This is a genomic window from Pseudoalteromonas sp. NZS100, from assembly GCF_015864815.1.
Lineage (GTDB): Bacteria > Pseudomonadota > Gammaproteobacteria > Enterobacterales > Alteromonadaceae > Pseudoalteromonas > Pseudoalteromonas distincta.
Genome location: NZ_JADYWM010000007.1, coordinates 173,015 through 230,685, shown reverse-complemented (window position 1 = coordinate 230,685; position 57,671 = coordinate 173,015). Strand labels below are relative to the sequence as shown.

At 37.9% G+C, this 57,671-nt stretch carries 52 protein-coding genes (2 of these 52 running past the window's edge); 39 read left to right on the top strand and 13 right to left on the bottom strand.

All coding sequences use genetic code 11. From position 1 onward, the window contains the following. On the top strand, positions 1 to 686 hold the 3' portion of the coding sequence (gene rnd, locus I6E69_RS09885) for a ribonuclease D (RefSeq protein WP_197121168.1). The gene continues 445 nt to the left of window position 1, outside the view; only the last 686 of its 1,131 coding nucleotides appear in the window; its start codon lies off the left edge, out of view; its stop codon occupies positions 684 to 686. Between the two features lie 323 nt (positions 687 to 1,009). Here the strand turns inward: rnd and minE are convergent, their stop codons facing one another. The 3 genes from minE to minC are packed head-to-tail and all read right to left on the bottom strand — an operon-like array spanning position 1,010 to position 2,794. Then, positions 1,010 to 1,273, bottom strand: coding sequence for a cell division topological specificity factor MinE (gene minE, locus I6E69_RS09880; protein WP_004334706.1), 264 nt, complete (start codon positions 1,271 to 1,273; stop codon positions 1,010 to 1,012). 1 nt (position 1,274) lies between these two features. Then, on the bottom strand, positions 1,275 to 2,084 hold the full coding sequence (gene minD / locus I6E69_RS09875) for a septum site-determining protein MinD (protein WP_004334708.1): 810 nt from the start codon (positions 2,082 to 2,084) through the stop codon (positions 1,275 to 1,277). 5 nt (positions 2,085 to 2,089) lie between these two features. Next, the gene (minC, locus tag I6E69_RS09870) at positions 2,090 to 2,794 is read right to left on the bottom strand and encodes a septum site-determining protein MinC (RefSeq protein WP_024596847.1); all 705 of its coding nucleotides are present in this window, start codon (positions 2,792 to 2,794) and stop codon (positions 2,090 to 2,092) included. A gap of 155 nt (positions 2,795 to 2,949) precedes the next feature. Here minC and I6E69_RS09865 point away from each other — a divergent pair, with 155 nt between their 5' ends. Both I6E69_RS09865 and I6E69_RS09860 read left to right on the top strand, forming a co-directional pair. Beyond that, entirely contained in the window at positions 2,950 to 3,237 is a 288-nt protein-coding gene (locus I6E69_RS09865; RefSeq protein WP_008134235.1) for a YcgL domain-containing protein, read from the top strand. Then, entirely contained in the window at positions 3,230 to 4,246 is a 1,017-nt protein-coding gene (locus tag I6E69_RS09860; RefSeq protein WP_138490079.1) for a lytic transglycosylase domain-containing protein, read from the top strand. The genes I6E69_RS09865 and I6E69_RS09860 overlap by 8 nt, the downstream gene beginning before the upstream one ends. A gap of 40 nt (positions 4,247 to 4,286) precedes the next feature. Here I6E69_RS09860 and I6E69_RS09855 read toward each other — a convergent pair whose 3' ends face one another. Beyond that, on the bottom strand, positions 4,287 to 4,832 hold the full coding sequence (locus I6E69_RS09855; protein WP_024596846.1) for a GbsR/MarR family transcriptional regulator: 546 nt from the start codon (positions 4,830 to 4,832) through the stop codon (positions 4,287 to 4,289). Positions 4,833 to 5,038: 206 nt separating this feature from the next. Here I6E69_RS09855 and adhP point away from each other — a divergent pair, with 206 nt between their 5' ends. Further along, complete coding sequence (gene adhP / locus I6E69_RS09850) at positions 5,039 to 6,049, top strand: alcohol dehydrogenase AdhP (protein ID WP_170071470.1); 1,011 nt, start codon at positions 5,039 to 5,041, stop codon at positions 6,047 to 6,049. A gap of 127 nt (positions 6,050 to 6,176) precedes the next feature. Here adhP and I6E69_RS09845 read toward each other — a convergent pair whose 3' ends face one another. Continuing rightward, the gene (locus tag I6E69_RS09845; RefSeq protein WP_138490081.1) at positions 6,177 to 8,597 is read right to left on the bottom strand and encodes a TonB-dependent siderophore receptor; all 2,421 of its coding nucleotides are present in this window, start codon (positions 8,595 to 8,597) and stop codon (positions 6,177 to 6,179) included. Between the two features lie 219 nt (positions 8,598 to 8,816). Further along, positions 8,817 to 10,094 carry an amidohydrolase family protein gene (locus tag I6E69_RS09840; protein ID WP_004334724.1) on the bottom strand — a complete coding sequence of 426 codons (1,278 nt, stop codon included), beginning with the start codon at positions 10,092 to 10,094 and terminating at the stop codon, positions 8,817 to 8,819. A 154-nt stretch (positions 10,095 to 10,248) separates the two neighbouring features. Between I6E69_RS09840 and I6E69_RS09835 the strand changes: the two genes are divergently transcribed. The 19 genes from I6E69_RS09835 to I6E69_RS09745 all read left to right on the top strand — a co-directional run bounded on the left by I6E69_RS09835 (position 10,249) and on the right by I6E69_RS09745 (position 36,853). Continuing rightward, positions 10,249 to 12,090, top strand: coding sequence for a DUF885 family protein (locus I6E69_RS09835; RefSeq protein ID WP_197121167.1), 1,842 nt, complete (start codon positions 10,249 to 10,251; stop codon positions 12,088 to 12,090). Positions 12,091 to 12,187: 97 nt separating this feature from the next. Beyond that, positions 12,188 to 12,700, top strand: coding sequence for a YcgN family cysteine cluster protein (locus tag I6E69_RS09830; protein WP_004334734.1), 513 nt, complete (start codon positions 12,188 to 12,190; stop codon positions 12,698 to 12,700). After that, on the top strand, positions 12,700 to 13,212 hold the full coding sequence (locus I6E69_RS09825; RefSeq protein WP_024595017.1) for an RNA methyltransferase: 513 nt from the start codon (positions 12,700 to 12,702) through the stop codon (positions 13,210 to 13,212). Before I6E69_RS09830 ends, I6E69_RS09825 begins: the two co-directional genes overlap by 1 nt. A 78-nt stretch (positions 13,213 to 13,290) precedes the next feature. Next, the gene (locus tag I6E69_RS09820) at positions 13,291 to 14,181 is read left to right on the top strand and encodes an ABC transporter substrate-binding protein (protein ID WP_197121166.1); all 891 of its coding nucleotides are present in this window, start codon (positions 13,291 to 13,293) and stop codon (positions 14,179 to 14,181) included. An 88-nt stretch (positions 14,182 to 14,269) separates the two neighbouring features. Beyond that, positions 14,270 to 15,526: a sugar MFS transporter gene (locus I6E69_RS09815; protein WP_197121165.1), complete on the top strand. Its 1,257-nt coding sequence runs from the start codon at positions 14,270 to 14,272 to the stop codon at positions 15,524 to 15,526. Between the two features lie 256 nt (positions 15,527 to 15,782). Then, positions 15,783 to 17,672: a methyl-accepting chemotaxis protein gene (locus tag I6E69_RS09810; protein WP_197121164.1), complete on the top strand. Its 1,890-nt coding sequence runs from the start codon at positions 15,783 to 15,785 to the stop codon at positions 17,670 to 17,672. A 5-nt stretch (positions 17,673 to 17,677) separates the two neighbouring features. Then, positions 17,678 to 18,760 carry a GGDEF domain-containing protein gene (locus tag I6E69_RS09805; RefSeq protein WP_197121163.1) on the top strand — a complete coding sequence of 361 codons (1,083 nt, stop codon included), beginning with the start codon at positions 17,678 to 17,680 and terminating at the stop codon, positions 18,758 to 18,760. Between the two features lie 13 nt (positions 18,761 to 18,773). Further along, positions 18,774 to 19,388: a DsbA family protein gene (locus I6E69_RS09800; RefSeq protein WP_197121162.1), complete on the top strand. Its 615-nt coding sequence runs from the start codon at positions 18,774 to 18,776 to the stop codon at positions 19,386 to 19,388. 250 nt (positions 19,389 to 19,638) lie between these two features. Further along, complete coding sequence (locus I6E69_RS09795) at positions 19,639 to 20,391, top strand: DUF3450 domain-containing protein (RefSeq protein WP_004334751.1); 753 nt, start codon at positions 19,639 to 19,641, stop codon at positions 20,389 to 20,391. A gap of 10 nt (positions 20,392 to 20,401) precedes the next feature. Next, complete coding sequence (locus I6E69_RS09790) at positions 20,402 to 21,769, top strand: MotA/TolQ/ExbB proton channel family protein (protein WP_197121161.1); 1,368 nt, start codon at positions 20,402 to 20,404, stop codon at positions 21,767 to 21,769. 3 nt (positions 21,770 to 21,772) lie between these two features. Continuing rightward, positions 21,773 to 22,300, top strand: coding sequence for a MotA/TolQ/ExbB proton channel family protein (locus I6E69_RS09785; RefSeq protein WP_010552929.1), 528 nt, complete (start codon positions 21,773 to 21,775; stop codon positions 22,298 to 22,300). A gap of 53 nt (positions 22,301 to 22,353) precedes the next feature. Continuing rightward, positions 22,354 to 22,767, top strand: a complete 414-nt coding sequence (locus I6E69_RS09780) for a biopolymer transporter ExbD (protein WP_004334764.1) — start codon at positions 22,354 to 22,356, stop codon at positions 22,765 to 22,767. 12 nt (positions 22,768 to 22,779) lie between these two features. Further along, positions 22,780 to 23,385: an energy transducer TonB gene (locus I6E69_RS09775; protein ID WP_024597386.1), complete on the top strand. Its 606-nt coding sequence runs from the start codon at positions 22,780 to 22,782 to the stop codon at positions 23,383 to 23,385. A 44-nt stretch (positions 23,386 to 23,429) separates the two neighbouring features. After that, positions 23,430 to 24,758 carry a lipopolysaccharide assembly protein LapB gene (locus I6E69_RS09770; protein ID WP_197121160.1) on the top strand — a complete coding sequence of 443 codons (1,329 nt, stop codon included), beginning with the start codon at positions 23,430 to 23,432 and terminating at the stop codon, positions 24,756 to 24,758. 296 nt (positions 24,759 to 25,054) lie between these two features. Then, positions 25,055 to 29,143, top strand: a complete 4,089-nt coding sequence (locus tag I6E69_RS09765; RefSeq protein WP_197121159.1) for a hypothetical protein — start codon at positions 25,055 to 25,057, stop codon at positions 29,141 to 29,143. Positions 29,144 to 29,207: 64 nt separating this feature from the next. Next, complete coding sequence (locus tag I6E69_RS09760) at positions 29,208 to 31,904, top strand: TonB-dependent receptor (protein WP_138490090.1); 2,697 nt, start codon at positions 29,208 to 29,210, stop codon at positions 31,902 to 31,904. A 203-nt stretch (positions 31,905 to 32,107) separates the two neighbouring features. Next, positions 32,108 to 33,247, top strand: a complete 1,140-nt coding sequence (gene asd / locus I6E69_RS09755; protein ID WP_004334779.1) for an aspartate-semialdehyde dehydrogenase — start codon at positions 32,108 to 32,110, stop codon at positions 33,245 to 33,247. 338 nt (positions 33,248 to 33,585) lie between these two features. After that, positions 33,586 to 35,475, top strand: coding sequence for a bifunctional diguanylate cyclase/phosphodiesterase (locus tag I6E69_RS09750; RefSeq protein ID WP_231619742.1), 1,890 nt, complete (start codon positions 33,586 to 33,588; stop codon positions 35,473 to 35,475). 229 nt (positions 35,476 to 35,704) lie between these two features. Beyond that, positions 35,705 to 36,853 (top strand): DUF748 domain-containing protein, encoded by a 1,149-nt coding sequence (locus tag I6E69_RS09745; protein WP_197121157.1) that lies wholly within the window; start codon positions 35,705 to 35,707, stop codon positions 36,851 to 36,853. A gap of 83 nt (positions 36,854 to 36,936) precedes the next feature. On the opposite strand, the gene I6E69_RS09740 is transcribed toward I6E69_RS09745, so the two are convergent. Continuing rightward, positions 36,937 to 37,743, bottom strand: a complete 807-nt coding sequence (locus tag I6E69_RS09740; RefSeq protein WP_004334787.1) for an ion transporter — start codon at positions 37,741 to 37,743, stop codon at positions 36,937 to 36,939. A 100-nt stretch (positions 37,744 to 37,843) separates the two neighbouring features. Here I6E69_RS09740 and I6E69_RS09735 point away from each other — a divergent pair, with 100 nt between their 5' ends. From I6E69_RS09735 to I6E69_RS09715, 5 genes are all read left to right on the top strand, one after another. Continuing rightward, positions 37,844 to 38,056: a hypothetical protein gene (locus I6E69_RS09735; RefSeq protein WP_004334789.1), complete on the top strand. Its 213-nt coding sequence runs from the start codon at positions 37,844 to 37,846 to the stop codon at positions 38,054 to 38,056. A 15-nt stretch (positions 38,057 to 38,071) separates the two neighbouring features. Beyond that, complete coding sequence (locus I6E69_RS09730) at positions 38,072 to 38,353, top strand: hypothetical protein (protein WP_004334792.1); 282 nt, start codon at positions 38,072 to 38,074, stop codon at positions 38,351 to 38,353. Positions 38,354 to 38,421: 68 nt separating this feature from the next. Further along, a complete protein-coding gene (locus I6E69_RS09725) occupies positions 38,422 to 38,613 on the top strand; it encodes a YwbE family protein (RefSeq protein ID WP_004334795.1) in 192 nt (63 codons plus the stop codon). Then, positions 38,613 to 39,131, top strand: coding sequence for a DUF4240 domain-containing protein (locus tag I6E69_RS09720; protein ID WP_197121156.1), 519 nt, complete (start codon positions 38,613 to 38,615; stop codon positions 39,129 to 39,131). Before I6E69_RS09725 ends, I6E69_RS09720 begins: the two co-directional genes overlap by 1 nt. A gap of 439 nt (positions 39,132 to 39,570) precedes the next feature. Further along, positions 39,571 to 40,032, top strand: a complete 462-nt coding sequence (locus I6E69_RS09715) for a hypothetical protein (protein WP_004334802.1) — start codon at positions 39,571 to 39,573, stop codon at positions 40,030 to 40,032. Between the two features lie 20 nt (positions 40,033 to 40,052). On the opposite strand, the gene I6E69_RS09710 is transcribed toward I6E69_RS09715, so the two are convergent. The 3 genes from I6E69_RS09710 to I6E69_RS09700 all read right to left on the bottom strand — a co-directional run bounded on the left by I6E69_RS09710 (position 40,053) and on the right by I6E69_RS09700 (position 42,214). Next, a complete protein-coding gene (locus tag I6E69_RS09710) occupies positions 40,053 to 41,312 on the bottom strand; it encodes a Y-family DNA polymerase (RefSeq protein WP_197121155.1) in 1,260 nt (419 codons plus the stop codon). Then, positions 41,300 to 41,713 (bottom strand): S24 family peptidase, encoded by a 414-nt coding sequence (locus I6E69_RS09705; protein WP_004334808.1) that lies wholly within the window; start codon positions 41,711 to 41,713, stop codon positions 41,300 to 41,302. The genes I6E69_RS09710 and I6E69_RS09705 overlap by 13 nt, the downstream gene beginning before the upstream one ends. A gap of 81 nt (positions 41,714 to 41,794) precedes the next feature. Continuing rightward, complete coding sequence (locus tag I6E69_RS09700; protein WP_024605139.1) at positions 41,795 to 42,214, bottom strand: MarR family winged helix-turn-helix transcriptional regulator; 420 nt, start codon at positions 42,212 to 42,214, stop codon at positions 41,795 to 41,797. A gap of 295 nt (positions 42,215 to 42,509) precedes the next feature. Between I6E69_RS09700 and I6E69_RS09695 the strand changes: the two genes are divergently transcribed. The 4 genes from I6E69_RS09695 (at position 42,510) to I6E69_RS09680 (ending at position 46,852) form a co-directional block, all read left to right on the top strand. Next, a complete protein-coding gene (locus tag I6E69_RS09695) occupies positions 42,510 to 43,253 on the top strand; it encodes a siderophore-interacting protein (RefSeq protein WP_197121154.1) in 744 nt (247 codons plus the stop codon). 141 nt (positions 43,254 to 43,394) lie between these two features. Continuing rightward, complete coding sequence (locus I6E69_RS09690; protein WP_197121153.1) at positions 43,395 to 44,384, top strand: LLM class flavin-dependent oxidoreductase; 990 nt, start codon at positions 43,395 to 43,397, stop codon at positions 44,382 to 44,384. A gap of 283 nt (positions 44,385 to 44,667) precedes the next feature. Continuing rightward, a complete protein-coding gene (locus I6E69_RS09685; RefSeq protein WP_024609084.1) occupies positions 44,668 to 45,681 on the top strand; it encodes a patatin family protein in 1,014 nt (337 codons plus the stop codon). A gap of 196 nt (positions 45,682 to 45,877) precedes the next feature. Continuing rightward, positions 45,878 to 46,852 carry a transposase gene (locus tag I6E69_RS09680; RefSeq protein WP_197121181.1) on the top strand — a complete coding sequence of 325 codons (975 nt, stop codon included), beginning with the start codon at positions 45,878 to 45,880 and terminating at the stop codon, positions 46,850 to 46,852. A gap of 343 nt (positions 46,853 to 47,195) precedes the next feature. Here I6E69_RS09680 and I6E69_RS09675 read toward each other — a convergent pair whose 3' ends face one another. Then, positions 47,196 to 47,627, bottom strand: coding sequence for an Lrp/AsnC family transcriptional regulator (locus I6E69_RS09675; protein WP_033030858.1), 432 nt, complete (start codon positions 47,625 to 47,627; stop codon positions 47,196 to 47,198). Between the two features lie 171 nt (positions 47,628 to 47,798). Here I6E69_RS09675 and I6E69_RS09670 point away from each other — a divergent pair, with 171 nt between their 5' ends. From I6E69_RS09670 to I6E69_RS09650, 5 genes are all read left to right on the top strand, one after another. Further along, a complete protein-coding gene (locus I6E69_RS09670; protein WP_197121152.1) occupies positions 47,799 to 48,869 on the top strand; it encodes an ornithine cyclodeaminase in 1,071 nt (356 codons plus the stop codon). Further along, complete coding sequence (gene ctlX, locus I6E69_RS09665) at positions 48,866 to 49,777, top strand: citrulline utilization hydrolase CtlX (protein WP_197121151.1); 912 nt, start codon at positions 48,866 to 48,868, stop codon at positions 49,775 to 49,777. The genes I6E69_RS09670 and ctlX overlap by 4 nt, the downstream gene beginning before the upstream one ends. Before the next feature lie 121 nt (positions 49,778 to 49,898). After that, complete coding sequence (locus I6E69_RS09660) at positions 49,899 to 51,305, top strand: sodium:alanine symporter family protein (protein ID WP_024609079.1); 1,407 nt, start codon at positions 49,899 to 49,901, stop codon at positions 51,303 to 51,305. A 138-nt stretch (positions 51,306 to 51,443) separates the two neighbouring features. Continuing rightward, positions 51,444 to 52,493, top strand: a complete 1,050-nt coding sequence (locus I6E69_RS09655; RefSeq protein ID WP_197121150.1) for a patatin-like phospholipase family protein — start codon at positions 51,444 to 51,446, stop codon at positions 52,491 to 52,493. Positions 52,494 to 52,544: 51 nt separating this feature from the next. Continuing rightward, positions 52,545 to 53,480 (top strand): DUF2971 domain-containing protein, encoded by a 936-nt coding sequence (locus tag I6E69_RS09650; RefSeq protein ID WP_182768672.1) that lies wholly within the window; start codon positions 52,545 to 52,547, stop codon positions 53,478 to 53,480. A gap of 122 nt (positions 53,481 to 53,602) precedes the next feature. Here the strand turns inward: I6E69_RS09650 and I6E69_RS09645 are convergent, their stop codons facing one another. Further along, entirely contained in the window at positions 53,603 to 54,166 is a 564-nt protein-coding gene (locus tag I6E69_RS09645; protein WP_197121149.1) for a YSC84-related protein, read from the bottom strand. Positions 54,167 to 54,315: 149 nt separating this feature from the next. Between I6E69_RS09645 and I6E69_RS09640 the strand changes: the two genes are divergently transcribed. Beyond that, positions 54,316 to 55,527: a tyrosine-type recombinase/integrase gene (locus I6E69_RS09640; protein WP_197121148.1), complete on the top strand. Its 1,212-nt coding sequence runs from the start codon at positions 54,316 to 54,318 to the stop codon at positions 55,525 to 55,527. Next, positions 55,527 to 56,720, top strand: coding sequence for a sodium:proton antiporter (locus tag I6E69_RS09635; RefSeq protein ID WP_197121147.1), 1,194 nt, complete (start codon positions 55,527 to 55,529; stop codon positions 56,718 to 56,720). Before I6E69_RS09640 ends, I6E69_RS09635 begins: the two co-directional genes overlap by 1 nt. Positions 56,721 to 56,905: 185 nt before the next feature. Here I6E69_RS09635 and I6E69_RS09630 read toward each other — a convergent pair whose 3' ends face one another. Beyond that, a protein-coding gene (locus tag I6E69_RS09630) for an FAD-binding and (Fe-S)-binding domain-containing protein (RefSeq protein ID WP_197121146.1) crosses the window boundary here: on the bottom strand, positions 56,906 to 57,671 show its 3' end. The gene runs 2,282 nt beyond the window's last position; only the last 766 of its 3,048 coding nucleotides appear in the window; the start codon falls outside the window, past its right edge; the stop codon is at positions 56,906 to 56,908.

Genomic DNA, 57,671 nt, shown 5'->3' with positions numbered 1-57,671 from the left:
TAGATTATGCTGCTGCAGATACTTTTTACTTATTGCCTTGTTTCGAGCTGATTATAGAGCGTATTAATGCCGCTGGGTTCTTTGACATTGTAATAAACGAGAGTGAGCTGATAGCTAAAAAACGTGCATTTCAAACACCAGACGAGCTTTTATATAAAGATATTAAGAATGCATGGCAACTCAAACCGCACGAACTCGCGGTTTTAAAAGAACTTGCTGTATGGCGCAGAAACAAAGCCATTAAGAAAAATTTAGCGCTAAATTTTGTGTTAAAAGAACATAACATGACTGAAATTGCCAAACGTGGTCCTTCAAGTTTAAATGCTCTACGTCAAATTCCAGGAGTTGAAGCTATTGAAGTTAATCGCTCTGGTGTAGATATAATCAAGTGTATTGAAGTTGCCAAAGCAGTACCAGATGCTGAGCATCCTGATGTACTTAAGCGCTTAATTGATTTTCCTACCTATAAAAAAGTAGCCAAAGATATTAAACAAAAGGTCACTAAAGTCGCTAAAGAGCACAATATACCAGAAGACGTTATGGCCTCTAAAAAGCAAATTAATCAATTGATTAGTTGGAATTGGAAGTTAACTAATGAGCAAAAACAAAGTCATATAAAACCTGATTTATTAAGCTCTTGGCGTTATACCTACGTTAAAGACGCTTTAAAAGAGTGGGATACTTAAGACTAGATATTTTTTTACTGTGTAATACTTATACCAATCCGCAATAATACTTAATCATTTTGCGGCGCTAAACGTGTCGTTACCTGTGTTAAAAAAATCTCATTTAGAACAACTAAATAGCGATTTTTTTGCCTAGCTATCAACACGTTTTTCCATCCTCAAAATAGATCACTTAAATAAGCGAATTGGTATTATCTATAATTTTTGTGTTACATAGTGAAAAAGTTTTAGTTGCATGCAAGGGATTAAAACGTAGATATTTAGAAAGTTATTACAAAGTAAATGAAAATAAAGAGGGCGCTTATAAAGCGCCCTTTCTTCAATTACTTCTTTTCTTCATCAGGTAGTGTAACGTTTAGCTCAAGTACGGCTAAATCGTCTTCGTTTTGATCAAACTGAACCTGAACTGCATCGGTACTTACGTTCACGTATTTACGGATCACATCTAAAATATCTTGTTTTAATTGTGGTAAGTAATCCGGCGTTCCTCGTTGAGAACGCTCGTGCGCGACAATGATCTGCAATCGCTCTTTTGCTAGTGACGCACTGTTTTTCTTTTCTGAGCGGAAGTAGTCAAGTAAAGACACGTTAACCTCCAAAAATCCGTTTAAATAAGCCTTTTTTCTCAACGTCTAAGAAGCGAAAATCGACGGTTTCACCTAGTAAGCGGTTAATTGCATCAGAATAAGCTTGGCCTGCATCAGATTCTGTATCCAATATAACAGGTTGGCCTGAGTTTGAAGCACTTAATACCGCTTGCGATTCAGGAATAACCCCTAATAATGGGATTGACAGAATATCTTGCACATCTTCTACCGATAGCATTTCACCTTTTTCAACACGGCCAGGGTTATAGCGTGTTAATAGTAAGTGTTCTTTAATATTTTCTAGGCCTTCTTCAGCACGTTTTGATTTGCTGTGTAAAATACCTAAAATACGATCTGAATCTCGAACTGACGACACTTCTGGGTTTGTTGTAACAATTGCTTCATCAGCAAAGTACATCGCCATCATAGCGCCAGCTTCAATACCTGCTGGTGAATCACATACTATGTAATCAAAGTCTTCTTTTAGTTCATTTAGTACGCGTTCAACACCTTCACGTGTTAAAGCATCTTTATCACGAGTTTGTGAAGCAGGTAGTAAAAATAATTTATCTACACGTTTATCTTTAATAAGCGCTTGGTTAAGGTTTGCCTCACCATTAATTACATTTACAAAGTCATAAACAACGCGGCGTTCACAACCCATAATTAAATCTAAGTTACGTAAACCAATATCAAAGTCGATAATAACTGTTTTATAGCCTTTTAACGCTAAGCCTGTGCCAATTGCAGCACTTGATGTTGTTTTACCAACACCGCCTTTACCTGAGGTAACGACAATTACTTTTGCCATGAGATTTATCCTTTAACCAAAGCTGAAATTTCTAATGATTCGTCTTTTTGTTGTATTTGCACTGCATTTCCCCAATGTTCACCTTGTAGCGAATCACTGATCCAGTAGTTACCATCTATTGAAACCAGCTCGGCTTCAAGTTTTTGGCAAAAAATGTGTGCTTCTTTAAAACCTTTTGCGCCTGCAATAGCGCGACCGCGTAGCGTGCCATAAATATGCACATTCCCATCGGCAATGACTTCCGCACCATGACTAACTGCGCCAAGTACTATCAAATCTCTATCTTTTGCATAAACTTGTTGTCCAGAGCGAACTGTACCGCTGATAATTTGCGCCGGTAAATGCACCGTTTTTTCTACAATCGATGTATTGGGCTCTTGTTTAACAGGTTCGCTCTTAACGTCTTGTGAATAATTTAAAACAGATAAGCCAGCGGCCTTTGCTTGAGTATGTTGCTCATCTGAGCCATTACACACACCAACCGCATTAAAACTCATTCGCTCGATTAATGATTTTAAGTGAACAAAATCAAGTGAACTGTTTTTAATTTCTATTAAATTAACGACAATAGGCGCACCCTCAAAAAACTTAGGGGCCTGGGCTATTTTTACATACAGTTGTTCTGCTAAAAGGTTTATATCAGTACTATAAAGATGCAAAACTGATAACGTAAAAAGATTCCCTTTTAACTCAAAAATTTGGTCCGACATACACGCTCAATTGATTTGTCTGATTAGAAATTAATTTTAGATAAACGTAGGCTGAATAGGGCCTTTATTGAAATTTCTAATCTAATTTTTCTAACTTATTATTACTCTCATGTTATAGTGTGCGGCATTGTTAAGCAAGAATTTATAGGGCCATAATGCTCACTGCAGTATATAAAAGTAAGAAAAAAGCGGATACGTTCTTATTTGTTGAAAAAAGAGATGATTTTAGTAAAGTTCCGGAACCTTTGATGACCATGTTTGGTCAACCTGTTTATGTGATGATCATCAATTTAGCAAAACGTGAGCATTTAGGTGGGGCAGATTTAGAAACTGTAAAAGCAGCGTTATCAAACCCTGATAAAGGCTACTACTTACAAATTCCACCACCTGAGCAAAATTTGCTAAGCCAATTACGAAAAGACAATGGAGTTGATAGTGATTAAAAAACTTATCGTTATATTATGTGGTGTATGCTTAAGCTCACCTGTTATGGCAAAAACTCAGGCTGAATTTCATGATTATTTAGCGAATTTAAAGCAAGAAGCTATCGCAAAAGGTTACGAAGCCAAACTTATTGACGATGCGTTTGCAACAGCAACGTATAAAGAAAAAGTGGTTTCGGCTGACAAAAACCAGCCAGAAGTAAAAGAAACCCTTGAAACGTATTTACCAAAACGTGTACCACAATGGAAAATTGACCGCGCACGTAAGCTTTACGCAGAAAACAAAGAGGTACTTGAAAAAGTAGCGAAAGAGTTTGGCGTACAAGCACGCTTTATAGTCGCGCTTTGGGGCCTTGAAAGTAACTTTGGTACAATTCAAGGCGGTCATAACGTTATTTCATCATTAGTGACACTTGCTTTTGATGGACGCCGAGAAGCACTTTATAAGCGCCAACTTTGGGCTGCACTGGATATTTTAAAGTCGGGCCACATAACGCTTGATAAATTTAAAGGCTCTTGGGCAGGCGCAATGGGGCAAACGCAATTTATGCCTACCTCTTTTAATGCTTACGCGGTTGATTACAATAACGATGGTCGTAAAGATATTTGGACTACAAAAGAAGATGCTTTTGCCTCAATTGCTAATTATCTAAAGCAAGAAGGGTGGAACGACTCTCTTACGTGGGGTCGCCAAGTTCAGTTACCTGAAAACTTTGATAGTAAATACGTTTTAGTGCGTGGTACAAAAACTCGCAAGCAGTGGTTAGAATATTGGAACGACTCAGAGCGCTCATTAGCTGATTGGCAAGCACTGGGTGTTCGTAAAGCTGATGGTTCTGATTTACCTAATGTAGACGTACGTGCTGCGCTGGTTATGCCTGATGATATAAATGGCCGTATGTACTTAGCGTACGATAACTACAAAGTGTTTATGCATTGGAATCGCTCGTATTACTTTGCTACTAGTGTAGGTTACTTGTCGGACAGAATTGGTTATCCAAAAATCTAATTTTTAAAATATACCTATAAATAAAGCCGCAATTGCGGCTTTATTCTTTTTTGAATATCTTTTCTTTTAGGTCAATAACTTTACCAATTCCAGAACCTAGCTTCATTAGCTTATTAAGTTGCTCTGGCGTTAAACGCTGTAGTTCTGATGACCATTTAGTGACGGTTTCAAGTAGGTTGTGAATCTCACCCATTTGTTTTTGTGCGTAAAGTTCATCGTCGTTACTGGCTTCGTCTAATAAGTTATCGCGTAGTAGCGTTAAGGTGGGCTCAATTTCGCGTTTTTTACGTTCTTCAAATACGCGATTTGCCATATCCCAAATATCGCCAGCAGGGGCGTAGTACTCTTTACGATCGCCAGGAATATGCTGTACTTTAATTAACTGCCACGATTGCAGCTCTTTAATGCCCATACTTACATTACCGCGAGAAATACTAAGCGCATCTGCAATCTCATTAGCTGTCATTGGGTTTTTAGTAATAATCAGCAAACCACACATTTGTCCGATCGTACGATTGAATCCCCAGCGGCTGCCCATCTCACCACAATGCATTACAAAGGCAAAATTCTTTTCGGATAAACTCATAGCTTAGTAACTTTCAGTAATTTCAGAAAGTAAATGCTAGCACGCTCATTATGGATAGCAAGTTCTTAGCAGGCTTATAGGTTAATTTAAATGACTAAAATATGATTTAGATTAATATTTATACATCTGTATTGGGATATGTTGTACACAACAATACGTAAATAAATCCTTATTTTTAATTTTTTTTCACATACGATGGAATGACTATGAAAGCTGCAATTAATACTCAATACAAAGGTAAATTAGAAATAACAGACCTACCAATTCCTGAGGTGGGAATAAACGATGTTTTAGTAAAAATAGCGGCCTGTGGCGTTTGCCATACCGATTTACATGCCTGTCATGGGGATTGGCCGGTAAAGCCAAAAATGCCATTAGTACCAGGGCACGAAGGTGTCGGTGTTATCGAAAAAGTCGGAAGCAACATTAAGCACTTAGAAGTTGGCGATAGAGTGGGTATTCCTTGGCTCTATAGTGCATGTGGGCACTGTGAGTTTTGCCTAGATGGCAAAGAAACACTGTGTTTATCGCAGCACAATACGGGCTATTCTATTGATGGTAGTTATGCAGAATATTGTTTAGCGCATGGCGACTACGTTGTAAAAATACCTGAGGGATTAGGCTTTTCTGAGGCTGCTCCATTATTTTGTGCAGGTGTTACAACCTATAAAGCATTAAAAGTATCTGGTGCTAAACCAGGGCAGTGGGTTGCTATTGTTGGTGTGGGTGGTCTCGGGCACTTGGCCGTGCAATATGCTAAAGCAATGGGTTTTAATGTAATAGCTGTTGATACAGGTAAAGAAAAACTCGCGCTTGCTAAAGAGCTAGGCGCAGATATCACCCTCGATTTTAAAGAGGTGGTTCCAAGCGAAGCTATTTTTGAACAAGTAGGTGGCGCGCATGGTGTAGTGTGTACTGCGGTGTCTAAAGCGGGGTTTGAACAAGCCTATAAAAGTGTACGCCGTGGCGGTAAATGTGTATTAGTGGGATTACCTCCAGAAGATATGCCACTTCCTATTTTTGATACTGTGCTTAATGGTGTGTCAGTAGTAGGCTCTATTGTTGGTACGCGTAAAGATTTGCAAGAATGCTTGGAATTTGCCGCTCAAGGTAAAGTAAAAGCAATTATTGAAGAAAAGCGTTTAGAGGACATTAATGAAATTTTTGATGATATGCTCAAAGGTGAAATTAACGGTCGCATAGTCGTTACTATTTAATTTAGATTAAGCGTTTATAAAACACAAAAAAGCACGGCTTCTAAATTAGAAAACCGTGCTTTTTAAGTATTTAACAACCTGAGCTCTGCTTGAGATAGATTTATTATCCAAAGTTCAGGTTAACTAGTTAAAGAGTGTAACTAAAACTTAGTTTTGCATTACGCTCTTCCCCTGGCATACCACCTAAAAACATCGCTTTTGAATAATACTTTTTGTTGAACAAATTATTTAAGTTTAACTGCATATGCCATTTATCAGTTGTATACGATACAGCTGTATCGTAAGTCGTATAACTTGGTACATAACCATCAGGAATCGAGAATGAACTTGAATTAGTACTTCTGTTATCTACAAATGTAATACCACCACTTATATTTACAGCTTCAGGTAAGTTAAACATATCTGCGTAGTAGGTTACCCACGTACTTGCTGTTACGTAAGGCACACCTTTTTGGCGTGTATCGTAACTGCTGCTGTTAGGATTACTTTTGTCACGTGCATCTTGATAAATACCGTTTACGTTTACTTTCCATTTATCGTTCAAGTAAGCATTTAAATCAAGCTCAACACCTTTTGTTTGCTCTTTACCATCATAATAGCTTTCAGGTACATCTGAGCTTGATGTTAAAGCGTCATAAAGCGGGTTTGCATATTCTAAGTTAGTACGAGAGCTTTCAAATATAACAACAGATGCGAGTAGTTGGTCATCAAATGCTTTAAATCTAAAGCCTAGGTCGTTACTTATAGACTCTGAATCTTCTCGGTCAGCTTCATTACCTGCCACAGAGCCTAATACACTATACGCTGTACGCCCTTTTGAATGATTTACAAATACAGATAAATCTTCAGATGGCTGATACGTTGCACCAAGGTTATACGTTAAGCCAGAATCTGATGTACTCGCTTCAGGTGTTGGCTCTGCGCGGCTAGAACTGTAACGCTCATCAACACCAAAGTGCTCGTAAGTTTGTTCAATTCGGTTATATGCCACACCAATACGCGTTGTAAGTTCTTCAGTTATGTAACCAACATGTTGAATGCCTAAGCCCCATGCTTGTACTTTTTTATTGTAGTCACTTGTTTTAAGCGGATCGTAATCTTCAAAGTTACCGGTTGGCCAATTTGGTTCTCTTATATCGTAAATATACGGCAAAGAACCTTGGTACGTTACATCACCATCATTGTTTGTGAGTACGTAATCTTGATCCCATATTGAGAATTGTTTAAAACGAATATCTCTATCTTCGTAGTTGGCGTTAACTAGTAATTCGTTATCTACGTCGCCTAACATAAAGTCATAACGTAAATCTAAGAAGTACTGCCATGATTTTTCATCTGCTTCTACTTGGCGGTATTCTTGGCGGCGTGCTGCATACGGGTAAAGTACACCGTCTTCAACTAATGGAGCACGAGGGTCGTTATTAATAATTCCATCGCGTGTTGAATAGACGTAGTTATATGCACCTGTTTGGCGCGCAAAACTTGATGTGTAGTTACGGTACTGTAGCTGCTGGTTTAAAAACAAATCGTCAGTAATGTAATAGTTATGCGTTAATTTAAAACGCAACTCTTCACCTTCGTTAGCATCAGCCATTGGTGAAATAATACCATTTGTGCCAAAGCTATAAGGTGTTAAGCCATCAGATGCAGATAATGAATTAGCAAGTTGGTCGCGTTGTGCATCACTTAACTGTACGCCGCTTCCTGTTGGATCGTTTACTAAATCGGCACCAGTTACTTCACCCGCGCTTAAACCATTTGCAGTTTCTGCATTGTAAATACGAATAGGGTGACCAATAGAATCAACCGCTATTTCATCTTTTATATAGGCTGCAGAAAGCATGATGTTTTGTCTGTCATTAAGCACGTATTTAAGCGAGGTATAAATTTCGTCGCGATCTTCTTTTAAATCGCGAAATCCGTCACTTGACGCTGTTTTAGCCATAACACGATAAGCTAAATCATCTGTTATAGCGTTAGTGCTATCAAACGATAATGAATAGCTATCCCACTGGCCAAGCTCAGCCGATACTTTGTGTTTTTCTTCAAACTCTGGCTTTTTTTCAATTAGGTTTATTACGCCACCTGCGCTACCAATGCCATATAAACCTGTTGCAGGGCCTTTTAAAACCTCAACAGATTCAACATTTGTAAGTGAACGAGTTGGGTTAAATGTATTACCCAGGCCTGCACCACCATACATACCATCGTAGGTGTAGTTTGCATCTAAACCACGAATTACTAAGTTATCACCAATACCGTAATTATTACCTGCTTGTGTTAAGCCACTTACGTTTCTAACTAAATCTTGTAAGCTATCTACACCTTGAGATTCAATCAGTTCTCGGTCAATAATTACAACCGGTGCAGGTGTTTCCATTAAAGACATGTCTGATTTAGTAGCAAGACCAGAGCTCATCACCACGCGGTTTTGCTTTTCGTATACGCTGATGCGTTCAATATCAGCATCAACTTGTGTATTTTGGGCAAATGCCATATTTGCATTTAAACAAGCAAGAGTAATAAGAGAGTACTTAAACGTTTTCATAGAGTGATAACTATTCGCGTTATTGAATTTGCGCGAATGATAATGGTTATTGTTTTTAAAGTGAATAGAAAGTTCATTTTATTTGATTAAATAAAACTGTTCGGATAATTAATAGACAAAAGCGAGTCTGATAAGGGGGGCGGTGTCCCTTTTATGGCATATTCAATATGGTTGAGAGTTTTATTAAGGCTGAGTAAACTCAGCCTTAATAGTGTGTATTTACAACTGGTTTTTATAAACAACCCCTGCTTTCATTACAAAAGGTACTGCCTCTAAGGTTTTAATACTTTTAAGAGGATTTGCTTTTACCGCAATTATATCAGCTGCAAAGCCTGCTTTAATTTGTCCTAACTGATTATCCATTTTTAATAACTTAGCGCTATTAATAGTTGATGCTTGAATGGCTTGTAGTTCTGTCATACCAAATTCAACCATGCGGCTAAACTGTTTTGCATTATCTCCGTGCGGGTAAATTGCTGCATCGGTACCGAACACCATTTTAACACCCGCTTTTACAGCACGGCTAAAGCTATCACGTTGCCTTTTAGACACTTGGCGCTCTTTATTTAGGTTTTCTTCGTCTACGCCGTTTTGCTCGCCATAAGTGAGCGTATATTCGGTATTATAAATATCCATAGAAAGCCAAGTACCATGCTCTTTGGCAAGCGCTATCGCTTCGTCATCTAAAAAGCTGGCGTGCTCTACGCTATCAACACCCGCTTTAATGGCCGTTTTAATCCCGCTTGTGCCGTGTGCATGAGCAGCTACTGGTAAATCTCGCATATGGGCTTCATCAACAATGGCTTTCATTTCTTCAAAAGAATACTGCTGTGCACCTACTTTAGTCCCTTTTGAAAATACTCCACCTGTGGCGCAAAACTTAATAGCATTTGCCCCGTATTTAATATTTTCGCGTACTTTTATACGCGCAGCCCATGGACCGTCTGCGACGCCACTTGAAGTATATTTAAGCTCAGGAGGTAGGCGGTTGTTATCACAGTGCCCGCCAGTAATGCCGAGTGATGGGCCTGCAGCCCAAATACGAGGGCCAACTATGTCACCCGCATTTATGCCGTCACGCACGGCTATGACGCTGTAACCTTCTGCACCAACATTACGTACTGTTGTAAATCCAGCTTCTAAGGTTTTTTTAGCAAAATGAGCCGCTTTAATCGCCATTCTAGGAACTGACTGGCCTAAACGTTCACTGCGCGGCACCGTAGGGTCACTCGTTAAATGCACATGCATATCCATTAAACCTGGCATAAGGGTTAAATCAGGGAGTTGAATGTGTTTATCATCTTTAGTCAGCGTTGGTTTTTTATTTTGTTCAATGTTTGTAATTACGCCATCATCAATAGTAATTAAGGGTGATTTAATGAGCTTGCCATCTTTAACATCAACCATGGCTTTAGCCGATAGGTATGTAACTGCATGGGTATTAAAAGCGGTTAAGCAAAGTAAGGCAATAGAGGTGCTGAGTAGTTGTTTTTTCATTTTATTTTTCTTTTAAATCATATTTTAATTAATAGAAATGTAACAAGTTCAGATAAAAGTGCAAATTTAATACGATGAATGCAATCTATCGTAATTTCTTTATTAAGCACGGTTTAATGCGCATAATTAAAAAACGATATTAAAAAGGATTATCATGAAATCAATTAAATTAGCATTAGTTGCCAGTGGCGTTATGTTTGCTTTAAGTGGCTGTATGAATACTGAGCTTAGTACACAGACTAATACCAGTACACAGTTAAACACAGTTAACGCATCAGCAGGTATTGTTTCAGAGCTTTCAACAGAGCAACAACTCGATGTACTTGTTGCACAGTATTACGATGAATCGCTCATATATAGCCCCATCAGCGCAACGTACAATGGTCGTAATGAGTTTAACAATCAATTCACGCCTGTGATTTCAAAAGAAAATAGAGCTAAAAAAGCCGCTTTTTATAAAAAATATCAACAGCGATTAAACTTTATAGATAAAGCACAGTTAACAGGGCAGTCGCTTTTAAGTTTTGAAATATTAGAGCGCGACCTTGCACTTAAATTAGAAGGCATGCAGTTTCCTGATTATTTACTACCAATAAATCAAATGGCGGGTGCGCATAACACCTTTGCAGGTTTTGGTTCAGGTCAAAGTGCTCAGCCGTTTAATACCGTTGAAGATTACACCGCTTTTATCTCGCGTAGCGAAGGTTTTGTAAAGTGGCTTGCCAGTGTAGAGCGTTCAATGGCGCAAGGCATTAAACTAGGTATTACGTTACCAAAACCACTTGCTGAAAAATTACAGCCACAATTTGCAGCTCATGTAGTTAAAAATGCCGAAGATTCATTATTTTGGGGACCAATTAAAAAATTACCAGAATCGTTTAGCGCACATCAAAAGCAAAAAATTACAGCGCAGTATCGTCAATTGATTATGCAGCACTTAGTACCGGCTTATAAAAGCATGAGCGACTTTTTAGCTAATCAGTATATTCCTAATAGTCGAGAAAGCGTAGGTTACAGTGACTTACCAAACGGTAAAGCATGGTACGAAAACCAAATTAAGAAAAACACAACGCTTAGCTTATCTGCAGACGAAATTCATGACATTGGTTTAAGTGAAGTGTCGCGCATTTTAAGCGAAATGAAAAAAGTAAAAGAAACCGTAGGCTTTAAAGGTGAGTTATCAGAATTTTTTGATCATTTACGTGATTCAGAAGAATTTTACTACGACACGCCTGAGGAGTTAATTGCGGCATATGAAAACGTTAAGAAAAAAATAGATGCGCGTTTGCCTCTACTTTTTAACATAGCACCCAAAGCACCTTACGTTGTAAAAGCAGTTGAAGCCTACAGAGCGCAGTCGGCAGCAGGTGCATCCTATGCATCTCCGGCGCCTGATGGCTCTCGTCCTGGTATTTTTTATATCAATGCTTATAACTTAAAAGCGCAGCCTAAATTTTTACTCGAAACTTTATCGATTCACGAAGCAGCCCCGGGTCATCACTTTCAAATAGCACTTCAGCAAGAAATTGAGGGCTTACCTGATTTTCGTAAATTTGGTGGTTATACCGTGTTTGCAGAAGGTTGGGCGCTTTACGCAGAAAGCTTAGGCAAAGAGCTAGGCTTATTTACCGACCCTTATATGTGGTATGGACGTTTATCGGATGAGCAATTACGCGCAATGCGTTTAGTGCTTGATACCGGTTTTCATGCAAAAGGGTGGACGCGTCAGCAAGGTATAGATTACATGCTTGCAAATTCATCTATGGCCAAGAGTGATGTAATTGCAGAGGTTGAGCGATATATTGCATGGCCAGGACAAGCGCTTTCTTACAAGTTAGGGCAATTTAAAATTCAAGAATTACGTGATTTTTCTAAAAAACAACTGGGTGATAAATTTGATATTAAAGCGTTTCACACGCAAATATTAATTGATGGCGCATTGCCAATGCCAATTCTAGAGGAAAAAATTAAGCGTTGGGTTAAAGCTCAAAGCTAATTTGTAGCGCAAAGCCAGTACTTTGAAAGGGTATTGGCTTTGCGCCATTTACAGCAATACGGTAGAATGCGCGCTCTTTAGGGGGCACGAGTAAACTATGTTTGATCAACAATTAGCAAATACACAATTTTGGCTTAAAAAAAGCTTAAGCGACATGAGTCAAAACGAATGGGAAGCCATTTGTGATGGATGCGGAAAATGTTGTTTAAATACGTTTATTGATAGCGAAGATGAAGACGAATTTACCGCCACCGATCAGTTACGCGAAGGTGAGCAATTAATATTTACTAATATTGTATGTCAGTATCTTGATAACAACACCTGTGGTTGTAGCGAATATGAAAACCGCCAAACGCTTGTTCCTTCTTGTGTAAAACTCACAAAAGAAAACCTTAAAGACATCTTTTTTATGCCACAAAGCTGCAGTTACCGTCGTTTACATGAAGGTCGTGGTTTGGCTTCTTGGCATCCGTTATTAAATAATGGTGATAAAACAAAGATGCATGAGCTAGGTATTTCTGTAAAAGACAAAACAGTAAAAGATTGCGATGTAAAGCTCGACGACTTTGATTTGTACATTGCAGAATGGCCAACAAAGGACGTAGATTAATGAGTAAACAACAAGCCGTAATTGGTTTAATCAATCCTAAAAGCCCGACTAATGTTGGCGGTGTATTGCGAGCAGCTGGCTGTTATGACGCTAAACAAGTTTTTTTTACAGGCAATCGCTACTTAAATGCCAAAAAATTCCATACAGATACAAAAAATGTAGTGGAGCGTATTCCTTTAACCGAAACAGATAACTTAGAAGCAATAAAGCCACAAGGCGCAACGGTTGTGGTTATTGAGCTTATTGAAGGTGCAACACCTTTACCTGAGTTTAAACATCCTGAAAATGCATTTTATGTATTTGGGCCCGAAGATGGTTCTGTATCAAAAGACGTCTTAAAGTGGTGCGATGAGGTTGTTTATATTCCAACTATTGGCTGTATGAACTTAGCGGCAACCTGTAATGTAGTTTTGTATGACCGCTTGGCTAAATTAGGTGGCGTTGAGAGTAGTGACGATACTATTATTAGCTCTCGTGATACAAACAATAAAATGAGGTGGCAAAAAAGCTGATTAGTTAAGGTTTATTTGTGCAAAAGTGTTAGTAGTAGCTAAACTTAAAAACACTATTAATCACAAATAGATACTAAAATGCGCTGGTTTTATTTTATATTATTGCTAACAACTAGTAATAGTTTTGCTGAAACATCGGTTGAGTATTTTCAAAACGGTACTCAACACACTTTAAATGGGCATTCCCATAAATCAGGGGTGCTCTATGAAGCTAAAAACTCCAAACAAACACTTCATCTAGCCACACTCGATTGGCCTCCCTATATTGGTAATAATGTATGTAATAAAGGCTGGGTTTATCAATTTTCAATTGCCTTGTTAAATAGTAAGGGCTACAGCGTATATATTGAATTTTTGCCTTGGGCAAGAGCGGTACGAAATGTAGAACTAGGCAGGGCTGACATACTAATGCCTGAATACTTTATAGAAGATACAGCCCCCTCCGATTACGTTGATGGTAAAACACGTCGAGAATTACTCGGCTTATCTAATTCGTTTAAAGGTGGCGAAATTGCTTTTTTAAAAAGGAAAGGCGATACAGACCATTTCACAGGAAACTTAAAATCACTTAAAGGGCAAAAGATTGGTGTTGTTCGAGGGTATCAAAATACGCCAGAGTTTGATGCCATGATGGACAATGGTGAGTTTGAAGTTATCACCTCTGTTGATGACTTACAGCTTGTTAAGCTACTGACTGCTAAACGTGTTGATTTGGTTATAGGCGATCCTCAAGCTTTGAAATCATCTGTGGCTTACTCCTCTTTAACTAAACCTGAAAAACAGTCTTTGCTTTCTTCCATTGAGCAAGAAAGCATTCCTTTGCAATATAACTCGTTATATTTTGCCATTAGTAAGCGTGCGCATAATTGGCTTTTAGTATTAGAGGATATAAACGAAGGGCTTTATCAGTTTAATAACAGTGGCGAAATAGACCGAATTGTTAGAGCGACCAACACGCAATGTGAATAACGCCACTGGAACGTTCCATAAGTGCGCTGACTAATTTATATTTAAACATGTAAAATCGTTTTCAACTTGTTAATGGAGTGAAAACGACGTGAGTGAAATAAATACAAACCAATCATTCGCGGTCAACGAACAGCCAAATAAAAATTATCTGTTTCCACTGACTGCAATGACGACCCTATTTTTTTTATGGGGTTTTATTACTGTTTTAAACGATGTACTAATACCACGCTTAAAAGGCGTATTTGATTTGAGCTTTTTTGAAGCGATGCTAGTACAGTTTTGCTTTTTTGGGGCTTACTTTATTATTTCTATTCCTGCGGGGCTTTTAGTTAAGCAATTTGGTTACAAAAAAGGGATTTTAACTGGTTTAATTGTGGCTTCAATGGGGTGTATGTTGTTTTACCCTGCTGTTGTAGTACATGAATATTGGCTATTTTTAGGCGCTTTATTTGTACTTGCTGCAGGCGTAACAGTACTTCAGGTTTCTGCTAACCCTTATGTTGCTGCTCTTGGCAGCGAAAAAACAGCTTCTTCTCGTCTAAATTTAGCACAAGCACTTAATGCGCTTGGTACTACCGTTGGGCCTTATGTTGGTGGTTTATTATTTTTCGGTACGGCAGGTAGTTTAGCCGCATCGGCAGCAACTGCTGAATCTGTAAAAGTGCCTTATTTAATGCTTGCGGGCGCTTTATTACTTATCGCTATTGTATTTGCCTTTATAAAGCTTCCAGAAATCGAAGCCCACAAAGAGGAAAATAATACAGCAATTGAATCTCGTTCGTTATTGCAAGCACCGCACCTAACTATGGGTGTACTTGCTATATTTTGCTACGTAGGCGGGGAAGTTGCCATTGGCAGCTTTTTAGTTAACTACTTTGGTGAGGCGCACATAGCAGGGCTTGAAGAGCATACTGCGGCCGCACTTATTAGTTATTACTGGGGCGGGGCAATGGTAGGGCGTTTTATAGGCTCTGTATTATTACAAAAGATAGCACCGTCTAAAGCTATAGCGTTTAATGCATTTAGTATTATTGCGCTATTACTGATCACTATTTTTACTCAAGGTGACGTAGCTTTATACTCAGTATTGGCTATTGGTTTATTTAACTCAATTATGTTTCCGACTATATTTTCAGTTGCAATCGAGCGACTAGGATCATTGACGAGCAAAGGTTCTGGGTGGTTATGTTTAGCAATTGTTGGCGGTGCGCTTGTACCATTACTACAAGGGTTTATAGCTGATACAGTAAATATACAGCAAAGCTTTTTTGTTCCAATGTTATGTTATGTATTTATTGCATGGTACGGTTTAAATGTTGTTCGCTTAGCAAATAAGTGGAAATAACAGACTATACAAGAGTGACTGAATACGTATTCAGTCACTTATAAAGCTACATTTAATAGGAACGTTCCATAAAAAATAAATCTAGTCATTAATTATTTTAATATTAGCTAGTTACCCACAAAAGCCTCTTGTTTTGCAATCCTTTATTCTTATTTTTCATCAATAACCTAACTGTAAGTCTCTTTTACTAGGACATTTAGCTAAATTTTTGCTAAAACAGTAAGGCTAATAACGATAAATAATAAAAAGGATGTATATGCTTAACTCGTTGAAATTTACTTCCAAAGTGACTATTGCAGCCTCCTTAATTTTGGTTTTGGTGCTAGGGTTATTTACTTTTAATAACTACATTGCGATGCGCAAGCAAACCGAGCAGCAGTTAAGTTTGGTATTGCAACAAAATTCCGAATCTGTTTCACAAAATATAGCGAGTTGGTTAAATGCAAAGTTGGCGATTGTAATATCAATTGCTAAAACCCATAAAGCTAATGATTCTAAAGCACTCACCCTTTCACAATTAAATACAGCAGAGCTTGCTGGAAGCTTTAAAAATACGTATATAGGTAAATCCAGCGGCACGTTTATATTAAACGATCAAACGGTTGTATTACCTGCAGATTTTGATGCGACTTCTCGCCCTTGGTATAAATTAGTCGAAAACAAATCAAATACCGCTTTTACAACTCCTTATATTGATGTAACCACTAACGAGCTTACAATTTCAGCGGTAGTACCCATACTCCAAAATGGTCAGTTTAGCGGCGTTGCAGGTGCCGATATTGATATGCAGACCGTGACAAAAATTATCAACGATATTGACTTTTTAGGACTCGGTTATGGTTTTTTACTCGATAATAAAGGCCAAGTGTTAAGCCATCCAAATGCTCAGTTAAACTTAAAAAATACATCTGACATCTTTGGCACCAATACGCCTTTACAAAGTGAGTTTACCCAGTACGAGATAAACGGAGAGTCTAAGCTTATTTCGTTTACAAAAATTAGTGGTATTGAAAACGTAGATTGGTACCTAGGTGTTGTTATAGACAAAGATAAAGCGTATGCCAGTGTCTCTAATTTTGGCCAAACTGCGGCTGTTTTTATGGTGATAGGAATTATCACTATTATAATTATGATGCAGCTTTTATTACGCTATTTAATGCAGCCAATGAATCGTTTAAACGATGCTATTAAAGATATAGCACAAGGTGAGGGTGATTTAACAAGGCGTTTAACCGTTGAAAACGACGATGAATTTGGCGATTTAAGCTATTCATTTAATATTTTCATCGAAAAAATTCAGCATTCAATAGAGCAAGTAAAAGAGTCTACAAAGCAATTAGATACAGCTATTGAGAGCTTGGTATCACAAACACATTCTTCGCTGTCTATGTATGATGATCAAAGTAAACGAACCGATAGCGTTGCAGCGGCTATCAACCAGTTTTCTGCCACATCAATGGATATTTCAAGTAACGCAGAGAGTGCATCGCAGCTTGCTAAAAATGCAGATGAACATTCAACACAAAACCAAGAAGCATTAAGCCACAGTGTTGCAACTATCCACCAGCTCTCGGGTAATATGGAAAAAGCTCAGCAAACTATAAACAGTTTAAATGCGCATACAGCCAGTATTGGCCAAGTGCTTGAAGTTATTAAAGGTGTAAGTGAGCAGACGAATTTATTGGCACTTAATGCCGCAATTGAGGCCGCTAGAGCAGGAGAGGCGGGACGCGGTTTTGCCGTTGTAGCAGATGAAGTTCGCCAATTAGCGCACCGCACTCAACAGTCAACGCAAGAGATTGAAGACACGGTTAGCCAGTTGCAAAAAGGCTCAAACCTTGCTGTAGAGCTTATGAAAACAAGCCTTGAAGGCAGTGAAAAAAGCGTGCAACAAGCCGATGCTGTTGGCAATTTAATGAGCCATGTTATACAAGCGATTCAACAAATTAACGATGCAAATCACTCTGTGGCCACTGCAACAGATGAGCAAAACCAAGTTGTTAAGTTATTAGATACAGATATTCAAACAATTAATTCGCTTTGTATACAAGGCAAGGCCAACTTAAATGACACGCTTGACGAATGTACCAAACTAAAACAACAGTTTAGTGCTTTAGAAAATATGGTTCAAAAGTTTAAAGTATAAAATTAATGACTAAAAAAAATGTGAATAAACCAAATTGGCTCAGTCTAATAAATATCGACAGTGTTTATAGCTCAGACATGCAACGCAAGGCGTTTTCTTTATTTACCATGATTGGGATTTCAATTGTGGTGATCGCAGTATTAGTGTTTTTTAATTATAAGCTTTATTCGCCACTACTGACCGCTTCATTAATTATCGTTAACATTACAAATATAAGCTGTTCTATCTATTTTATAAAAACGGGTAATCTGCAAGTTGTGGCATTAATAAGTATGAGCATTGTGTGCATGATGTTTGTTGCACTTGTTTATACCGGCGGTAAAGATAATACCGCGCTATATTGGCTAATGTTTTATCCTGTCGTAACGTTTGCATCTTTAGGGGTTAGATTAGGTGCTTGGTTAGGCTGTACCTTACTGTTTTCTTGTATTGTTATTTTATACGGCCCTGACTTTGGTCAAGTTAGCTATGGCAACGTAGAAAAAACACGTTTTATAGCTTCCTTTTCTATGGTGTTTTTATTCTCATTTATTGGTGAGTATTTTAGGCATAAAAGCCACATGGCTATTGCCGATATTACGCTAGAGCAAAAACAAGATGCTTATACTGACCCCCTTACTGGCATAGCAAATAGGCGTTTTATTACCTCTCATTTTTTAAAGCTTGCTCAAACACGCCCAGAGCAGTACTTACCTTTTTCAATATTGTTAATTGATTTAGATAATTTTAAATCTTTAAACGATACGCATGGTCACGATTTTGGTGATACGGTATTGATAGAATTTACCAAACTTCTTGAGTCTCAATTTTTGGCAACTGCGTTAAAGGCCCGTTATGGCGGTGAAGAGTTTGTTGTTATTTTACCGCAGCTCACTGCCTCTGCAGCCGCTGTAATTGCGAACAAATTTCGAGAAGCCGTGGCAGGGCATGTTATATTTACTGATGACAAGCAGCGTATTTCAATCACCTGTAGCATTGGTATTTCCCAAGTAAATAAAGTAACTGATTATGATTATTCATTAAAGCAAGCTGATGAAGCTCTTTATAGTGCAAAGGCTTCAGGTCGTAATAGTGTCGTCTCAAACTAGTTGAAGGATTAATATGTCTCAAAGTAAGTTAATATATGTTCATGACCCAATGTGTAGTTGGTGTTGGGGTTACTCACCAACCTGGCTTAAGCTAAAATTAGAGCTTGCTGGTAAAGTGGCAATTGAATATAAGGTAGGTGGCCTAGCACCCGATAGCCAAGACCCAATGCCACAAAATATGAAAGAGATGCTTGAGGGAACTTGGCATAAAATTTCAGCGCAGTTAGGTACGCAATTTAATTATGATTTTTGGCGCAACTGCCAGCCAAGGCGTTCAACGTATCCCGCATGCAGAGCTGCACTTATAGCGCGTAAAGCGGATAAAGAAGCTCAAATGGTGGCTGCTATTCAACACGCTTATTACCTAAACGCACAAAACCCGTCTGATGAAAGTACATTAATTAGTTTGGCTGAAAAAATTGGCTTAAATAAAGATGAGTTTTCGGAGCAGCTAACATCAAGCGAGCTTAATGAGGAGCTCAAAGCGGAGTTATCCTTTGTTCGCACTTTACCAATTCAAGGTTTTCCCTCACTAGTGCTTATTAAAGATAATAAAGCTTACCCTATCGAAATAAATTATACCGATTGGCACTATTCTCTTAATCAAATTAATTCAATTTTGGATTAACCACCTTCTTGCATCTTCTTAATAGGGGTATTTGGCCAGCAAGTCCCCTTATTCGCGTTAAAACCTCCTCGTAAGTCTTAATTGTTACCATTGTCATAAAAGCGACTTTTTTGCGCAACATCCTTGTCATGTTTCATCTATAAACTCCTGCTCATTGAATTATTAAGTCATAAATTATTTATATAACAAAGTTTATGACCTAAAAAAACAAACTAGCAAATCCGCTAACTAACGAGTAAAGGTGTATGCGATGAAAGGCGTTAAACCATTAATCTTAGCTGGTATTGTGGCCGCAAGTGCAGCAGTACACGCAAACGATTTAGATAAGGTTATTGATAAAAGCAGTGAAATTAATAAATCAGCTGCGCAATCACAAACAAAAATAGACAAGATTGCAGATTCAATGCAAGGACGTTTACAGCAATTTAAAACCCTCAATAAAGAGATTGATGGTTTAGCTGTATACAACGCCCAGCTAACTAAACAATTAAATAATCAAATAGAAGAGATGGAATCTTTAAACCTGTCAATGGATCAGGTTTCTATTATTGAACGTCAAATTACGCCGCTAATGCTTAGAATGATTGAAGGTCTTGAGCAGTTTGTATCTTTAGATATTCCATTTTTAGCTGATGAGCGCACTAAGCGCGTTACGTCTTTAAAAGAAATGATGAATCGTGCTGATATTAACTCAAGTGAAAAATTCCGCCGTGTACTTGAAGCGTATCAAGTAGAAGTAGACTACGGGCGCACTATTGAAGCTTATACCGCACTTTTAAATGTGGATGACAAAGAGCGTGAAGTTGATTTTTTACGCATTGGCCGTTTAGAGCTTATTTACTTAACACGCGATGGCAAAAAAGCAGGTAGTTGGAATGCAGATACAAAGTCATTTGAAGCATTACCAGACTCTACAATAAGCCAAATTAATAAAGGTTTACGCATTGCGCGTAAACAACTTGCCCCAGATATGTTAACTCTGCCAGTACATGCAGCAGAATAAGAGGTTGAAAATGAAATTGTTTACTCAAATGACAAAAATAGCTCTTTTTGCTGCAAGCCTAAGCATTACTGGTGCAAGTATAGCGGCAGAGCCAATGAACTTAGATTCATTACTTAAAACGCTTGAAAATGGTAAATCAGCTCAAAGCGAGCAAAATAAACAACGTGAACAAGAGTTTGCTGCTCGCCAAAGTGAGCAAGTACAAATGCTTAAAAATACCCAAGCAAAGCGCAATCAAATGCTGGTGGAATCTGAACGTCTAGAAACGCAATTTGAAGAAAACGAAGTAAAACTTGCTAACTTAACAGACACGCTTTCTAAACGAATGGGTTCGCTTAAAGAGTTGTTTGGCGTTCTTCAACAAGTTGCAGGGGATTCTAGTAATAAATTTGCGACATCAATAGTATCTGCTCAGATTGCTGGGCGCAGTACGTTTATGGATGACCTAGCTCAAAAGATGGGCTCAACTTCAAAACTTGCTTCAATAGAAGATATTGAAAAAGTATGGTTTGAACTACAGCGCGAAATGACCGAGCAAGGTAAAGTAAGTCGTTTTAACGCAAGTGTTATTGTTGAAGGCGGTACTAAAGCACAGCAAGAAGTTGTGCGAGTGGGCGCATTTAACCTTATATCAAACGGTAAGTATTTAGAGTTTAATCCTTCGACTAATTCTTTGAGTGAATTAACACGCCAACCTGTATCGCGCTTTACTGCTACAGCAGAAGAGCTACAAAGCACTAAAAGTGGCGTGGTGCAATTTGCACTTGACCCAACAGGCGGCTCTATTCTTGGTTTGTTAGTACAAGCACCCGATACACAAGAGCGTGTTCATCAAGGTGGCACTGTTGGTTATGTGATTTTAGGCGTGGGTGTTATTGCACTCCTTATATCACTTGAGCGTTTTTTCTCATTATTGATTATGGGCAGTAAAATTCGTCGCCAGCTTAAAGATACTGTTGCACGTGATGACAATCCGCTTGGACGCGTAATGAAAGTAAAAGATCAATTTCCGAGTGTTTCACACGACACACTGGAGCTTAAATTAAGTGAAGCTATTTTACGTGAAATGCCAAAAGTGACGCGTAATTTAACACTTATTAAAATCATCTCTGTTGTTGCACCGCTACTAGGTTTATTAGGTACGGTAACCGGCATGATCAATACATTCCAAGCAATCACCTTATTTGGTACTGGGGATCCTAAATTAATGGCGGGTGGTATTTCTCAAGCACTAGTAACAACGGTATTGGGCTTAGTGGTCGCCATACCAACGGTATTTTTATACACCTTACTTAATACGCGCGCTAAAAATATCTTGTTAACTATTCAAGAGCAGAGCGCCGGTATTATTGCAGAGCGAAGCGAGAAGGGAGCATAAACCATGGTGCTATTGATTGACTCAATCAATGCTATCCGTGATTTTCTCGACACTGGTGGCCAAGTTCTCTTGGTCATCGGGGTGTTAATCTTCGCGATGTGGTTATTGATACTCGAGCGATTTATTTACTTTTTTAATGGTTTTAGAAGCTATAAACACGCTCTTAAAGCCAATTGGATTAACCGTGCAGAACGTGATAGCTGGAATGCAGAGCAAATACGCGAAGCGATGATATCGCGAGCGGGTATGCGCTTAAACACCAATCTTTCTTTGATTAACGTGATGGTTGCTTTGTGCCCGCTACTTGGTTTGTTAGGCACGGTGACGGGTATGATAGAAGTGTTTGATGTAATGGCAATTACCGGCACAGGTAGTGCTCGCTCAATGGCATCAGGGGTATCTAAAGCAACTATCCCGACAATGGCAGGCATGGTAGGTGCGTTATCTGGGGTATTTGCCTCAACGTACTTACAACGAAAAGCTAAGCGCGAAGTAGAACTACTACAAGACAGCATGGTTTTAGACCATTAAGCAAAATTTTGATAAGCGGCTTATATCAAGCCGCTCATCCTAGGAGAATAAAAATGAGAGCCCCGTTAGGAAACCTATTTCAAGAAGACGAAGCTGAAGAAATAAACATGACCCCAATGCTAGACGTTGTATTTATCATGCTTATTTTCTTTATTGTAACTGCCTCTTTTGTTAAAGAAGCCGGTATTGATGTAAACCGTCCAGAAGCCGCAACAGCAGTTAAAAAAGAGCGTGCTAATATTTTAGTGGCTATTTCTGATACAGGCGAGATATGGATTAATAAACGTCAAATTGATGTACGCGCAGTACAAGCCAATATCGAGCGTTTAAAAGCAGAAAATCCACAAGGTAGCGTTGTGATTCAAGCGGATAAAAAAGCCACTACCGAAATGTTAATTAAGGTGATGGATGCCTCACGCGCGGCGGGCGCATTTGATGTATCAATTGCCGCACAAGATGCGTCTTAAGGGCTAGTTATGTTGCGATATTTAGTTGCATTAGTGATAGCCGGTGTAGTGACCTTTATGTTGTTTTTAGGCATGCAGGCACTGATCACTGGCGGTGAAGGCGCTATGACGGATCCGGTAAAGGGTAACGTACTTGATTTTGTTCGCTTGAAAAAAGAAGAAACCGTACAAAAAAAAGAGCGTAAGCCACAAAAGCCACCAACACCAAAAGAGCCGCCACCACCAATGGAATCACCGCAAATGCAAAATAGTGATGCTACAGCAAATGCTAACAACTTTGACTTTGGTGCTAATGTAGATGCGGATGTAAATTTAGCCGGCGGGTTAGCACTTGAAACAAGTGATGGTGAATACTTACCGATTGTAAAGGTGGCCCCTGTTTATCCGCGCCGTGCGTTATCACGTGGCATAGAAGGCTACGTTATTGTTGAATTTACAGTAACTAAACAAGGCACTGTACGCGACCCACAAGTAGTAAAAGCAGAGCCTGAGTCACTTTTTGATAGAGCTGCGATGGATGCAGCCCTTAAATTTAAATATAAACCGCGCGTAGTAAACGGTGAAGCCGTTGAAGTTGCGGGTGTTCAGAACAAAATATCTTTCCAAATTAGCGGTTAATTAGTAATTAACCACGAGTAAACGGACAGAAATGCGAGGCGATTATGAAATTACTACCTACAGCTAAACTTTTAAAGTTAACACTATTTTGTACCGCTGCGATCAGTACAAGTATTGTTACACCAAGTGCTCTAAGCCTAATTCCAGGGCTACATGTAGCTACGGCATATGCAGAGCAAGAACAAAAAACGAAACGTGTACCAGCACTGCGTGAAAAGGTGTATAGCCAGCTTGCTCGTGCCCAAAAGCTTGCAGACGATGGTGATGTTAAAGCAGGCCTTGAAGCGCTTGATAGCATTCAAGAGCGAGCTGCAAGCATGAACTCGTACGAAGTGGCAATGATGCATAACTTTTACGGGTTTATTTATTACAACGAAAACGACTTACCAAAAGCGATTGCCTCGTTTGAAAAAGTGGTAGCAGAGGAAGCCATTCCTGAGTCACTTCGTTTAAGCACTACATTTAGCTTGGCTCAACTGGCTATGGCTAATAGTGATTACACTAAAGTTATCTCTTTTTTAGATGATTGGGACAGTATTAACACTCAGCCTAAAACAGAAGGCTATTACTTGTTAAGAGCCCAAACATACTATCAGTTAAAAGATTATAAAAAAGGGCTTGAGTACATATCTCAAGTGATTGCTTTAAGCGACAGCGAAGGCAAAACACCTAAAGAAAACTGGTTAGTACTACAGCGTGCAATGTATTACTCGCTTAATCAAACTGACAAAGTTGTTGAAGTGCTTGAGCGCATGGTAAAGCTTTATAATAAGCCTGAGTATTGGGTGCAGTTATCGGGTATGTATGGTGAAACAGGTAGGGAAAAACAACAGTTGGCGGTAATTGAAGCCGCTTACCAGCAAGGATTTTTAACCTCTAAATCTGATTTACGCCAATTAGCGCAAGTGTATTTATACAATGGTTTAGCGTTTAAAGCTGCAAAAGTGATGAGCGATGCCATTGATAAAGATATTGCTGAAAAAACAGCAAAAAACTACGCTTTTGTAGCCGAGGCGATGATCCAAGCTAAAGAAGATGAAAAATCTATTACCTACTTTGCAAAAGCTGCTGATTTATCTGAGCACGGTAAATACGATCAACGTTTAGCCGAAGTATTTGTTAATACAGAGCAATATGAAGAAGCCGCCGATGCAGCGCGTAAAGCACTTGATAAAGGTGGTCTTGATTTTGAATCAAATGCATTTGTTGCACTGGGTATGGCGCAGTACAACATGCAAAATTTTGATGCATCAATTTTAGCGTTTGAGCAGGCAGAAAAACATAAAAAATCTCAGCGTTTAGCACAGCAGTGGATCAAATATGTAAAGCGCGAAAAAGTGCATGCAGAAACACTTAGAACAGCTTTACTGTAAATTTTAAAGCGCTTTACTAATTAACAAGTAACGCGTGTAAAACCAGTTCATAATCGCAATACTAAAACCGCCTCAGGGCGGTTTTTATCGTTTCTAAAAGCATCCAATTGTTTGATTTTAAATAAGTTACTTTTGTCATCTTATGGTTATTAAACTGTAACTACTTTGTCATAAGTCTCCCGTATTGTAACCGCAGCTAAACTCAAGTGACCTTAAAGCATTATTTAAGTGTTTTATGGTGACTTGAGTTTATTTGAGCACCTAAAAAATAATTAAATACTTTAACGGAGTGAACAATGAAATTATCTGACTTATTCAAAGTAAGTTTGATTGCAACTGCAGTATCTTTAGCTGGTTGTGGTGGAGACTTAGTAGTATCTGAAGGCGACACAACTATTAATGAAGGTGATACAGTAACCAACGTTATTGAAGGCGGTGACGATACAAGTGGTGAAACGTCATCACGTGATGATTCACAAAATGCTACCACTGGCTTTCCTACTGATATTGATAATGCACTAACTCAAGGTTTAGCAACTGATGTTTCTAGTGAGTTTACATCTATTACAGATAAGCCCGTTTATCGCTTAGCTGCAGATACTGTGTTTACTACTGATGTATCATTAACGAACGACGCACACTGGATCTTAAATGGCCGTACTGCGGTTGGTAATGATCGCGCAGATAATGCCAAGCTTTATATTCAGCAAGGTACAACGATTATTGGCGAAACAGGAGATGACTTCCTAGTTGTTCGTCGCGGTTCACAAATTGAATCGGTAGGGACTGTAAGTCAGCCCATTACAATGACCTCAATTCAAGATGTTACAGCTCAAGAAACAACGATTGGTCAGTGGGGCGGTTTAGTATTATTAGGTAACGCGCCAGCAAATTCTTGCGGCGACCAAGAAGGTGAAGCAACAGCTGATGAACTTGCTAATTGTGGTGTGTCGGCTGAAGGTGATGCAGGTCAGTTTGGTGGCGATATCAGTGATGATAATTCAGGTACTTTAAAGTATGTACTTGTTAAGCAAGCCGGTAAAACGTTAGGTAATGGTGATGAGTTAAATGGTATTACGTTTGCCGGTGTTGGCTCTGCAACTACGGTTGATTATATTCAAGTACATGAAAATCTTGATGATGGTATTGAGTTCTTTGGTGGCACAGTTAATGTAAGCAATGTTGTACTTACAAATATTGGTGACGATTCGCTAGATTGGTCTTTTGGTTGGACGGGTTCGGCTACTAATGTTTACATTCAACAAGCGGCTAACGTAGGCGATAACGCTATCGAAGCTGATAACTCTGAATTTGATTCAAGTGCAACACCATTAACTTTACCTACTATTTCAAACGTTACAATTGTGGGTGCTGAGGGCAATAACGGCATTCGTTTACGTGCGGGTACTGCTGGGGTTCTTAAAAATGTATTTGTAACGGGCCCAGCTACTTATGAAAACTGTTTACGTGTAGGTTCAGATTCAGTACCTCGTGCTGAGGATGGCACACTTACGATTACAAACTCTATTGTTGCTTGTCAAACTGCAGCGAATAACTTTGGCAGCGAAGTTATTAACGGTGGCGATGTACAATCTTGGTTTGAAGGCCAAGACGCTAACCAAACACTTACCCCAGCTGATTTAATGCTAGATGACAACGGTTATACTCCTCTTGCTGGCTCGCCACTTATTGCAAATACGCAAGTTGGTGCATTTGATGGCTCAACTAATTGGATGGAAGGTTGGACTGTTGGTATCAATGGTGGCTTCCCTACTGATATTGATAATGCGCTTGCACAAGGCTTAGCATCAGATGTTTCTAGCGAATTTCCGGAAATTACAGATAAGCCAGTATATCGCTTAGCTGAAGATACAACGTTTACAGCGGATGTAACACTTACAAATGACGCACATTGGATTTTAAATGGCCGTACAGCAGTAGGTAATGACCGTGCAGACGCTACAACACTTTATGTTCAAGCCGGCACGACATTAATTGGTGAATCAGGTGATGACTTTTTAGTTGTTCGTCGTGGTTCGCAAATTAACGCAAATGGTAATGCAACTGCACCTATTACAATGACATCTATTGAAGATGTAACAGGCGCTGAAACAACAATTGGTCAATGGGGCGGTTTAGTACTTTTAGGTAATGCTCCTGCTAACTCGTGTGGCGATCAAACTGGTGAAACGACTGCTGAAGAATTAGCTAACTGTGGTGTATCTGCAGAAGGTGACGCTGGTCAGTTTGGTGGCGATATTAGCGATGATAATTCAGGTGTACTTCGTTATATTGTCGTTAAGCACGCAGGTAAAACTCTCGGTAACGGCGACGAGCTTAATGGTATTTCGTTTGCGGGTGTAGGCTCTGCAACAAAAGTAGAATATATCCAAGTTCATCAAAACCTTGATGATGGCGTTGAGTTTTTTGGTGGTACTGTAAATGTTCGTAACATAGTACTTACTGATATTGGTGATGATGCATTTGATTGGTCGTTTGGTTGGACTGGTCGTGCGCAAAATATTTATATTCAACAAAGTGCTGTTGGTGGTGATAACGCTATTGAAGCGGATAACTCAGAATTTGATTCAAATGCTACACCTTTAACAAAGCCACTAATTTCTAACGTAACAATTGTAGGTGCTGATGGTACTAACGGTGTTCGTTTACGTGCAGGTACAGCGGGTGTTCTACGTAATGTAGTAATTACAGGGCCTGAAGGTTACTCAAACTGTTTACGTGTGGGTTCTGACTCTGTAGCAAATGCAGAATCTGGAGAGCTTTCTATTGAAAACTCAGTAGTGGCATGTAGTGAAGATAATAACTTTGGTAGTGAAGCAATTGGTGGTGGTAATGTTCAATCTTGGTTTGAAGGCCAAACAGGTAACCAAACGCTGACAGCTGCTGGCCTTAGTTTAGCAACCGATGGCTTTACACCTAAATCTAGCTCACCATTATTAGGTTCGGGTGTTGATTCGTCAGACCTTGATTCGTTCTTTACTAAAACAGATTATATTGGTGCGTTTGATGGCGATAATAACTGGATGGATGGTTGGACAGTTGCTATAACGCCAAGTTTTCCTGATGATATTCAAAACGCCTTAGAGCAGGGTTTTGCTACTGATGTATCAGCAAGCTTTCCTGAAATCACAGACAAGCCAGTTTATCAGTTAACTTCTGATGTTGTATTCACTTCAGACGTAACATTAACTAACGATGCACATTGGATTCTAAAAGGCCGTACAGCCGTAGGTAATGACCGCGCTGATGAAACGACTTTATATGTTCAATTTGGTACTACGCTTATTGGCGAGTCGGGTGATGACTTTTTAGTTGTTCGCCGTGGTTCTAAAATAGAGGCTGTGGGCAGTGCAACTCAGCCAATTACTATGACGTCTATTGAAGATGTTACTGGTGGCGAAACGACTATTGGTCAATGGGGCGGTTTAGTGCTTTTAGGTAATGCACCGGCTAACTCGTGTGGCGATCAAGAAGGCGAAGCTACCGCTGATGAGCTTGCAAACTGTGGTGTGTCTGCTGAAGGTGACGCTGGCCAATTTGGTGGTAATGACCCAGAAGATAACTCAGGTACTTTAAAATACGTGGCAGTTAAACAAGCAGGTAAAACGCTTGGTAACGGAGATGAGTTAAACGGCATTACGCTTGCTGGTGTTGGTAGTCAAACAGAGCTTGATTACATTCACGTTCATGAAAATCTGGACGATGGTGTAGAATTTTTCGGTGGTACTGCAAACATCAGTCACCTGGTTTTAACTAATATTGGTGATGACTCACTAGATTGGTCATTTGGTTGGACGGGTAAAGCGCAATACGTACTTATCAAGCAAGCTGACTCAACAGGTGATAATGCAATTGAGGCGGATAACTCTGAGTTTGATTCAAGTGCAACTCCACTCACAATGCCTACAATTTCTAATGTTACTATTATTGGTAATGTTGGGGTTAACGGTATACGTCTACGTGCAGGCACTGCGGGTATGCTTAAGAACGTGGTTGTGACAGGCGGGGCAGATTATTCAAATTGTTTACGTGTAGGTTCAGATTCAGCTCCTCGCGCAGAGGATGGTACATTAACTGTTACTCACTCAGTTGTTGCATGTGAAACGGCAAATAACTTTGGTACGCAAGCTATTGGTACTGGTAATGTTGAGTCTTGGTTCTTAGGTCAAACAGGTAACTCTGTGCAAGCAGCCACAGACCTTGGTTTAGCAGATAATGGATATATGCCTTCGGCTGAGTCATTACTGTTAGGTAATGGTTTTGATTCTTCAAGCCTAGATAGTTACTTTGATTCAGTAGATTACATTGGTGCAATGGATGCACAAACAGACTGGACAGCAGGTTGGGTTAAGGTAGGTCTTTAATCCAAACCACATTATAGCCGAGCGAAAGCTCGGCTAATGTCTTGTTTTGTTTCGGAGTATAAAAATGAAATCTTTTAAACCCTCTTCTCTTGTTCTATGTAAACTAAATTGCGCAGTTATGGCTGCAATTATGGGGCTATCAGTAAACACAGCTATAGCAGCCGAAGCCGAAGAGCAAGAAATAGAAGAAGTAGTTGCTGTAGGGCAACGATTAAAAGGCAGTGCGGGTGCGGTACTGCAAGAGCGTCAAAATCAGGCATTTGTTGCTGATATTATGGGTGCTGATCAAATATCACGCACAGGTGATGGCGATGCAGCTTCAGCGCTTCGTCGTGTGACTGGTTTAACCTTAGTCGATGGTAAATATATTTATGTTCGTGGTTTGGGTGAGCGTTATTCAAGTACCCAACTTAATAGCATGTATGTTCCAAGTCCAGATCCCACTCGATCAGTTGTTCCACTGGATTTATTTCCATCGGATATTATTGAAAGTTTAAGTGTGCAGAAATCGTTTTCTCCTGATATGCCAGCGCACTTTGGTGGTGGTAATGTAAATATACGCACCAAATCTATTCCTTCTGATTTTTTGTTTAAAATACAGTTAGGTACTTCATATAACACCTCTAACAGTGACACCGGTTATTTTTACAGTGGTGGTGATGATGATTGGATGGGGCGCGATGATGGTACACGTGCTTTACCTTCATTAATTTCTACAGCGCTTAAAAGTGATGCAGGACTTGAAGGTGACAGCAGTACTACGCTTGAGCAGCGTCAAGCGCTCCTACAATCTCTAGATTGGCAAGTTGGACCTACTGAGAAAGACGTTGATCCAGGCATGAATTTTTCAGTAGCACTAGGTGATAGGTTTGAGTCTGAAGTAGGTACTTTTGGCGTTCTTGCAGCTGTTTCCTATGACAATGAATGGGAAGTAGTTAAAGAGCAAAGCGGTACAAATTTAGGGAGTTTGGGCTGCGAAGATAAATGTTTTGCACAAACTTATGATGGCATATCTACTGAACAAACCGTTCGTTGGAGTGGCACATTAAATTTAGGTTATGAATTTAATAATAACCATAAATTTGAACTAACGAATATAGCTCTTCATGATATGAGTGACAGAGTGCGTAATCGTGACTTTTTCGATGCTAACGAGTCTGAAGAAGGTGTTACTGAGTTACGCCGTGTTGACGTTATGTATGAAGAGCGTGAAATGTTCTCTACGCAGCTCAAAGGGACGCATAATTTTCCTGAATTAGAAAATTTATTTTTTGATTGGTATGCAGGTACAAGCCGCGCCAACAGAGATGCTCCAGGTGCATTAGATGTTGTTTTTCAAACTAACTTAAATGATGGTGTATTTGAATCAGAGCAGTTACAAGATGTTGCTGCAACAAACGTAACACGTGATTATCAAACTTTGCATGATGACGTAGATACATATGGTTGGAATATGGGCATCCCGTTTTATGGTGATGGCTATGAGTTAGAGCTTAAGGTGGGTGGCGATTTTTCTGAAAAAAAACGTGATGCAAGTAATATTCAATTTGGTATTACGCACCGTGGTATAACAGATGAATATACATTTGGCTCAAACATAGACCAAATTTTTTCTGACGAAAATTTAGCTAATAGTGAGTTTTATACAAGTATTACAGGCTCTGGTATTTTTGATGATGGTACCGCAGATGGTGATAAGTACAGCGCTGCACATAAGTTAGACGCTTATTATTTTATGGCCGACTTTTTCTACGAAAACACATGGCGTATAACCGGTGGTATTCGTTGGGAAGACTTTTCTCAAATATCAGTGCCTTTTCAGGCTCATACTAATTTCTTTGATGGAACAATTGAAGAAGTGAGCGAAGTTGCAATAAAAGAAGATAACTTTTTTCCTTCTTTAGCAATTACTTATATTATGGATGAAGAAATGCAGTTTCGCTTAAACTTAAGTGAAACGACGATTCGCCCAGATATGCGTGATGTAAGCTCAACTTATTATGTTGACCCACTAACAGAGTTTTTAGTGCGAGGCTCGCCTACACTTCAAAGCTCTAAGCTAAAAAATGCTGACTTTAGGTTTGAGTGGTACATGCCTTCAGGAAACAATCTATCAGTTGCTTTGTTTTATAAAGATATTGAAAACCCAATTGAAATGGTTGAGTTAGCGGGTGTTGGTGGAGCTGCTCCGCAATTACTAACAGCAAATGCGCAGTCGGGTGAACTAACAGGTATTGAGGTAGACTTTTTAACTGACTTTAGTTTTATTCATAATGATTTATCTGCCATATTTTTATCAGGTAACGTTACTCTATCGGATTCAAGTGTTGAGCTTGGCATAAACGATGCTGATGGGGTTGATTCATTATTTGAACAACAACTAAAAGAGGCGTTGGAAGCTGACTCTGTTTCTAACATTGTTACTAATAATAAACGTCGTTTAGTTGGTCATTCTGAATGGGTAGCAAACTTACAAATGGGTTATGACTCTGCTGATGGTTTTCATTCTACTTCAGTTGTTTATAACGTGTTTGGGCCGCGCATAATCGTACCAGGTACGCGTGGTAACGAAGACGCAGAAGAAAAGTCATTTCATTCTCTTGATTTAGTTTATTCTTACTTCCCTAACTTTAATACTAAAGTTAATTTTAAAGTTAAAAATATACTTGGCCAAGAAAAAGAAATTGAACAAGAAAACTTAACACTTTGGCGTCAAGAAGAAGGCACTGAGTTTAGTTTAAGCTTTAGCTACGAGTTTTAATTTTCTACCCAAGGAAGGGGGATATAATAAAACCTAATTATCTATTAGCCCTGTATTTAATACAGGGCTTTTTTATGACTATGAAAAATATTTAAGTTCTACTTTATTCACTAGTTTTAGCGCGCTGGTGGTGTTATTTTGACATTAATGAAAATTAAATCTCACGCAATGAATTTAATTTTTAATGTATTAAGGCATCTTTTATGAATCAAACAGTGGAACAAACAATGAAAAAAGTAGGATTAGTCGGTTGGCGTGGCATGGTTGGCTCTGTGTTATTAGAACGTATGCAGCAGCAAAGTGATTTTGCCCATATCGACACCACCTTTTTCACCACCTCACAAGCGGGGCAACTTGGCCCTGATATTGCAGGCGACGCAAAACCATTGCTAGATGCAAGTGACATTAGCGAACTTGCTAAAATGGATATTATTGTTACTTGCCAAGGCGGTGACTACACCAATGCTGTATATCCAAAACTTCGAGAGTCGGGTTGGGATGGTTACTGGATTGATGCAGCTTCAGCACTGCGTATGAGTGAGGACAGCATAATAGTGCTAGATCCCGTAAACAAAGATGTTATTGAACAAGGCTTAGAGCAAGGCGTTAAAACGTTTGTTGGTGGTAACTGTACAGTATCGCTAATGCTACTTGCATTAGGCGGTTTATTTGAGCAAGACCTAATTGAATGGGTAAGCCCAATGACTTACCAAGCAGCCTCTGGTGCTGGTGCACGAAATATGAAAGAGCTTATTGCACAAATGGGCGCTATTCATGCAAGTGTTGCTGAGCAATTAGATAACCCAAGCTCTGCTATTTTAGAAATTGATAAAATAGTCAGTGAAACAATGGCGTCTAAAGACTTACCACAAGACCAATTTGGTGTGCCATTAGCGGGCAGTTTAATCCCGTGGATTGACGTACCTATGCCAAGCGGTCAGTCTAAAGAAGAATGGAAAGCGCAAGTAGAAGCGAATAAAATTTTAGGCTCTTCTAAGCAACCAGTACCTATTGATGGTTTATGTGTACGTATTGGCGCTATGCGTTGTCATTCACAAGCGATGACCATTAAATTACGTGAAGATATTAGCGTAGAAAAAATTGAAGAAATTTTAGCGTCTCATAATGAGTGGGTTAAGGTAATTCCAAACGAGCGTGAAATTAGTGCCACAGATTTAACACCGGTTAAAGTAACGGGCACTTTAAGCATTCCTGTTGGGCGTATTCGTAAATTAGCGATGGGACCAAAATACATTAGCGCATTTACAGTAGGCGATCAGCTTTTATGGGGCGCGGCAGAGCCACTTCGTCGTATGTTACGCATAATTGTTGATGGTGAGTAATACCAATTCGCAATAATACTCAATTAATTTGAGGGGTTAAATCTGACGTTAACTACGTTAAATATTTTTGATATAGAACAACTAAATAACGAAATTTTTGCCTTGTTATCGACACGATTTTCTTCCCTCAAAATAGATCACTTAATTAAGCGAATTGGTATAATATATAATCAGTATTAACAAAAGGGGTTGGCAATTTGCCAGCCCTTTTTAGTTTAATGGCTTATAAAACCGCTTAAGAGGCTAAAACAATACTTTTTTATGAATGTTCACTTTTGTTTATTATTGAACTTAAGTAAACTGTTTACATTGTGCAACAGCCTATTCAAGTAACATTAATGACCTCTCACACAAATAACTTTGCCAATAAGCGATTAGCATTTGTTAGCTCCTACTTTAGTTCTGCAATTGCTATAAACACGGTTGTTTCTTGTTTTCTTATTTTTAGCAGTATTAACCACAGCGCCTCGCAAGAAAAGCTTTACTGGCTTTTTACGTTATCATTTATTTCATTACTTCGAATAGCAAGCCATGTATTTGTTAACAACACCCATGCTTTTAAATATCACCTGTATTTTATAGGTTTATTATTAACGGCTTTAACATGGGCTGCTTTTCCTATTTTGTTTTATGAAAATATGCAAATGCAGGAAAAATTTGTATCATTGGTTGTTTTTAGCTCCCTCGCTGGTGGCGGTGTAAACGTTTTAGCTTCTGATATTCGTTCCTCCTTGTCGTATATAACCTGTTTACTGGTTCCTTTTAGTATTTTATTACTTTTACAGCCTATTGAAGATGAGAATGTACTAGGTGTTTTAGGGCTCGTTTTATGGTTTATTTTGTGTTTTATAACGGCTTCACGTAGTGCAAAAGATGTAAAATCATCAATTAATAACGAACTTAAGCTAGATCAATTTATTGAAAACTTAGAAAACGAAGTGCAACTTCGTACCGAACAAATAATTTCTTTAGAGCAAAAAGACAACCTAACTAAATTGTTTAACAGGGGGAGCTTTGTTTCTAATGTTGAACTTGATTTAGCCAATCAAAATGATGATATTAAAGCTGTTTTATTTTTAGATATGGATGACTTTAAAATCATCAACGATAAATACGGTCACGATTTTGGTGATTTTGTGCTGGCCCAAACAGGTAAACGATTAGTTGAAACACAAACCCAAGGCGACTTTATTGCTTGTCGATGGGGGGGGGATGAGTTTATTTTTTATTCTCGCACTAACACCGAAGATGAACTTTTTGACTGTGTTTTTAGATTAGTTAAAACCTTAACGAAAACAGTAAGCATGGATAGCTATCAAGTAAATCCCTCTTTTAAGGTTGGGCTGTATTTTACGCGCGAAAATTTTAATCTTGCAGAGGCGATTAAATACGCTGATGTAGCTATGTATGAAGGTAAGAAAAGCCGTAATGAAATATCGGTATTTGACGAGCGAATGCATGAATCGCTTAAAAGAGAAGAAGTACTTCGCAGCTCAATTAAAGAGTGCGTAGAAAAAGGTGACTTTCATCTGTGCTATCAACCTATTGTTGATATATGCACAAATGAAATAACCACGTTTGAAGTACTACTTCGTTGGCAGTTTAATGATGAATTTATTCCCCCTTCAGAATTTATAGATATTGCAGAGCGATATGGAAAAATTAATATACTCGGCGAATTTGTACTAGAGCAAGCCATTGCGAGCTTAAGTAAGCTAAATGCCGTAAATAGTAAGATTGGATTGTCGATTAATGTGTCGGTGTTGCAACTAGAAAACCATAACTTTTTAGATTTTTTAGTTGCGCTTTTAAATAGATACGCAGTTAAACCATACAATGTGCATTTAGAAATAACAGAAACAGTCATGATTAAAAATTTACCGTATTTGTCAAAAGTGATTACGGCCATAAAAAATACCGGTGTGCGTATTTCTATTGATGACTTTGGTACTGGGTTTTCTTCTATATCGGTTTTAAAAGAGCTATCAGTTGATTACATTAAAATAGACAAATCTTATATTGATAATATTTGTGAGTGCTCAAAAGATAAAAGTATTGTTTCTGCGGTAACTAACATGTCGCATATGATTGGTTGCCAAGTAATAGCGGAGGGCGTAGAAAACTCCGCTCAGTTAACGTTATTACAAAGCTTAGAAATTGATAAATACCAAGGTTTTATATTCAGTAAACCAGTTAGATTTGATCAAGCACTATCCTTGATATATTAAAGGTACTCGCTGTTTTTATTTAGTTAAGCATTGCTGCATAAACCCAATTTTTTGTAGCAATTTTAAATTGGTATAACCTTTGCTGTTAATACTTAAATTAGCCACTTTAACTTCACTTAGGCTATTAACGATGTATTTTAAATACGATTTACGTAGTGTTGTTACAATTTTGCGTAATTCTTACATGTTTAAAATGCTCATTTGAAAGTATTAGGTAAAGGAAATTACAATGAGCTCGGTTTCTAATGTATTTCATAGCAAATGGTTTAACTCATTTGCGGTTATTTTATTAGTCCTTATTATTGCCAGAATAGCTGCACCTTATGTGCTTCAGCAGTACGTAAATTATCAGCTAAAACATACGCAAGGTGTTACGGGGCATGTTGGTGATGTAGATTTGTTTTTATATCGCGGTGCCTACGCGATTGACGACGTTGAAATTTATGCTGTTGATGCAACTTCAGCTCCTAAGCCTTTACTGAGTATTCAAACTCTCGATTTTTCACTTGCGTGGTCAGCCCTTTTAAAAGGGAATTTAGTCACAAATATGGCTTTTACGCGTCCTGAGATAGTTATTTACGATAAAGACCCCAATGCTTCTGAGCAAAATAAACAAGTAAAAGATGAAACCACTTGGGTGGGGCTGGCGAATGACTTAGTACTGTTTTCTATTGATACCTTAATAATTGAGCAAGGCAAGTTAACCCTAGTTAACTCAACCAATAGCGGTGAAAAACCCACTTTTATATCAAATATTAATGCCAAAATTGAAAATATAACGAATGCGCAAAACCTATCAAAAACACTTGTGACTACTCTAAACGTAGAGGGGGCGTTAATGGGGGAGGCCGCATTAAAACTTGATGGCAAACTAGACCCTTTTAGCAAACACGCTAATTTTGATTTTAACGCAGAGGTACAGCGCTTCTCAGTTAAAAATCTCGACACTGTATTTAAAGTGTATACACCGTTTGATATTGAAGCGGGGGGTATTGATGGCGCAATGGAACTTGTGGCTAAAGATAATAACTTAAATGGTTATGTAAAAGCGGGGGTTCAAAACCTGAGTGTATTTTCTTGGCGAGAAGATATAGAAAAAGATGATGACGGTATCTTTACTGCTATATTTGAAGGCAGTGTAGATTTACTGGGCTCTATACTTGAAAACGATGAGTCTAAACTTGTTGCTGCACGCATTCCTATAGAGGGGCAATTAGATAATACGGATGTTTCGACTTTCCAAGCCGTTATTTCGGTTTTAAAAAATGCTTTTTTTGATGCGTTTAAAATGAAAGTGGATAATGTTATTTCTTTTGAAGATCCAAAGAGTGATGAATCTTTAAGTAATAAAAGTAATAAAAGTAATAAAAGTAATTAATGTATTTATATTTCCCAAATTAAACGTTTAACTCAAAGTAACACCAACATTATTGATATTGGTGTTACTTAGTCTAGATATTTCTATTTGTCTTTACTTAATAGCGCTTTAAGCTCTGCAATTTGAACTTGTAGCTCATTTACCTGACCTTGTGTTGCAGGTAGAGAATCGTTATCCGCAAGCTCTTCTCGGGCATTTCGGTGCTCCTCACTCATTACCTCAAGTATTGCACCTACCATCATGTTTAAAAATACAAATGCAGTTAAGAATATAAACGTAAGGTAATAAATCCAGCTTAATTCGTACACCGCCATTGTTTCGTACATTATGTCGGTCCAATCTTCAAACGTTGCTATTCTAAACAAGGTAAGCATTGATATTGAGACGTCTTGCCAAAGTACGGGGTTGATTTCAGCAAACATCATGCTACCCATTGCAGCGTATATATAAAAAATAACAAACATTAACAGGGCTATATAACCCATTTGCGGAATGGCTTTGAGCAATGAGTTAACCAATAAGCGCAGCTCTGGGATCATCGAAACCAATCGTAACACTCTAAATATGCGCAACAGCCTAGCAATTAACATTGTAGAGCCTGCAGCAGGGTATAAACTGCCCAATACTATGATAGTGTCAAATATATTCCATCCCTTAGAAAAGAAGTCTTTAATGCCTTTACTTGCAACAAAGCGGATTATTAGTTCAATTAAAAAGAATGCAGTAATGCCAACGTCCATCCAATTTAGAGCAAGCTCTACGGTAGGATGTAGTGAGTAAGTGTGTGCACCTACTGTAAGGGCAGAAACAATAATTACAGCTATAACAAATGATTGAAATATCTTGCTTTTGTCTATACGCTGAAACAACTTTTGTAACTGCGACATCATAGTAATAGATCCTTTGGATATTAAGATTTTATGGCGCTAATATACAATAGTATCGTAATAATTTAACGCTTTTTCGATATAGAAAGTGTAAGGAAATTTAATGTTTATCAATAAACTAAAAAGCAGCGCATTACTTATTATTGGATCATGTGTTTTGGCTGGCTGCAGCTCTGATGCACGTTTTCATGAATTACAATCGGCGCGCCTTGATGAGTGTAACTATAAAGCTGACAAAGAATATTACGAATGCCTAGATAAACAAGACTCTAACTACGAAGAGTTTAAAAAACAGCAACAAGCCCAGACTAAATAAGTAACCTTTATATTTATGACTAAAACTCAAAAACAGCGCGATAAGCAAATTCGCTTAGCGCTTACTAATGCATGCGAAGCAATAAAAGAAATGGTAATTGGTTTTGATTATCTAACGCATACAGTTGATTTAAATAACGAAGTAAACACGTTAAAAGTACAATGTTACTTTATTGATGAGGTAGCCCGTGAAGATGCAAAACCGCAACTTGATGAGTTAACGCAGATTATACTTAGCCAGCTAGCAGCTATTAAGTTGAACGCAAAACCAGCACACATCTCATTTTTAGCCAATTAACAGCGGTTTAGTTGGTATGACATCACATGGACGTTATAATTAGATAAATTATTTTTAGGGTTTAAATTATGGCTGTTCCTTCGCGTTCGCAAATTTCACCAGGTACCACAGTAAATATTGTATTAAAAGAAGATCAACGCAGCGGCACATTAACAGAAGGTGTGGTTGAGCGCCTTTTAACAAAATCACCAAATCACCCACACGGTATTAAAGTACGTTTAGAAGATGGTCAAGTTGGCCGAGTAAAAGAGATTTTATAATGGCAACGTTAACAGAGCAGGCTTTTTGGGATTTAGTAATAACGCCTGATTTAGGGCTCGATCCGCAAAGTGTGAGCGATAACCTAAAAACTAAACTTAATGATTTAAGCGATCAGCACCTTATTGATTTTGATAAACACTTTGGCATACATATGCGTAAATGTTTTACCTGGGATTTGTTTGGTGCCGCTTTTGTGATGGCTGGATGTAACGACGATTACGGTTTTAGCGAGTTTAGATGTTGGTTAATTTCGCGCGGTAAAACAGTATTCGAAAACGCTTTAGAAAATGCTGATTCGTTAGCGCAGTGTACACCTGTTTATTACTTAAACGAGCAGCCTTACCCGTATATTGATGAGTATGATTTAATAGCCGGTTTATTATTTGAAGAACGCAGCGAAGACGAATTACCGTTTATTCCATCAGGCAGTGATGAACCTAAAGGTAAACGTTTTAAAGACAAACCTAAGTTCTTAAAGCAAAGCTACCCTTTATTATTTGCAAAGTACTGGCAATAAAACAAACAGTAATTTGTGCGCTATTTAAACAATTTAATGAGTTCAATTTCCCTACAAGTAAGCGCATTGATATAAATCGTTTTGTTGTTTAAGTACGTATTAACTAAAGTACTTAACAGCAAAATGGTTTGTAATGCAGTATCTAGGATGAATCTTTGTGGATTTAAATGTGTTCAATCTAAGGGGTTTATTTGTGGCACGAGGTTTGTGACCTAATGGGAACGGTAATTGCTCTTGCGTTATCTTACTGGCTTACACACATGTAAAAATCAGTAATAGTCGAGCAAAGCTCCCTTAGCTGCTCGTGTCTTGGTTCCTGAATACGACTTCTCTCCTTTTATAGTAAATCTCTGTTATAGTTGTTAAAAGTTATAAAAGCTAAGTGATTAGGCATTTTGCTATTATTTAACACGCTGACTCACGAGGATACACCCACGAAATGAAATATTTAACACTCGCTTTATTAACTGTCGCTTTTACAAGTGCAAATGCTTTTTCTGAGCCGAGTAATAAAACACGATTTATACCGCTTTTAAAGTCAAAATTGGGAGCCTACGAAGTTGTGTCGAGCAACTCAGGGTTATGCGTTAACAGCAATTTGAGTTTGACAGATGAAAGTGATTTAAGTGCTGGTTTTAAACTTGGTGAGCAAATTGTATTTGGATCGCTCCACAATGGTACCCGAACCATTAAAAAACCAAACTTTTGCTTTATAACCAGCACGCTTAAATATAAAAGTGATGGCCTTGAAAACGGCTTAAGAATGAGCCGTTGTGAAAGCCCAGCAAACGAAAAAACAATCAGTCAAAGTATCAAGTTTTTAGCTGATAACACACTCAAATACACATTGAGCGAACCCAATGTAGAGTGCACATTTAAAAAAGCAGATGAGAGTAAATAAAGCATCTAGTAAGTAGCAAATCATTCGCAGTATATTTTAGGGATATCGCGCCAACGCGTAGTGTACTGCGGCGACAAAAAATCACGGTTCATGTGCCACCGGTCATTTAATTTACTACTTGCAAGGCTTAGCATTCCTTTTCCGTATCGATTGTTAATTGTGTCTAGGCATTGCATAAGTTTTGGATTATCAGGGCTTTTATTAAATAAGTCATTTTGCTGAAACTGTTCTGATATTAGCTCTACCGCGCCCACACCACATTTATAAAACCGTATACCGGGTTGGTAAATCTTATTAAATACCTCAGATACAGCATTAGCCATCACGCAGGTGTCGTTAGTGGGTGAGGGGAACTTATACACAAAAGACTTTTTATAATATTTATTTTCGTGCGCGCCACTGGCTGCAAAAATATAAAGCTGGTGAGTGAGCGAGTGTTGCGCTCTTAGTTTATTAGCCACTGTGGTTACATGGTTAATTAGCGCTGTTTTAAGGGCTGTTGGCTCACATATGCGCTCTCCAAAACTACGGGTCGAATAAATCTCTCGCTTATCTTGTCGTACATCATCCCAGTTTAAACATGTTATCCCGTTAAGCTCGCTTACTGTGCGTTCAACAACCACACTAAATGCACGGCGCATTGCTCTAGGGTTTTGCTGAGCAAGATCCCAGGCGGTGTGTATATTCATTATTTCAAGTTTTTTAGCTAGCCGCCGGCCTATCCCCCATACATCTTCGCAGCTCATTCTTTGTAAAATAGCTTGGCGAGTTTGTTCGCTATTTATTACTGCTACACCATTAAAACCACTGAGCTTTTTAGCGGCATGGTTAGCGGCTTTTGCTAAAGTAGGGGTCGGGCCAAAACCAACACCTACAGGAAGTTTTGTTTCGCGCCATACTGTGCGCCTTATTGTATGACCGTATTCATGCCAGTCTTTAATTAATGATGTGTAGCCATCAAAGTGCAAAAACGATTCATCAATACTGTATATGTGCTGTGTATCGCAAAAGCGAGCGATGATATTCATCATTTTGTCGCTTAAATCAGCATAAAGCTCGTAATTGCTAGAGCGAATAACAACGTTGTTTTGCTCAAGTAAATGCTTAACTTTAAAGTACGGGCCAAATTTAGGAATATTTAAGCGCCGAGCAATAGGGCAAATAGCGCATACACAGCCATCGTTATTGGTAAGTACAACCACGGGTTTGGATCGAATAGCAGGGTCGAATACTTTTTCGGCACTGGCATAAAACGACACAGCATCAACTAAGGCATACATTTTAGTAACTCTGGGCTTTGCCTGTGCATTCTTATTGATAGCGTTACTACGCCTTCGAGCTGAAACTCGTCTGCAGAGGTGAGTTGTACAGGCTTATGTAAAGAAGACGCTGAAAGCAGCCGTGCATTGGTTTTATCAAGCAGCTTGCATACAAAAAGACCATTTAAGTTAGCAACAATAACGTCACCATTTTCTGCAGGCTCTGCACGGTCAATAACTAATAAGTCCCCTTCAAAAATTCCGACTTCTTGCATAGAGTTACCCGATGCTAGGCCAATAAAGGTAGCATTTGGGTGCTTTATTAAAAGCTCATCAAGGGTTACACCTAGCTCGGTGTACTGCGCTGCGGGCGATTCAAAACCACACACGCCTGCTTCTATATAAATGGGAATGACAAACATAACACAACCTAAAACGCATATACTGTATAAGTGTACAGTATATGCGTTTTGTGTAAGTTATGCCAAGAAATGTATAACCGATCAATCCATATTTTTGATCATTTGCTGTGCGATATCTAAAAAGTCTTTGATTTGCTGAGGGTTTAAGTTTTTACACATTTGATTATTTATTTTCTGCTCTGAGGCTAATAACTTATCAAAAAGAACTTTGCCTTGCTCTGTGAGCGACAAAATAAAGCAGCGCTTATCGTGCTCACTTGCCTGTTTATTTATTAAATTTAAGCCAATAAGATCTTTAATTAAACGTGCTATTTGTGCTTTGTCGCGCTGCGTTTTAGTAACAATATCGTTAGCCGTACAGTTATTTACGCTCGCAATAATATGTATGCAGCGTACGTGCATAGCATTAATACCAAGTTCGCCTGCGTTAATTGCTTCACGAATTGTAACGCGGTAATTTTGCATCAATTCAAATAGCGTATTTGATAAAGGTGTATTCATAAAACTCTCAATATAGTTGACAAAGTCAATTAATTTGTTATAGTTGATTTTATCAACCAATGGGGCGTTGTGCAATGTCTGCTTTTATAGCAGCCAATTATTATACCAATCTGCTTATATATGGGGTCTATTTAACGTTAAGAAAATTATGCTAGAACTAGGCTAAAATTTTTGTATCTAGTTGTTCTAAATAAAAAATTTTTAACAACGTTATAGTGCAATTTAATTCGTTAAATTGATCAAAGATTTATGCAAGTTGGTATTAAAGTCCAAGTTTTGTAAAACGAGGTAATGCATGGGTAAACAAATTCGCAAAGCTAACATATTAAGTACGCAGCAAATCACACCACACCTACAACGCATTGTTGTAGGCTCTGATGATTTTAACGACTTAACCTCACAGCACATTGGTAACTATGTAAAAGTACTGATCCCAAAAAATAGTGAAGTAGATTTTAACTTAAAAACAGCGTGTATGCGATCTTACACAATAAGGCATGTAGATGCACAAACAGGCGCGTTAACACTTGATTTTGTTATAAATATGCACCAAGGCCCTGCAACTGACTGGGCTAAAATTGCAAAAGTAGGTGATGAGGTAGGTATTGCAGGCCCAGGCCCTAAAAAGCTAGATAATTATGGGCATTCGCATTATGTGTTGCTAGGAGATTTAACATCGGTAAATGCAATAAAGGGGTATATACAGCAATTACCTTTATTTTCAAAAATTGATGCCTTTGTACATGTACCCACCGAAAAAGACATTATTGATTTAGAAACAAGCCGCGATGTTAATTGGCTTGTTACCGACAATGCTGACGAAACGCTACTTAGCGCGCTTCAAAATTTGCACATTACAGCAGAGCCTCCCATTGTATTTATGGCATTGGAAGCTGGGCTTGTGCGTAAAGCAAAGACATTGTTAACAGAGCAATTTAATATACCACGCGGTAATATTGTTTCCTCAGGGTATTGGAAAAAAGGCGTGGATTCAGAAGGCTATAAAAAGCTGCGCCAACGTGATGCACAGCTTGCTTGAATACCTTAGAGCAAAATAACATATACCTATTTTGCTTTAATACCACTGTGTAACTTGAATTGACCTAATAGCAGACCCATTTAAGTGTTTTATGCTAATGATGTAATACATTGTTAGCATGCATTTTTAGGAGCTGCTATTTTGTTAAATTCCATTCCTTTTTCGTTATTAGAACTTGCCCCCATGATCAAAGGGGACAGCGTTACTAACACTCTTCATAAAAGTACTAAATACGCCCAACGTGCAGATGAGCTTGGCTTTAAACGTTTTTGGCTTGCTGAGCATCATAATATGCCAGGTATAATTTGTGCGGCCACTTCAATTTTGGTTGGCCATATTGCAGGTAATACCAAAAAGATACGCGTTGGATCGGGCGGTATTATGCTGCCAAACCACTCCCCATTAGTTGTTGCTGAACAATTTGGTACGTTAGAGAGCTTATATCCAGGGCGAATAGATTTAGGGCTAGGGCGTGCCCCAGGTAGCGACCCTGTAACGAGTCGTGCATTAAATAACGATATGAGCCGTGCAGAAAACTTCCCGGGTGAGGTAACTGAGCTGCAAACATTGTTAGGTCCTTACAACGGTACGCACCCTATACGTGCTATACCGGGTGAGAATACAAACGTTCCTATTTGGTTATTAGGCTCGAGTTTATTTAGCGCGCAACTAGCGGCGCAAAAAGGGTTACCGTATGTATTTGCAGGGCATTTTGCACCGCGCTTTGTGCACGACGCAATAGCTTTGTATAAGCGCGAATTTAAAGCATCAAGCGTACTTGATAAGCCATACGTAATGCTTGCACTGCCTTTAGTGGCAGCAGACACCGACGATGAAGCGCAATACTTGTCGACTACTTCTAAGCAACGTGTGCTCGAACTTATACGCGGTAATGAGCTGTGGTTAAAACCACCCGTTGAAAGTATGGACGGGTTGTGGAGCGAACAAGAACGCGCTCATGTAGAGAACTTTTTAAGTCTAAGCGTAGTAGGCGGACATGTAAGTATTAAACACAAGTTAGAGATGATAGCGAAACAGCTAGAAGTTGATGAGTTTATATTTACCAATGATGTATTCGATAGTGAAAAACGCCACCGTGCACTCGAAATTTTAATGGAAATAAAGCACTAAAATATAGTTAGTTAAGCAAGCGTACACTCTGGGCTTGTTAACATACAGACATCATCAAAAGTTAAACTTTTTTAACTCATTTTATTAACTTTAAGTGATGTCTGTATTTGTTATTTAAATATTCAAAGTAAATTTGATTGCTATTTTTAGTACATATTTTGCTTTATATACCGTTCTGTTTTTTCAATTGAACTGATTTAAACAATCAATTTTAAGATATCACTTTTGTTTTTTATAATGTAGCTATTAAACCAGACATCATAAAATTAAAGGCAGGTACACCGTGAACTCTCTAAACACCGCAACAGCTAATTCAGTTAACAAAACAGCGCAGCCAAAAGTTGCTCTGATTGCTGAAGGTGGCGGGCAGCGAGGGATATTCACAGCTGGCGTACTTGATGCTTGGTTAGAGCAAAGCTATGACCCATTTGATTTATTTATTGGTACTTCAGCGGGTTCGCAAAACTTAACTAGCTACTTAGCGCGTCAAAAAGGCTACGCTAAACGCCTGATTAGAGGACTTTCGCGTAATAAGCGTTTTTTTCAGCTTGGTCGCGGATTAGTGGGTAAGCATATAGTTGATTTAGATTGGTACTTTGACAAAACCACTGAAGTAAACAGAGCTATAGATTTCAAAACAGCGAAAACTAGTTTAGGTGAGCGTGAACTACTTATAACAGCAACAAACGCACGAGACAGAAAAGCTTATTACTTATCGCCTACAGGTGATAGCGGTCAATGGCGTGATTTGTTAAAGGCTTCTAGCGCACTTCCGTTTTTATACAAACAAGGTGTAAAGTTAACACCTTGGTTAAACGCAAAAGCAGCGAATGAAACACATCTTGTTGAAGAACAAGCACAGAGCGATTTTTATCTAGATGGCGGTTTAGCCGCTCCACTTCCCGTGCGTGAAGCTTACAACCGAGGTGCACGTAAAATTGTTGTAATAAGAACGGTTGACGCTAACTTTCAAGCGCAATCTGCATGGGTACAAAAGCTAAGAACATTTGCTATAGCATCAGGTTATTGTCCAAAAACATTGGACTACTTAATACAGCACGAAAAAGCGTATTTAGATGAGCTTGAGTTTATTGCAAATCCACCAAGTGATGTGGAAATAATACAAATTTTTGCAGACGAAAAACTGCATAGCAAATTATTAGGTAGTTCAAATAACGATTTACGTTTTGATCATAAATTAGGCTTAGCTGCAGGTCGGTCTTATTTAGCGCAGCAAAGCCAATTTGAGATCAGCAATACGCATAACTACTCACAAAGCGAGTATCGTTACAATTAAGCAAATTGGATACCCAAATCATGAATAATACTGCGACTTAAAGTTGCAGTATTATTCATTTAAATGCCTTTTATTTAAATGACACCCACCCTAATTTGTACATTTATTGCCTTTTATTTAAATGGCACCCATCTTAATTTGTGTATTTATTAACCTTGTCTATACTTTATAAAATTTTAAAGTGAGCATGATGCCTGTGGCTACTGCACGAAAAAGACAAATAAGCCTCTCCAATACACGTTACTATCACTGTATTTCTCGGTGTGTGAGACGTGCTTACCTATGTGGAATTGATACACAAACAGGCAAAAGCTATGAGCATCGTAGAGATTGGGTAGAGGAACGTTTATTATTTTTGGCGAAGGTATTTTGTATTGATATTTGTGCTTACGCGGTAATGAGTAACCATACACATTTAGTACTTTATATAGATGACAAAAAAGCAAATAGGCTTACAGATAGAGCTGTTTGTATAAGGTGGCATAAAGCATTTAAAGGGACGAATATATCTAAGCGTTACCTTGAAGGTGAATCGCTATCAGATATAGAAAAAATGTTACTAAAACATAGTATAGTGAAATTTAGAAATCGTTTAAAAGATATTTCTTGGTTTATGCGTTCGTTAAACGAGAATATAGCAAGGCAAGCTAATAAAGAAGACGATTGTACAGGCCGTTTTTGGGAGGGGCGCTTTAAATCTCAAGCTTTACTGGATGAGCCTGCACTATTAGCTTGCATGGCATATGTTGACTTAAATCCTATAAGGGCAAAAGTTTCACAGAGCATTCAAACATCATCATTTACCAGTATTAAAAAACGAATTGAACATGCAATAGCAGGTAATCAGCCAAAGTTTTTAGCTAAATTTGTAGGAAAGCTCTCACAAAAGATAAGTAAAGGTTTACCATTTGAGTTTAAAAACTATCTAGAATTAGTAGAGCAAACAGGAAAGTGTATAAGGGCAGACAAACCAGGTTATATAAATCAAAGTACAACGCCTATATTAAAAACATTAAACATAACCGAAAAAAACTGGCTTAAACTAACAACCCGCTTTACTAAGATATTTCATGGTGCTGTTGGTAAAGCCGAAAATATAGAAATCTACTGCAATAATCAACATTTCAAACGAAGACCCAATATCAAAAATAGCCAAGCTTTAACTGCTTAGTTTTACTATTTAATACAACTTATCAAAGTTTAGACTGAATGTACTCAGGGTTTTAATTCATCTGCGATTTAGATAAATAGAAGCTTCTAATCAATTAGTTGGTGTAGCTAAAGAAATTAACCGCATATAAAAGAAACAATAAATAATTTTTAAGTGTTTAGTCCCTCAATTTTTAAAAATTTAAATGGGTGTCATTCTAAATTTTAAAATAGTAAAAAATCATAGTGAATACTTAAAACATTATAAATGGGTGTCATTTAAGTATTCGTAAAAAATCATAGTGAATACTTAAAACATTATAAATGGGTGTCATTTAAGTATTCTTTTAAATATTAAAAATAACTTAAGTTGATGAAAGCAATATGCTTGTTTCACTATTTAAAATACCATCAATTTCGCGTACTTGCCTTAGCACTCCATCAAACTCACTTAAATTTGCAGCTTGAAGCTCTGCAACTAAATCCCATGCACCATTGGTGGTGTGTAATTTTATAAGCTCGGGTATTCCGCGCATTGTTTTAATTACTTGTGAGGTAGATTTACCAACGACTTCTATCATCATAATTGCGCGCACGGCTTCTGTTTCTATGTGTTCGTGAACGCGTACAGTAAACCCTAATATTGCGCCTGAGCTAACTAATCTGTCTAATCTATTTTGCACTGTCCCGCGTGATACATTTAAAGAACTGGCTAAAGCTGAAATAGAAGCGCGGCCGTCTTTTCGTAATTCAGCTATTAAAGCATTATCAAGAGAGTCATAAATGTAAGGAGTCATAAATCAAACCTTTAAAAGAAGTTACTGACAAAAATACATAAATTGTACATAACTTCATAGCAAAATGATAAAAATTAGTACTATTTGTGTAATTAATTGCCATATTAAATAGCGTGAAGCCTCGCTAAACTTGTTTTAAATTAACTAATACATTATTCAAGAGGTTTCAGCATGAGTCATTTTATAGCACAGCCAAAACAAGGCGTTCCATTTGTTAGCGTTCAGGCAATGGTTAAGCTTATAAATAGCTTAGGGGTCGAAAACGTTTTGCTAGATCTAACACATAAATTAGAAACCGACTTTGCCCGTTGGACTGAGTTTGATAAGTCACCTCGCTATGCAGCACACTCACCAGAGGGTGTAATAGAGCTAATGCCAGTGAGTGATGGCCAAATGTTCAGCTGTAAATATGTAAATGGTCACCCAAAAAACACCTTTAGAGAACTTCAAACAGTCGCTGCTTTTGGTATTTTAGCCGATGTAGATAGTGGCTATCCGGTTATGATAAGCGAAATGTGTTTACTAACAGCACTACGTACAGCCGCAACTTCTGCAATGGTAGCTAAATATTTAGCACCTAAAAACTCGACAACCCTTACTTTAATAGGCAACGGTGCTCAATCAGAGTTTCAGGCACTCGCTTTTAAAGCGGTACTAGGTATTACGCATATTCGTTTATACGATATAGATAAAAGCGCCTCTAAAAAAGCATTTGCTAATTTAAGTGCATGCGGGTTAAACGTGACTATTTGTAATAGTGTACAAGAGGCAGTAAAAGGGGCCGATATTATCACTACCTGTACTGCTGATAAAACTAACGCTACTATTTTAACAAATGACATGATCCCACAAGGTGTGCACATTAATGCCATAGGTGGTGATTGCCCAGGTAAAACAGAGTTAGATGCTAGATTGCTTGAGCGTGCTAACGTATTTGTTGAGTACGAGCCGCAAACTCGAATAGAGGGCGAAATTCAACAAATGAGTCCAAGCTTTACAGTAACTGAGTTTCATAACGTTATTAATAAGCAGTCGCTTGGGCGTACTAGCCAAGATGAATTAACCATTTTTGACGGCGTTGGCTTTGCGAGCGAAGACTTTACCGCACTGGTATTTATACGCGATGAGTTAATTAAAACGGGCGAGTTTGCTTTGCTTGATTTAATTACACAACAAGCGGACCCTCGTAATTTATTTTCAGTGCTTAGTGATCAACCATTAGTAAAAGAGCATGTGGCATGATCGAAGTAAACCAAGCCCCCAGAGCTGTAGTGATGGTAAGACCGCATCACTTTACATCTAACCCACACACAATGCTCGATAACGCATTTCAAAGTGAATGTTTAGCACAAAATCAAAGTGAACAAGCATTTAAAGAAGTGACTAATGCCGTACAAATATTAAAAAATGAAGGGGTAACAGTTCACCTTTTTGAAGATGAGCAAACACACACTCCCGATTCAGTTTTTCCTAACAATTGGTTTTCAACTCATCAAAGTGGCCAATTAATAATCTATCCAATGTTTGTAGAAAACAGAAGGTTAGAATATCGAAAAGATATTATTGATTTTTTAACGGATCACTATAAAGTATCTTCAGTGAGTGATTATTCATTTTTATCGAAAGAAAATTCATTTCTTGAAGGCACTGGTTCACTGGTTATCGATCATCAAAATAAACTCGCTTACGCGGTAGAATCAAAAAGAACTACCAAGTCGGTGGTTAATACAATATGTGAGCAATTAAAACTATCACCCATAGTGTTTAACGCATATGACGAACAAGGAACTGCGGTTTATCACACTAATGTTTTAATGTGTATTGCTACAAAATTTGTAATGATCAGTTTAAATATGGTGCCAATTGAACAACGTGCACAGTTAGCTAAACATTTTTTAAAAAGCCATCATCAAGTGATCGATTTAACGCTTGAGCAAATTAATAACTTTTGTGGTAATGCTATTGAGCTACAGGGTAAAAATGGTCGTATTTTAGCCTTATCGCAAACTGCGTTTAATGCACTTACACCGGCACAAATAACAGTTATACAAAAAACGGCTAAGCTTGTGCCATTACCTATACCTACTATTGAGTCGGCTGGTGGCTCAGTTAGGTGCATGATTGCAGGAGTTCATTTGCAAAATAAATAATGTATAGTTTTAAGGCAGCTAAGCTGCCTTATTTGCATTAAATTTTTAGTCGATGTCGCAAGCAAATGCCGTTATACCCAAAAAAGGGTATTAATATAAAAAATATAAGAAGGAATTAGCAATGTTCGATACCGTCGTCAAAAGCGTAAACAACCTTTTATGGGGAGAAGGGCAAGTACTTATTTATATACTTTTGTTTACAGGGGTATGGTTTTCAGTACGACTAAAGGCAATTCAAATACTTAAATTTAAACATATGTTTAGCCTTTTAAAAGGCAGTAGCAAATGTAAGAAAAACGATATTTCCTCATTTCAAGCGTTGTGTACAGGGCTTTGCGCGCGGGTCGGTACCGGTAATTTAGCCGGTGTGGCGGTTGCAATTTCACTTGGCGGCAGCGGCGCTATATTTTGGATGTGGGTTATAGCCATATTGGGTATGGCTACAGGCTTTGCCGAAAGTGTACTTGGGCAAGTATATAAAGTGCGTGATAGTGGCGGCGAGTTCAGGGGCGGCCCTGCGTATTATATTCAACAAGGTTTGGGTAGCCGAGCATTCGCAATTGTGTTTGCCGCGTGTTTGTTTTTAGGTTACGGATTTACGTTTAGCGCAATGCAAACTAACACAATTACCGACGCACTTAACTACGCGTTTGAAGTTCCTACATTTTATTCAGGCCTAGTTATTACCGTATTAGCGGGCTCAATTATACTCGGTGGCTTTAAAGCAATTGCCCGATTTGCAGAGCGTGTTGTGCCAATAATGGGCATTGTGTTTGTACTTGCGGCGGTAATTATTACGATTATAAATTTCACGCAAGTACCCGCCATGCTTAAAGATATATTTTTATCAGCGTTTGGTTTACAAGAAGCAGGCGCCGGTGCAATGGGCGCTGCGATTAAAAACGGTATTCAACGTGGTTTATATTCTAATGAGGCCGGTGCAGGTAGTGTGCCGCATGCTTCAGCAAGTGCCAGCCCAATTCCTAATCACCCTGTAACGCAAGGTTACATACAAATGCTAGGCGTATTTTTCGATACAATAGTATTGTGTAGCTGTACCGCTGTGATCATTTTATTAGCCGATATAGACATAAGCGGTGAAATGGAAGGCATTCGTTTAACACAAAGCGCGATGACCGCTCATTTAGCACAAGGTGGTGTTTACTTTGTAGCAGCCGCTATTACCTTATTTGCTTTTACATCGGTGGTGGCAAACTACGCCTATGCAGAGAGTAACTTGCACTTATTTAAGCTCGACAACAAAGTAGGGCGCGGCATTTACACTTTGCTTTATTTATCAATGATGTTGTGGGGCGCGTCGGCCACATTAAAAGAAGTCTGGGATTTAGCCGATATTGCCTTAGGGTTAATGACAGTGGTTAACGTTATCGCTATTATACTGTTAACGCCGACTATTTTGTCTGTTACGAGCGATTACCACGCACAAAGAGACAAAGGTTTAGAGCCCGAATTTAAAGTAAAAGATGTAAAAGTACAGGGCAAATGCGAAGACGGCATTTGGGATTAATTCACGTACTTTAAGCACACTTAACTATAAAAAGCGGTTTTATGGCAACATAAAGCCGCTTTTCATTTTGCATAAATATTCACTTTAAGTGTTATGAAAATAACTAAAGCAACCAAAATAAAAGGCACAATTTTTTAGATGATCGAGATTCACGCAGGGAAAACAGCGGCTAAAATTATTAACGAACAGGGCTTTAAACCTGAACTTTTCACCTCTTTTTTAGGTGCAAGTGGCGGCCCTAAATGGTTTACTTTATTTGGGTTGGATAAGTATATTTTTGGTGAATTTTTTAAAAATCGAACCCAACCACTTAATTTAATTGGGTCATCTGCCGGCGCTTTTCGCTCTGCGTGTTTTGCACAAAACGATCCCGTTGCTGCCATTGAGCGATTAGCAAAATCGTATTCGCAAACTCGGTACTCAAGTAATAAACCTACACCAAGTGAAATAACAATAAAAGCACGCGCATTACTTGAAGATGTTTTTGGCGATAACGGCGTCACCGAAATTATAAATAACCCAATATTTAAAGCGCACTTTATTGTCGCAAAATCAAATGGCTTTATCGCCAGCGAAAATAAATTAATACAGTTAATGGGTTTATCAAAAAGTTACATGCTTAACCGCGTTAACCGAAAATTATTAGGCTCACAGTATGAGCGTTTTATATTTGGCCCAGCAACAAGTGACTTATCAATTACCGACACCTACAATTTTAAAACGCAAAACATAGCGCTTACTCAACATAATTTAAAAGACGCATTACTTGCATCGGGCTCTATACCACTTGTTATGCAAGGCATAAAAAATATTGCAGGCTCGCCGCAAGGAATATATCGCGACGGCGGAATTATCGATTACCACTTTGATTTAAAAATTAATAACCCAGGCTTAATTTTATATCCGCATTTTAATAGCGAGCCAAAAGCAGGGTGGTTCGATAAAAATTTAAAACGTAAAGTGTCACCACTTAATTACGATAACGTAGTAATGATCACCCCATCAAAAGAATTTGTAGCAAGCTTACCCTACGGAAAAATTCCAGACAGAAATGACTTTACCGATCTTGATGCAGATACACGCATTAAATATTGGAATACTGTTTTTAGTGAAACAGAAAAGTTGGCTGAAGCGTTAGATAAAAATTTAGAAAATAAATTATTTAGTACCATAGATATAATGGGATAGGATTATTTATTTAGTTACTTGTTATAAATAAGAAATTAAAAAAGAGATTTTATGAAACTATACAAATATTTATCTGCTGATGCTGCTACGGCATTCTTAACAGAGCCTACACTTAGGCTAAGTCAGAACAATAGTCAGAATGATCCTTTTGAAGTTTTACCAACAGGAATAGATATAAATAAAATAAAAGATGTCAGCCAAGAGACTATAAAAATTTGTGGGAGAGAATTCAATTCGCACAGAGATATAAATCCATATTTAGATTTATATGGTTATGTGTCTTTAAGCAAAAATAAAGAAAGTATGCCAATGTGGGGTAACTATGCAACTAACAGTAAAGGTATATTAGTTGAATTTGAAGTTGATGAAGAAGATCCATTTTCTATTTTTGATATAGATAAAACTAATGATATTGAAGCCTACCTGAGTGACAATGTTATTTATAATAGAGAGCGAAGCTATAGCAAAAATATCACTACTTTATCAGATGAAGAGGTTAATAATTTTTCGAAACATTATTTCTTTAGTAAACATGAATCTTGGAAGCACGAGGAAGAATATAGATTTGCACTACCATTTACGAACTGCAATAAAGTCATAACACTTGGTAATTCAGACGAAACCAAAAATAAACTGAGCTCACTGGGTTATAAAGGTGATTTAAGAGAAAAAATTAATGATCTATCTAATGTGTTTTTTCTAGCAGGGTTTTGTGAAAATGACCTTTCAAGATGGAATTCAGTTTGGAGAAATTATGAAGCTTATCAAGTGATGTTCTTAATTAAAGTTAATCCAAGTAAAATATCTAAAATTTACTTAGGAGTAAATTCAGATGTAAAGAAAATGAAAGAAGCAATAATAGAGGGGACTAAGTTAGCATCTGGAAATAGAGGAAGGTTTTATAATAGCTATGAGAATTTTAGAAATGTCTATAAATGTAAACTTGACAGCAATTTATTTGAATTGAAATATGAAAAACTTACGTAGAATACTTCAGCATAGAAAGATAGAACACAACCCATAAATTACGTTATGTTAAATTGGGTGAGGTTTAATAAAGCGAGCGTGATTATACAAACCAGCTCGCTTTTAGGAGAGTAATTTGGGGGTTAATTAAGCTCTGAATCAACCCAAAACTTGGTACCTTTTAATACAGCTTGTAGTGCAAGGCCATTTTCGGTTACAGAATATACAGTAACTTGATCTGCAATCGCTTCGGCAACCAATGCACCGCCTTTATCTTCATATTTAGCTGCTGCATCAGCGTTTCCGCCAAATGCCCAACCATGTTCAATAAATCTATTTAGTGCAGCTTGGTTATGAAAAACCATTACAACGTTAAAATCTTTAACGCCTAAGCCAAGCCCTAAACCGGCTTCACCCATATTCATGTAAGTCGATTTACCAGTAAGGTTATTTTTAACTACGCCGTAACCGCCACCAAAACTGGCTAAAACAACATTTACGTTCGCGTTATCAAAAACAGCGTAACCAGCCGAATTAGCAATTTGTTTTTTAACATCAGGTTTTTCAGCGTATAATTTATCTAATGTATTTGTTTTCATACTTTGTACAAGTGAACGTTTTTCGCTTGGTGATGCACTACCTGTAGTAGCACATCCAGTTAACACAACAGTTAAAGCAAGTACGCTTAGTATAATTAGTTTTTTCATGATTTTTTCCTTAATAAGATATAGCAACCAACAACCATAGAATAATCACAGTATTAAAATAATTAGAGCTTTACTATGTCCAATACTAGACAGTATCGGACTTTAGCGTTATTCTGTAAGCCTATTATTTAATTGAATATTTATACATTATGCTTGTTGCTTTGGTTGATACGTTAAAACAATTAAGATATCAAATTGCCCATCTAGATGACGGTACTCTAAATTCAGAATACCCAGAACTTGCATCCTTTATACAGGAAGTTGGCTTGACTGTAACTGAATCAAAAGCCGATCTGACATTCTTATATCAGTTTTTATATGTTTATGGCAGAAAATCAGAAGCGACTTATAGCCGTTTTCGAAATGAACTTGAACGCTTTTATTTATGGTCGTGGTTAATAGCAGAAAAATCAGTATTCGATTTAAAACGTGAAGATATTGAAGCTTACGTTGATTTTATGGTCGAACCTGATAAAGAATGGGCTGCAACTTCAGTGCAATGGCGTTATAAAGATGAGCAAGGAATTCGTAGATTAAATCAAAATTGGCGCCCTTTTATGCTAAAAGAATCAACTGCCAGCCAACAAACTTTATCGGCCATGTTTACTGCCTTAAATGTATTTTATAAGTTTGCCCTACTCGAAGAAAAAACATTCGCGAACTTTGTCCCTGTTGTTAAAAAAAATAGCCCGTATTTAGTTGTTCAATCACAAATTCAAATTCCTGATACATTAAGTGATATTCAATGGGAATACGTTTTTGGTGTAACGCGTGATTTATGCGAACATAACCCTGATTTAGAGCGAAACTTATTTACGCTTGCCTGCTTAAAAGGTCTTTATTTACGAATTTCAGAATTATCTGAGCGCCCACAATGGTCGCCGGTAATGTCTCATTTTTGGCAAGATAATGATGGATTTTGGTTTTTACGTATAATGGGTAAAGGTAATAAATTACGAGATGTAACCTTAAGTGATGATTTTGTTGAATATTTAAAACGATACAGATTATATCGAGGGCTACCTGCCCTTCCTCGGGTTGATGAATCTGAGTCGTTAGTTCATAAAATTCGCGGTCAAGGTGGCATGACAGTAAGGCAAATAAGGCGATTAGTTCAACAAAGTTTTGATTATGCTCAGCAATCATTACTTGATGATGGTTTTAAGGATGACGCTGAACAACTTGGCGCTGCAACTGCACATTGGCTTCGTCATACTGGTGCCACACATGATGCGCAAACAAGACCGCTTAAACATTTATCAGAAGATTTAGGCCATTCTAAAATTGCGACTACCGATCAAATTTATATTCAAACAAATATTAAAGAGCGAGCAAAATCAGGACTTAAAAGGAAAATTTAATGGAGTATTTAGTAATAGCATTTATAGGCGGACTATTTTTAATTTATTCTTTAACACTTCGCCAGTTAGAAAAAACAGAAGTAACAGGCCCAATGTTTTTTGTTGTTGGCGGAATATGTTTAGCTTTAATGCTACCCAACGAAGGGGATAAAATAAAAGAAGGCGTTGATCTTTTATTACCATTTATAGAGCTTACGCTAAGTATATTTTTATTTTCTGATGCAGCTAAATCAAAGCTAAGTGTATTAAGGCATAGTTTTCAGTATCCTAGTTTACTGTTGTTTGTTGCCCTACCCTTAACTTTATTACTCGGTATTGCTGTTGCTTTATTTTTCTTTGCTGAGCTTTCACTTATTCAAGCTGCGTTGCTCGCTATTATTTTAACACCTACCGATGCGGCATTAAGTAAAGGGTTACTAGCAAGTACACAAGTGCCTGAAAAAATACGCGAAGGAATAAATACTGAAAGTGGTTTGAACGATGGATTATGTGTTCCCATATTTTTAATATTTATATTACTAGCTAAAAATCCGGATTCAGCTATTACCGCAACACAAACATTAAGTGTGTTTGGCCGAGAGCTTGGCTTGGCTTTATTAATAGCTATTACAAGTATTATTGTTTTTATACCGAGTTTAAACTTTGCAATGAAACGTCATTACTTTGCACAAAATACCAGTCCGTTTTTATTACTCGGTTTTGCTATGGCTGTTTTTTCTGTCACTCAGTATTTTCACGGCAGTGGATTTATTGCGGTGTTTATTGCAGGTTTATTATTTGATAAATTTTCTACAGAAGAAGTTAGAACAGAATTAATTGAAGACTCAGAGCACATCGCAGATTTTACATCGCTAATGATTTGGTGCTTGTTCGGGTTTGTTTGTGCTTACTTAGTTATTCCTAAATTAAATACTGAAATTATAATTTACGCTTTATTGAGTATAACATTAATTAGAATAATTCCAGTTATGTTGTCACTGCAGTTTACGGCATTGAATATTAAAGAGCGTTTTACATTTGCGTGGTTTGGACCAAGAGGATTAGCATCAATTGTTTTTACATTGATGGTGATTGATACGCAAATAGAAAACAAATATCAAATTGCGACAATAGCAATGACGACTATTTTGTTTAGTGTATTTATACACGGCATTAGTACTAAACCTATTGCAGATAGTTTTGCCAAAAAATAACTAGGTAAAGTAAGCAATTAAGAATACTGATTAAAAAAAGGCGTAACGGTTACTTTCATCACTGATGAAGTTAATCGTTGCGCCTTTTTGTATTTAATAAATAATTTACAAAATCGGTATTTAGATAAAACTATTTAATTACTCTTATATAAGTGATCTTATTTAAGCACTCTTATTTTATAAAGTTATTTAAGAACCTGTGCGAGTAATTCAATTGGGTGTTTTGGTTTAAACTTTTCAAAACGTTTAACTTGGCTACGACAAGAAAAGCCCGTAGATAAAAGTTGCTCTGGTTTACTTTTATCTACAATTGGTTTCCAACTTATTTCGTAAAGTGCACGTGAGTTATCTTGATTTTGTGCTTCATGGCCATAAGTTCCCGCCATTCCACAGCAACCTGTATTTGTTGTTTTTAATGTTAAACCAATATCACTGAAAATTGTTTGCCAAACATTTGCCGCTTTTGGCAGTGCAGTTGTTTCAGTACAGTGACTCAATAATGTAAATTCGGTATCTGTATTTTGCTTTGCGCTTAGTGATTTAAACGATTGTGTTTCTAACCATTCATGCGCAAGTTGCACATTAAATACACCACGGTTATTTTCTAAAATTGTATTATATTCATCGCGGTAACACATAACGAGTGAAGCATCTAAACCAACTAACGGTGCATTAATATCATTTAATTTATTTAAAAACTCAGCTGCATTTTTAGCTGTAATTTTAAATTCATGCAAAAAACCTTTTACGTGTTGCGGTTTACCATTTGGTTTAAAAGGTAATAGCATTGGTTTTTTGCCAAGTTGGATTATTAAAGTAATAAAACTTTCTACTAATTCCGCTTCGTAAAAACTCGTAAATGGGTCTTGTACTATTAATACATATTCACTTTGTTGCTCTGCATTTAATTTATTTAATAAATCAAAATCAAATTTTTGTGTTTTAGTAATA

What these genes read in the sequence shown, in the direction of transcription:
- minD (WP_004334708.1), bottom strand. Translation starts at nt 2,084, where the DNA reads ATGGCAAAAGTAATTGTCGTTACCTCAGGTAAAGGCGGTGTTGGTAAA.
- minC (WP_024596847.1), bottom strand. Translation starts at nt 2,794, where the DNA reads ATGTCGGACCAAATTTTTGAGTTAAAAGGGAATCTTTTTACGTTATCA.
- I6E69_RS09865 (WP_008134235.1), top strand. Translation starts at nt 2,950, where the DNA reads ATGCTCACTGCAGTATATAAAAGTAAGAAAAAAGCGGATACGTTCTTA.
- I6E69_RS09855 (WP_024596846.1), bottom strand. Translation starts at nt 4,832, where the DNA reads ATGAGTTTATCCGAAAAGAATTTTGCCTTTGTAATGCATTGTGGTGAG.
- adhP (WP_170071470.1), top strand. Translation starts at nt 5,039, where the DNA reads ATGAAAGCTGCAATTAATACTCAATACAAAGGTAAATTAGAAATAACA.
- I6E69_RS09845 (WP_138490081.1), bottom strand. Translation starts at nt 8,597, where the DNA reads ATGAAAACGTTTAAGTACTCTCTTATTACTCTTGCTTGTTTAAATGCA.
- I6E69_RS09840 (WP_004334724.1), bottom strand. Translation starts at nt 10,094, where the DNA reads ATGAAAAAACAACTACTCAGCACCTCTATTGCCTTACTTTGCTTAACC.
- I6E69_RS09835 (WP_197121167.1), top strand. Translation starts at nt 10,249, where the DNA reads ATGAAATCAATTAAATTAGCATTAGTTGCCAGTGGCGTTATGTTTGCT.
- I6E69_RS09830 (WP_004334734.1), top strand. Translation starts at nt 12,188, where the DNA reads ATGTTTGATCAACAATTAGCAAATACACAATTTTGGCTTAAAAAAAGC.
- I6E69_RS09825 (WP_024595017.1), top strand. Translation starts at nt 12,700, where the DNA reads ATGAGTAAACAACAAGCCGTAATTGGTTTAATCAATCCTAAAAGCCCG.
- I6E69_RS09820 (WP_197121166.1), top strand. Translation starts at nt 13,291, where the DNA reads ATGCGCTGGTTTTATTTTATATTATTGCTAACAACTAGTAATAGTTTT.
- I6E69_RS09810 (WP_197121164.1), top strand. Translation starts at nt 15,783, where the DNA reads ATGCTTAACTCGTTGAAATTTACTTCCAAAGTGACTATTGCAGCCTCC.
- I6E69_RS09805 (WP_197121163.1), top strand. Translation starts at nt 17,678, where the DNA reads ATGACTAAAAAAAATGTGAATAAACCAAATTGGCTCAGTCTAATAAAT.
- I6E69_RS09800 (WP_197121162.1), top strand. Translation starts at nt 18,774, where the DNA reads ATGTCTCAAAGTAAGTTAATATATGTTCATGACCCAATGTGTAGTTGG.
- I6E69_RS09795 (WP_004334751.1), top strand. Translation starts at nt 19,639, where the DNA reads ATGAAAGGCGTTAAACCATTAATCTTAGCTGGTATTGTGGCCGCAAGT.
- I6E69_RS09790 (WP_197121161.1), top strand. Translation starts at nt 20,402, where the DNA reads ATGAAATTGTTTACTCAAATGACAAAAATAGCTCTTTTTGCTGCAAGC.
- I6E69_RS09785 (WP_010552929.1), top strand. Translation starts at nt 21,773, where the DNA reads ATGGTGCTATTGATTGACTCAATCAATGCTATCCGTGATTTTCTCGAC.
- I6E69_RS09780 (WP_004334764.1), top strand. Translation starts at nt 22,354, where the DNA reads ATGAGAGCCCCGTTAGGAAACCTATTTCAAGAAGACGAAGCTGAAGAA.
- I6E69_RS09770 (WP_197121160.1), top strand. Translation starts at nt 23,430, where the DNA reads ATGAAATTACTACCTACAGCTAAACTTTTAAAGTTAACACTATTTTGT.
- I6E69_RS09765 (WP_197121159.1), top strand. Translation starts at nt 25,055, where the DNA reads ATGAAATTATCTGACTTATTCAAAGTAAGTTTGATTGCAACTGCAGTA.
- I6E69_RS09760 (WP_138490090.1), top strand. Translation starts at nt 29,208, where the DNA reads ATGAAATCTTTTAAACCCTCTTCTCTTGTTCTATGTAAACTAAATTGC.
- asd (WP_004334779.1), top strand. Translation starts at nt 32,108, where the DNA reads ATGAATCAAACAGTGGAACAAACAATGAAAAAAGTAGGATTAGTCGGT.
- I6E69_RS09750 (WP_231619742.1), top strand. Translation starts at nt 33,586, where the DNA reads ATGACCTCTCACACAAATAACTTTGCCAATAAGCGATTAGCATTTGTT.
- I6E69_RS09745 (WP_197121157.1), top strand. Translation starts at nt 35,705, where the DNA reads ATGAGCTCGGTTTCTAATGTATTTCATAGCAAATGGTTTAACTCATTT.
- I6E69_RS09740 (WP_004334787.1), bottom strand. Translation starts at nt 37,743, where the DNA reads ATGATGTCGCAGTTACAAAAGTTGTTTCAGCGTATAGACAAAAGCAAG.
- I6E69_RS09735 (WP_004334789.1), top strand. Translation starts at nt 37,844, where the DNA reads ATGTTTATCAATAAACTAAAAAGCAGCGCATTACTTATTATTGGATCA.
- I6E69_RS09730 (WP_004334792.1), top strand. Translation starts at nt 38,072, where the DNA reads ATGACTAAAACTCAAAAACAGCGCGATAAGCAAATTCGCTTAGCGCTT.
- I6E69_RS09725 (WP_004334795.1), top strand. Translation starts at nt 38,422, where the DNA reads ATGGCTGTTCCTTCGCGTTCGCAAATTTCACCAGGTACCACAGTAAAT.
- I6E69_RS09720 (WP_197121156.1), top strand. Translation starts at nt 38,613, where the DNA reads ATGGCAACGTTAACAGAGCAGGCTTTTTGGGATTTAGTAATAACGCCT.
- I6E69_RS09715 (WP_004334802.1), top strand. Translation starts at nt 39,571, where the DNA reads ATGAAATATTTAACACTCGCTTTATTAACTGTCGCTTTTACAAGTGCA.
- I6E69_RS09710 (WP_197121155.1), bottom strand. Translation starts at nt 41,312, where the DNA reads ATGTATGCCTTAGTTGATGCTGTGTCGTTTTATGCCAGTGCCGAAAAA.
- I6E69_RS09705 (WP_004334808.1), bottom strand. Translation starts at nt 41,713, where the DNA reads ATGTTTGTCATTCCCATTTATATAGAAGCAGGCGTGTGTGGTTTTGAA.
- I6E69_RS09700 (WP_024605139.1), bottom strand. Translation starts at nt 42,214, where the DNA reads ATGAATACACCTTTATCAAATACGCTATTTGAATTGATGCAAAATTAC.
- I6E69_RS09695 (WP_197121154.1), top strand. Translation starts at nt 42,510, where the DNA reads ATGGGTAAACAAATTCGCAAAGCTAACATATTAAGTACGCAGCAAATC.
- I6E69_RS09675 (WP_033030858.1), bottom strand. Translation starts at nt 47,627, where the DNA reads ATGACTCCTTACATTTATGACTCTCTTGATAATGCTTTAATAGCTGAA.
- I6E69_RS09670 (WP_197121152.1), top strand. Translation starts at nt 47,799, where the DNA reads ATGAGTCATTTTATAGCACAGCCAAAACAAGGCGTTCCATTTGTTAGC.
- ctlX (WP_197121151.1), top strand. Translation starts at nt 48,866, where the DNA reads ATGATCGAAGTAAACCAAGCCCCCAGAGCTGTAGTGATGGTAAGACCG.
- I6E69_RS09660 (WP_024609079.1), top strand. Translation starts at nt 49,899, where the DNA reads ATGTTCGATACCGTCGTCAAAAGCGTAAACAACCTTTTATGGGGAGAA.
- I6E69_RS09655 (WP_197121150.1), top strand. Translation starts at nt 51,444, where the DNA reads ATGATCGAGATTCACGCAGGGAAAACAGCGGCTAAAATTATTAACGAA.
- I6E69_RS09650 (WP_182768672.1), top strand. Translation starts at nt 52,545, where the DNA reads ATGAAACTATACAAATATTTATCTGCTGATGCTGCTACGGCATTCTTA.
- I6E69_RS09645 (WP_197121149.1), bottom strand. Translation starts at nt 54,166, where the DNA reads ATGAAAAAACTAATTATACTAAGCGTACTTGCTTTAACTGTTGTGTTA.
- I6E69_RS09640 (WP_197121148.1), top strand. Translation starts at nt 54,316, where the DNA reads ATGCTTGTTGCTTTGGTTGATACGTTAAAACAATTAAGATATCAAATT.
- I6E69_RS09635 (WP_197121147.1), top strand. Translation starts at nt 55,527, where the DNA reads ATGGAGTATTTAGTAATAGCATTTATAGGCGGACTATTTTTAATTTAT.